A 54,561-nucleotide genomic window follows, 5' to 3' on the forward strand; every position below is an offset into this window, starting at 1 on the left:
AGGCCGCGCTGGCCGGGGCGCTGGCCGCCACCCCCGGCGCCGCCACCCCCCCCGCGGGGCTGGCCGATCTGCTCGCCCGGCTGGTCCGCCCCGCCTGGGTGGAGCGCGCGGCCCTGGCCGCCCTGGCGCGGGAGAGCTTCACCGCCGCGCCGCAGGACGTGGCCGCCGCCCTGGCCGATCTCGGCGCCATCACCACCCGCAATTTCGAGCCGGGCGGCCTGCCGGGCACCTGGATCGGCGGGCGGGGCTTCCACATCCTGGTGGCGCACCGGCTGGCGCACCGGCTCTGGCGGCAGGGGCGCGAGGCCCTGGCCATGGCGGTGAAGACCGGCGCCGCCGCCTCCCTGGGCGCCGATATCCACCCCGCCGCGCGGCTCGGGCGCGGGCTGTTCCTGGACCACGGCATCGGCCTCGTCATCGGCGAGACGGCGGTGATCGAGGATGATTGCAGCCTGTGGCACGGCGTCACCCTGGGCAGCACGCTGATGCAGGGCGGCGCGGACCGCCACCCCAAGCTGCGCCGCGGTGCCGTGATCGGGGCGGGGGCGGCGCTGCTCGGGCCGATCGAGATCGGCGCCTATGCCGTGGTCGCCGCCGGCAGCGTGGTGCTGGCCGATGTGGCGCCGCGCAGCACCGTGGCCGGCAACCCCGCCACGCCACGCCGCGCCTCCCGCCATCCTTATTTCCCCACCGACCTGCCGGAGCCCGCCGCATGAGCCAGATCCCGCCCCGCCTGCCGGGCATCGACCATCCGCTGATCCTGGTGCGCGACATCGAGGCGGCACGGGGCTTCTACACCCGCCTCGGCTTCACGGTGACGCCGGTGGGCCGGCACCCCTGGGGCACCAGCACCAGCCTCGCCGTGCTGGAACGCTCGGCGCTGGAACTGATGGGGATCTATGATGACAGCCTGATCGACGAAATGCCGGTGGGGGAATTCCGCTTCGGCCGCCATATGCGCGATGCCCTGGCGGAGCGCGAGGGGATGTCGCTCGTTGCCCTGCACAGCCGCGACGCCGCCGGGGATCGCGCGGCGATGGAGGCGCGCGGCGCCCGCTTCAACGGCCATATCGGCTTCCGCCGCCGTGTCCGCCCGCCGGGCGGGGAATGGGACGAGGCGGTGGTCTCGCTGGAGGTCAGCGTGGAACCGGAGCTGCCGCGCATCGGGCATTTCCTGGCGCAGCAGCACAAGCCGCATCTGCTCTGGGTGCCCGAATGGATGCGCCACGCCAATGGCGCCACCCATGTGGCGGCGGTGACCTATGTGGCGGCCGACCCGGCGCCGGTGCTCGCCCGCCTCGCCCGGCTCTATGGTGCCGAGGCTGTCACGCCGGAGGGGGCGGGCCATGTGGCGCGGACGGAGCAGGGCGTCTTCCGCGTGCTGCCCGCCCTGGCCGGTGGCCCGGCACTGCCGCCAGGCGAGGCTGCCGGGGCCGGGATCGATGTGGCGGTGCGCGACCTCGCCGCCGCCCGCGGCGTGCTGGAGGCGAATGGCGTGGCCTTTGAGGCCCTGCCCGGTGCCCTCGCCCTGCGCGATGTGGCGGCCTGCGGGAATGTCTTGCTTCGGTTTGTTGAGCAGTAAGGTTCTTTTTTGGAAAAAAGAACCAAAAAACTTTTTTCAGTTGGCGTCCCGCTTCAGGCCTGAGGCGGGACGCCAGACGGAAAAAGTCTTTTTGCTTCTTTTTCTTCAGAAAAAGAAGATGACTTTAAATCAATAATTTAGCCCTTCGACATCTCCAGTGGCGGCTGCGCCTCCGGCGGGATCGGGCAGACATAGGGCTCGCCATCGAGGCGCTTGGCCAGATCGGCCTTGGCGGCGGCGATCAGGGCCGGGTTCTCGATGGCGGCGATGGCGGTGGCCGCCATGGCCTTGGCCACATGCACCATGCCCTTGTGGGCATGCGGGCTCTTGCCCTGGGCCGTCAGCTGCCAGGAATGGAAGGGCGTGCCGATGGCCGCCGTGGCGCCATTGGCCTGCACCGTCGGCACCACCCAGGAGACATCGCCCACATCGGTGGAGCCCAGCATCAGCTTGCGCGGGGTGCCGCGCGGCACGATCTGGTCGCACAGGGCCTTGTCCGCCTCGAAGGGCAGGCCCGCCCCGGCGAAGGGCGCGCGCAGATCCTCGGGCGAGAGGGTGGCGCGGATCTGTTCGGCGAAGGCGCGGTCAGCGGCATCGAACTGCGGCGGGCCGAGGCGCTCCAGCTCCACCTGCAGCGCGGCCTCCAGCGGCTCGTTCGGCAGCAGGTTGGCGACGGCGCTGATCACCTGCACCTCCACCTGTGTCTCGGTCATCAGCGCGGCGCCCTGCGCGATCTTCCGCACGCGCTCCACCAGTTCGCGCATGCCGCGCATATCCGGGTGGCGGATGGAGTAGCGCACCTTCGCCCGGCCCTGCACCACGTTGGGCGCGATGCCGCCGGCATCGAGATAGGCGTAGTGGATGCGCGCCGCGCTATCCATGTGCTCGCGCATGTAGTTGACGCCGACATTCATCAGCTCGACGGCATCCAGCGCGGAACGGCCCAGATGCGGCGCGGCGGCGGCGTGGCTGGAGCGGCCGGTGAAGATGAAATCCACCCGGCTATTGGCCAGCGAGGCCGGCGGCGCCACCTCGGCGAAATGGCCGGGGTGCCAGGTGATGGCGATGTCCGCATCCTCGAAGAGGCCGGCGCGGGCCATGAAGGCCTTGGCGGCGCCACCTTCCTCGGCCGGGCAGCCATAGTAGCGGACGCGGCCCTGGATGCCCTTCTCGGCCAGCCAGTTCTTCACCGCCGTGGCCGCCAGCGCGGCGCCGGCGCCCAGCAGGTTGTGCCCGCAGCCATGGCCGAAGCCGTTATGATGCGCGACCGGGCGATGCTCGGCCACGCCCGCCTCCTGGGAGAGGCCGGGCAGGGCGTCATACTCGCCGAGGATGGCGATGACCGGGCCGCCCTCGCCGGCCTCGGCCACCAGGGCGGTGGGGATGCCGGCCACGCCGGTCTCCACGCGGAAGCCCTGGCGCTTCAGTTCCTCGGCATGCTCGGCGGCGGAGCGGAACTCGGTGTAGAGCGGCTCCGGCATGTCCCAGACGCGATCGGCGAGGGCGATCATTTCCGGCGCCTTGGCGTCCACATGGCGCCAGATCTCGGGCGAGTTCTGCATCAGGGGGTATCCCGGTCTCGCGGGGCGCGCGCGCGGGCCGGATGGTCCTGGCGCCCCGGCTGTGGTGGCAGTCCCCTCCGCTATAGGCCCGGCGGCGGGCGGCGTCAGCCCCCCGCCATGCGGCCGCGCGTCGCCGCGTCCAGCCGCGCGCGCAGCCGGGCCAGCAGCGGGTCGGCCGCCGTGCGGGCGCGGCCGTAATCGAGGTTGAAGGCATAGTCGAAGCCGGGCGGGTTGCGTCCCTGGCTGTGCTGCAAAAGGGTTTCGAGTTTGTCGAGGCCCTTGACCAGCGCGGCCTCGCGCGTGGCGCCGGCCTCGTATTCCTCCCACAGCGCCAGGATCTCGGCGCGTTCCGGGGCGGGCAGGGGCGCGGTGAGGGTGGCGAGGTCGGCCCGCTCCTGCGCCGCCTTGCCGCCCTGCCCGCCCGCCTGCCCTTCTGCCTGCCGGCTGGCCTGTTCGGGGGCGGGGATATCGCCATGCAATGCCTCGCCCAGGTCATGCACCAGGCAGAGCTTCAGCAGCCTCGCCATGTCGAGCGGGCCAAGGCCGCGCGCCAGCACCATGGCCATCAGGGCGAGCCGCCAGCTGTGCTCGGCCGTGCTCTCCTGCCGCCCGCCCGAGCCATGGGCGCTGCGCAGCACGCCCTTCAGCGCCTCCGCCGCGCGCAGGAAGGCCAGCAGGCCGTCGATCTCCTCATCCGTCATGGCGCCCCTTCCTTCGCGGGCCACAGCACATCGGGGGTGATGGCCTCCAGCGTGGCGCAGCCGGTCTGCGCCATGGCCACCTCCAACTCCGCCCGCAGCAGTTTCAGCACATGGGCGACGCCGAGCGCACCCCCCACCGCCAGCCCGTGCAGCACCGGCCGCCCCACCAGCACCGCGCGGGCGCCGAGGGCGAGGGCCTTCAGCACATCCGTGCCGCGGCGGATGCCGCCATCGAGCAGCACCGGCACCCGCCCGGCCACCTGCCGCGCCACGCCGGGCAGGGCGTCCAGGCTGGCCGGCAGCCCGTCCAGCACGCGGCCGCCATGGTTGGAGACGATCAGCCCATCCGCCCCGGCCGCCAGGGCCTGCGCGGCATCCTCCGGCGTCAGGATACCCTTGAGCAGCAGCGGCAGGCGCGTGGCGGCGCGCAGCGCGGCGATATCCTCCCAGCGCGCGGCATGGGCCATGGGGCCGGCGAGGATGCCCGGCTCATGCGGCGCCAGAGCGGGGGCGGGGGGCAGGGCCGCGCCTTCCAGGTTCACCGGGCCGATGCCGGGGGGGAGGCGGAAGCCCGCCCGCTCCTCCGCCTGCCGCAGGCTCACCGGGGCGTCCACCGTGACCACCAGCGCGGCATAGCCCGCCGCCTCGACCCGCCGCAGCAGCGCCAGGGTGAAGGCGCGGTCCGGCTGGATGTAGAGCTGGAACCAGGGGGCGGGGCTGGCGCCCTGGGCCAGCGGCTCCAGCGGCAGGCTGGCCTGGGCGCTGACCACGACCGGCGCGCGCAGCGCCGTGGCCCCGGCCAGGGTGGCGGCCTCCCCCTCCGGGTGGAAGAGGCGGTGATAGGCGCTGGGGGCGACCAGGATGGGGTGTTCGAGATCCTGGCCGAGGAGGCGCAGCCGGGTATGGCCGCCACGCAGATCGGCCAGGGCGCGCGGGCGCAGCCGCAGCCGGGCGAAGGCGGCGCGGTTGTCCTGCGCGGTCAGCCCGTCATCCGCCGCGCCGGAGAGATAGGCCCAGGCCGGGCCGGCCAGACGCCGCGCGGCGAGATGCTCGTAATCCGCGAGGGAGACAAGACCAGGGGAGAGAGGGCCGGGGGGGAGAGGGCTGGGGGGAAGCGCCATGGTGGCCCTGGCCTAGCATGGCCCGGCATGGCGTGCATCCGGTGTCAGAAGCGCAGGGAAAGCAGGGGAGGCATGGCCTTGAGAGGGGCTTCGCCCCTCTCAAACTCTCCCCACCAAAGGCCTGAGGCCTTTGGAAACCCTTTCCTCGGGATGGGGCGTCTCCCCGTCAGTGTCACGCCACGCGGCGCGCGGCCAGCCGGCGGCCCAGGGCGATGCCCGGGCGCTCCACCAGCCGGTGGGTCAGGCTGGCGGCCAGGGTGGTCAGCAGCATCAGCGGGGGCAGCAGGCTCCACCCCGCCGCCGGCAGGGCGGTGAAGTGGAAGGCCGTGAACAGCACAAGCCCATGCAGCAGGTAGAGGCTGTAGCTGATCTCCCCCAGCACGATGCTGGCCGGCTGGCGCAGCAGGCCGAAATAGGGATTGCCGCAGGCCACCGGCAGGAAGAAAGCCGTCAGCAGCAGGTATTGCGCCGCGCCATAGGCGGTGGGGAAGAGGAAGAGCATCGCCGCCAGCGCGGCGGTCCCGGCCAGGGCGGCGGCGGGGCCGCGCAGGAGCCGGGCCAGTTCCTCCCGCTCGCGCAGCACGGCCACGCAGAGGCCGGTGAGGAACAGCGGCGCGAGGGCGAGGGGGCGGCCCAGCCCGGGGATGCCACTGAGAAGAAGGCCGGCCATATGCGCCTGGAAGAGCAGGTAGGACAGCAGCAGCCCGGCGCCGAGCAGCAGCCCCGGCGGGGCCAGGCGCCGCCCCCGGTGCAGCACCAGGCCCAGCAGCGGCAGGGCGAGATAGAAGGCCCACTCGAAGCGCAGCGTCCAGGTGACGCCGGCGACGATGCGCCAGCTTTTCTCCACCCCGAACAGGTCCGGCGAGGCGAGGAAGCCGAGCCAGGCCAGGATCGCCAGGGCATCGGCGGCGGGGCGCCACTGCGCGGGCCCCGCGCTGGCCAGGGCGGCCAGCAGCACCAGCAGGGCCGTGGCGAACCACATCATCGGCCCCAGCCGGAAGAGCCGGCCCAGATAGAGCCGCCCCCATTCCACCTGCCGCGGGTCCTGCCGCGCCTTGCCGGCGAAGAGGCAGCCGGTGACCATGAAGAACAGGATCACGCCACCCTGGCCCAGGGTGACCAGCAGCCCCGGCGGCGGGTCCTCCCACTGCCCGGTGAGCCATTCGCCCTGGGCGACGGCGAAGTGGTGCACCACCACCCCGAGGGCGAGATAGCCGCGCAGCCCGTCGATGCAGCCCAGCCGCCCGCTGGCCGGCGGCAGCGGCACCGCGCCCTGCCGGGCGAGCCACCCGGCCAGGAGGAAGCAGGCCAGGAAGCCCACCAGAATGGAAAGCAGGATCATCGGGGCGGGCGGGTCCGTGGCCGGGCTGGAACCCGGCGATTATACCCGCCCGCCCCCGTTCCGGTAGGGTGGCCGTTCAGGCGGCGAAACGGTGCCGCAGCAGGCGCAGGGCGTTCAGCGTGACCAGCACCGTCGCCCCCGTATCGGCCAGCACGGCGGGCCAGAGGCCGGTCAGCCCGGCCACCGTCGTCACCAGGAAGACCGCCTTCAGGCCGAGGGCGATGGCGACATTCTGCCGGATATTGGCCAGCGTCGCGCGGGAGAGGCCGACCAGCGCCGCCACATCCAGCACCCGGTCGTGCAGCAGGGCGGCATCGGCCGTCTCCAGCGCCACATCCGTCCCGCCGCCCATGGCGATGCCGACCGAGGCGGCGGCCAGCGCCGGGGCGTCGTTGATGCCATCCCCCACCATGGCGGAGGGTGCCTCCAGCGCCGCGATCGCGCGCTGCTTCTCCTCCGGCAGCAGCCCGGCCTGCACCGCGATGCCCAGCGTGGCGGCGATGGCGGCGCCGGTGCGCGGGTTGTCGCCCGTCAGCATCACCGGGCGCAGGCCGAGGGCGCGCAGCGCCGCGATGCCCGCCGCCGCATCGGCGCGCGGCTCATCCCGGATGGCGATGAGGCCGGTATGCGTGCCCTCCACCGTCACCACCACCACCGTCTTGCCCTCCGCCTCCCAGCGCGCCACGGCGGCGGCGGCCGGCTCGGGCAGGGGGGCCAGGGTGGCGGCGTGGAACGGCGCGCTGACCACCACGGCCTTGCCGGAGACCACCGCCTCCACCCCCCGCCCCGGCAGGGCGCGGGCCTCGCGCACGGGGCGCAGGGGCATGCCCTCCTCCGCCGCGCGGGCCTGGATGGCGCGGCCCAGCGGGTGGGAGAAGCCGCTCTCCGCCGAGGCGGCGATGCCCAGCAGCGGCCGCTCCGGCCCCACCAGCGGCAGGGTGTCGGTGACGCGCGGCCGCCCCTCGGTCAGCGTGCCGGTCTTGTCGAAGGCGATGGCGCGGACGCGGCCGATCGTCTCCAGCGCGGCGCCGCCCTTCACCAGCAGCCCGCGCCGCGTGCCCGCCGCGAGGCCGGAGGCGATGGCCGCCGGGGTGGAGAGCACCAGCGCGCAGGGGCAGGCCACCAGCAGCAGCGCCAGGGCGCGGTAGAGCCAGGTGTCCCACGCGCCGCCCGCCAGCAGCGGCGGCAGCACCGCCACCAGCAGCGCCACCCCCGCCGCCGCCGGGGTGTACCAGGCGGCGAAGCGCTCGATGAAGCGGGCGGTGGGGGCCTTGGCCTCCTGCGCCTGCTCCACCAGCCGGATGATGCGGGCGATGGTGTTGTCCTCCGCCGCGCGCTCCACCCGCACCTCCAGCACGCCGCCGCCATTGACGCTGCCGGCCCGCACCGCATCCCCCGCCGCCCTGGCCACGGGGATGGACTCGCCGGTGATCGGGCTTTCATCCACCTCGGATTCGCCGGAGAGCAGCACGCCATCGGCGGCGATGCGGTCGCCCGGGCGGACCAGGATGGTATCGCCCGGCCGCAGCGTGGCGGCGGGGACGGGGCGGGCCACGCCCGCCTCCAGCTTGAGCGCCTGCCGCGGCACCAGCGCGCCCAGCGCCGCGATGCCCGAGCGCGCCCGGCCGGCCGCCACACCCTCCAGCACCTCGCCAATGGTGAAGAGGAAGACGACCATCGCCGCCTCCGATGCCGCGCCGATGGCGAGCGCGCCGAGGGTCGCGATGGACATCAGCATCTCGATGCTGAAGGGGCTGCCGCTGCGCGCCAGGGCGATGGCCTTGCGCCCGAACACCCAGAGCCCGAGCGCCGCCGCCGGCCACCAGGGCAGGGCGCCGAGCGCGGGGGCGAGGTGCTCCACCGCGAAGCCCGCGGCCAGCAGGGCGCCGAGCAGCGCCGCCAGCCGCAGCTTGCGGTCGGCCCAAAGCTGGGAGGGCCAGAGGCGGGAGAGCCAGGGCGAGGGGGCGGCCTCCGGTTCCGGCGTGGCGCCCTCCGCCACCACGCGCGGCGCCTCCACCGGGGCCATGCCGTAACCGAGGGCGCGAATGCGCGCCTCCACATCGCCGCGCGGGGTGGCCGCCTCGTCGAGTTCGAAGGCGAGGATCTGGGTCTGGAAATTGATGCGCACCGCCGCCGTGCCGGGCAGGCGGGAGAGCGCCGTCTCCACCTTCCCGGCGCAGGAGGGGCAGTCCATCCCCGCCACATGGTAGCGGAGCGCGGTGCCAGAGCGGGCTTCGCCCGGGGTATGGGCTTGGCCAGGGGCGCGGGTGTCGTCAGGCATGGGGGCCTCCATCGCGCCCGGCTTGTCGCGGCGGGCGTGACGCACCAGATGGGGCCTGTAGTCGCTACAGGGTCAAGAGCCTATGTCCCAGGGTCTGAGCATCGGTGCGCTGGCCAAGGCCACCGGCACCAAGGCGGAAACCATCCGCTGGTATGAGCGCGAGGGGCTGCTGCCCGCGCCGCCGCGCACCGCCGGCAATTACCGCGCCTATGGCCTGGCCCAGCTGGTGCGGCTGAGCTTCATCCGCCGGGCGCGCGACCTCGGCTTCTCGCTGGATCAGGTGCGCGCGCTGCTCGACCTCGCGGCGCATCCTGACCATGCCTGTGATGCCGTGCACGGCATCGCCCGCGCCCATCTGGAGGAGGTGGAGCGCAAGATCGCCGACCTCACCGCCCTGCGCGCCGAACTGGCCAATCTGCTCTGCGGGCGGGAGGGCGGAACGATCGCGGAATGCCGGATTGTCGAGGCGCTGTCGCCTGTGATGGAAAAAATATAGATGGAAAAAGTATAGATATCTTCTTTTTCTGAAGAAAAAGAAGCAAAAAGACTTTTTCAGGCTGCCGCCATCTCCCGGCACAGCGGGACGCAAACTGACAAAAGTTTTTTGGTTCTTTTTTTCAAAAAAGAACGCTCTTACCGTACCTCATTCAGATAACAGGTCTCGCGCGTCAGCGCCCGGTGCTCGCCCTGGATGGCGGCGTCGCCCGCCTGATCATAGCCCGTATCGTGGATGACCAGCAGCGCCTCCGGCCCGGTGAGGCCGAGCAGGCGGGCATCCTCCGGCGTGGCCAGGGCGGCCGTCACCTGCTCCCGCACGGCGGAGACGCGGATGCCGTAATGTTCCAGCAGGTGGCGGTAGAGCAGGGCGGGCACCGCCGCCGGCTCCAGCGGGAAATCCGGCAGGCGCGCGGCGGGCAGGGCGATGCGCTCATGCATGGCCGGCACGCCGCGCAGCAGGCGCAGCCGGTGGATGCGGATGACCTCCCCGGCACCGCCAAAGGCCGCCGCCTCCGAGTCGCTGGCCGCCTCCCGCCGCACGGAGAGCACGCGCGTCTCCGAGTGCAGCAGGCTGCCATCCGCGCCATGCAGCCGGAAATACTGGAAAAAGAAGCGCAGGCTGTGCTGCGGCGCCCGCCCGGTGACGATGGTGCCAAGCTTGCGCCGCCGCGCCAGCAGCCCCTCCGCCACCAGGTCGGCCAGGGCGCGGCGCACCGTGCCCACCGCCACGCCATATTGCGCGGCCAGCGCCACCTCCCCCGGCACCGGCGTGCCGGGGGGCCAGGCGCCCATCAGGATCTGCTCTGAAATCAAACGCTTGACGTGCTCGTACAGGGGCACGGGCAGGGCCGCGCGCGCAGCCGGCACAGCCCGCTCATCCGAGAGGCTCTTGACAGGTGGCATAGGAAGTCCGTCCAATATCTATATAGAATAGAGAAACGAGAGCGCGTCGCCAGATGCCTTCTTCTCCCTCCGTCCCGGCCGGGCTCGAACAGGGCTTCCGCCACATCGCCGCGCATGTCGAGAGCGCGGTGCGTGACCTGTCCTGCATGGTCGCGGTGGATACCTCCTTCCCGCCCGGGCAGGGCTATGCCGCCTTCGCCCGGCTGATGGAGGCGCTGGTGGCGCCGCTGCGCCTGGAAACGCGGCGCGTCAGCGTGCCGGAGGCGCTGTGGCGCGTGCCCGGCGGCCCCGCCTGTGGCGAGCGGGTGAACCTGATCGCCACGCGGCGCAGCGGGCGGCCGGTGCTCGGCCTCTATTTCCACACGGACACCGTCCCCCCCGCCGAGGGCTGGACCACCGACCCCTTCCACCTCACCCGCGTGGGGGAGAAGCTGCACGGCCTCGGGGCCGCGGACATGAAGGGCAGCATCGCCGCCACGCTGCTGGCGCTGCGCGCCGCCGAGTCCTGCGCCATCCCGCTGGCCTATGACCCGCAGCTGCTGCTCTGCACGGATGAGGAGGGCGGCCTCTATCCCGGCGTGCGCTACCTCGCCGAGCAGGGGCTGGTCGAAGGCCATGTGCTGAACTTCAACGGCAGCGCCGGGCCGCGCATCTGGTCCGGCTGCTTCGGCGTGTTCAACCTGCTGGTCCGCATCACCGGGCGCACCACCCATGCGGGGGATGCCGCCGGCGCCGTCAACGCGGTGGAGGCCGGGCTGCCGGTGCTGAACGCCCTGGCCGCGCTGAAGCCGGTGGTGGCGGAGCGCCGCTCCACCCTGCCCCCGCCACCCTGGTGGGAGGGGCGGCCGCTGGCGGCCAGCCTCTCCATCGCCGCGGTGCGCGGCGGCACGGGCAGCGGCGGGCAGGTGCCGGCCAGCTTCGAGATCACCCTCAACCGCCGCTACCCGCCCGAGGAATCCTATGAGGCCGCGCGGGCCGAGATCGAGGCGACCATCCGCGCCGCCCTGCCGCCCGGCGCGGGGGCGGAGATCCTGCTGGTCGGCCATCTGATGCCCACGGCAGACCCCTATGGCCCGCACTGGCCGCGCTGGCAGGCGGCGCTCAGCCAGGGCTTCGGCTACCGGCCCGAGGAATTCCGCGTCTGGGGCGCCTCCAGCTGCTCCGATTTCGGCTGGGTGCAGCAGGCGACGGGGCGGAGCGAGGTTCTGCTGACCGGCCTCGGCCGGGCGGAGAACGCCATCCACGCCCCCGGCGAATACACCACCCCCGGCGACATCGTGGCCCTGGCGCAGAGCGTCCTGGCCTATCTCGCCGCCGATTTCGCGCCGGCGCTCATCCCGCCCGCCGACCGCGCGGCATGAGCGCCGCCGCCACCAAGAACGACGCCCACCCGGCCTCACCGCAGGAGCCCCGCATGACGATCCTTTCCCGCCGCCTGCTGCTGGGCGGTGTCTCCGCCCTGGCCCTCGCGCCGCGCTTTCCCCTGGCCCAGACGGCCGCCGCCACGCCGCGCCGTGGCGGCACGCTGCGCGTCTCGGTGGACCAGGCGGCCAGCGTCATCCACCCGCTGCGCGCGCGGGTGAACCCGGAATACCTCGTCACCGAGCTGCTCTACAGCAATCTGACGCGGCTGCGCCCGGACATGACGCCGGAGCCGGACCTCGCCGAATCCTGGTCCGCCAACGAGGCGCTGACCGAATGGACCTTCGTGCTGCGCGAGAATCTGCGCTTCCACGACGGCGCGCCCTGCACGGCGGAGGATGTGGCGGCGACCTTCCGCGCCATCCTCGACCCGAAGACGGCCTCGCCCGCGCGCGCCAATGTCGGCCCCATCGCCACGGTGGAGGCGAAGGATGCGCGCACCGTCCTCTTCACGCTGAAATCGGCCTATGCGGACCTGCCGGTGGCCGTGGCCTTCACCACCGCGCGCATCATCCCCGCGCGCTTCGCCGTGGCCGGCGAGATCGACCGCCTCTCGCGCGAGGCGGTGGGCACGGGGCCCTTCCGCCTCGTCTCCTACGAGCCGGACCGGCGCATCGTCGTCGCCCGCAACGAAACCTATTACGACCCGGCGCGCCCCTATCTCGACCGTGTCGAGGTGATGGTCTTCCCCGACCCGACGGCCGAGGCCTCGGCGCTGATCTCGGGCGATGTGGACCTGCTGAGCAATGCCGGCCAGAGCGAGTTCGCGCGGCTGGAGGCGGCGCGCGGCGTCAGCGCCATGCGCGTGCCCTCGGGCCTGTTCCTCAACGTGAACATGGGCTGCGACACGCCGCCCTTCAACGATGTGCGCGTCCGCCAGGCCTTCGCGCTGACGGTGGACCGCGCGGCGATGGTGGGCTTCGTCGCCCAGGGCTATGGCACGCCGGGCAATGACAGCCCGATGAACAGCGCCTACCATTTCTTCCGCGACCAGCCGCTGAAGAAGCCCGACATCGCGCGGGCGAAGCAGCTCCTGGCCGAGGCCGGCCATCCGAACGGGCTGGATGTGACGCTGGTGGCCTCCGAGACGCCGGGCACGCGGGCGCAGCTCGCCGTGGCGCTGCGCGAGATGGCGCGCGCCGCCGGCTTCCGCATCACCGTGCAGACCATGCCGCACGCCACCTATCTCGACCAGGTGTGGAAGAAGGGCAATTTCTACGTCGGCTACTACAACATGCAGCCGACGGCGGATGGCATCTTCTCCCTGCTCTACACCTCGGACGCGGCGTGGAACGAGACGCGCTGGAACAACGCGCAGTTCGACCGCCTCGTCTCCGACGCGCGCGGCACGACGGATGAGGACAGGCGCCGCGGCCTCTATGGCCGTGCCCAGACGCTGATGCATGAGCAGGTGCCGTCCCTGATCCCGGCCTTCTTCGACATCCTCCAGGCCCGGCGCAGCTATGTGCAGGGCTATGCGGCGCATCCGCGCGGCTCCGTCTATCGCCTCGACCTCGCCTGGCTGGGCGAGGGCGCGCCGCGCCGGGGCTGAGGCGTTGAGCGCGTCCTGGCTGCTGCGGCGGCTTCTGCTGGTTGTCTACACGGTGCTGGTGGTGTCGGTGCTGGTCTTCGGCATCACCCAGGTGCTGCCGGCCGATGCCGCCGTGACTTTGCTGGGCGAGAACGCCACGCCCGAGGCCCTGGCCGCGCTGCGGCTGCGCCTCGGGCTGGGCGACCCGCTCTGGCTGCAATATGCCCGCTGGCTGGGCGGCGCGCTGACCGGGGATTTCGGCCTGTCCATGCGGACGGGCCAGCCGGTCGGGCCGATGATGCTGGTGGCGCTCTCGCGCTCGCTGCTGCTGGCGGGGCTGGCGCTGGCGCTGATGCTGATGGTGGCCATTCCGCTCGGCCTCTGGGCGGCGCTGCGCCAGGGGCGGGCGGCGGATCTCGTCACCGGCCTCGTCTCCTATCTCGGCGTCTCGCTGCCGGAATTCGTCATCGCGACGCTCGTCGTCATGCTCTTCGCCGACCGGCTGCAATGGCTGCCGGCCACCGGCTATGTGCCGCTCACCGAGGATGTGGCGGATTCGCTCGCCCATCTGGCGCTGCCGGTGCTCACCGTCTCGCTGATCATGGTGGCGCATGTCTCGCGCATGGTGCGTTCCGAGACGATCGACGTGCTGCACAGCGATTATATCCGCGCGGCGCGGCTGAAGGGCCTGCCCGGCCGCAGCATCCTGCTGCGCCACACGCTGCGCAACGCGCTGCTGCCGGTCATCACCATCGTGGCGCTGGATGTCGGCTATCTGCTTGGCGGCATCATCGTGGTGGAGGAGATTTTTGCCATTCCCGGCATCGGGCGGCAACTGATCGTCGCCGTCACGGCGCGCGACCTGCCGGCGATCCAGGCGGGGGCGATGATCATGGCGGTGACCTATGCCCTGGCCAGCACCCTGGCCGATATCGCCTATGCCCTGCTGGACCGGAGGATCCGCTATGACTGACCTGCTGCGCCGCCTCCTGCGCACGCCGCAGGGCGCGGTGGCCGTGGCGATGCTGGCGCTGATCCTGCTGCTCTGCCTGCTCGGCCCCGAACTCGCGCCGCGCGATCCGGAGGCGATCGACTTCCTCGGCCGCTTCCGCCCGCCGGGGGCGGAGAACTGGCTGGGCGCCGACCAGCTGGGCCGCGACGTGCTGAGCCGCCTGATGGTGGGTGCGCGCGCCACCGTGCTGCTGGCGCTGCTGGCGACGCTGCTCGGCACGTTGGCGGGCGCTGTCATCGGCACGCTCTCCGCCTATCTCGGCGGGCGGTGGGATGAGGCGATCATGCGCAATGTCGATGCCGTGATGGCCATTCCCGGCCTGCTGATGGCGCTGCTGCTGGTCAGCAGCCTCGGCAAGGGCAGCCTCAACGCCACGCTGGCCATCGCCATCGCCTTCACCCCCGGCATGGCGCGCGTCACGCGCTCCGTCGCCCTGGCGGTGCGGGCGCAGGACTATGTGAAGGCGGCGCTGGCGCGCGGCGAGGGCGCGGCCTTCATCGTGCTGCGCGAGATGCTGCCCAATGTGGTGGGGCCGATGATCGTCGAGGCGACGATCCGCGTCGCCTTCGCCGTCATGCTCTTCGCCACGCTGAGCTTCCTCGGCCTCGGCGCGCAGCCGCCGGCGCCGGAATGGGGGCTGATGGTGGCCGAGGCGCGGCGCTTCGTGCACCAGGCGCCGTGGATCATCATCGCGCCCTCGGTGGCCATCGCGCTCACCGCCATCGCCTTCAACCTGCTCGGCGACGGGCTGCGCGACGCGCTGAATCCGAGGGATGAGCGATGATCCTCAGCGTCGAGAATTTTTCCCTCTCCTACCGCAGCGGGGCGGGGGTGCGGCACGCGCTGCGCGATGTCAGCCTCGCCATCGGCGCGGGCGAGGTGCTCGGGCTGGTGGGCGAGTCCGGCTCGGGCAAATCCTCCCTCGCCTGGTCCATCATGCGCCACCTGCCGCGCACGGCGCAGGAGAGCGGCAGGCTGCGGCTCGGGGATGTCGATCTGCGCGGGCTGGACGCGGCGGGCCTCGCCGCCATCCGCGGCCGGCGCATCGGCATGGTCTTCCAGGACCCTTCCACCGCGCTCAACCCGACGCTGCGCCTGGGCGAGCAGGTCATCGAGGTGCTGATGCGCCATCGCGGCCTCTCCCGCGCCGAGGCGCGCGACGCGGCGGAGGAGGCGCTGCGCGAGGTCGAACTGCGCGAGCCCGCCGCGCTGATGCGCCGCTTCCCGCATGAGGCGAGCGGCGGCGAGAAGCAGCGCATCCTCATCGCCAGCGCCTTCGCCACGCGGCCGGAGCTGATCCTCTTCGACGAGCCGACCACGGCGCTCGACGTCATCACCGGCGCGCGCATCCTGGAGCTGTTCGCCCGGCTGCGCGAGCGCACGGGGGTGGCGGCGCTCTACATCTCGCATGATCTCGCGCTGGTCTCGCGCGTGGCGGACCGCGTCGCCGTGCTGCGGCAGGGCGCGATCGTCGAGCAGGGCTCGCCCGGGGCGGTGTTCCGCACCCCCCGGCACCCCTATACGCGCCAGCTCGTCGCCGCCGTGCCGCGGCCGGATCGCCGGCTGGTCACGGATCTGCCGGCACCGGAGCGTGTCCTGGCGGTGCAGGGTGTCAGCGTGCATTACGCGCGCCGCCGCCTCTTCCGCCCGGCCCCGCCGCCGGCGACGCAGCCCACCAGCTTCTCCATCCGCGCGGGCGAGATCCTCGGCGTGGTGGGCGAATCCGGCTCGGGCAAATCCTCGCTGGCGCGGGCGCTGACGGGGCTCGCGCGCTTCGAGGGGCGGATCGAGGCGCTGGACCGCGCCATCACCCATCCGCGCGCGATGCGCCGCGATTACCGCCGCACCGTGCAGATCGTGTTCCAGCACCCGGATTCCTCGCTGAACCCGCGCATGCGCATCGGCGAGATCCTGACCCGGCCGCTGCGGCTGCATGGCGGCAGCCTTGGCGAGATTCCGCGCCTGCTCGAGGAAGTCCGCCTGCCGGCCGACTATGCCCGCAAATACCCGCACCAGCTTTCGGGGGGCGAGAAGCAGCGCGTCGCCATCGCCCGCGCCTTCGCGGCCAACCCCGCGCTCGTCATCTGCGACGAGATCACGGCGGCGCTCGATGTCTCCGTGCAGGCGCAGGTCATCGAGCTGCTGCTGGAGCTGCGGCGGCGGCACGGCACGGCCTATCTCTTCATCACCCACGACATCAACCTGATCCGCCAGATCGCGCACCGCATCGCCGTGATGCGGGCGGGCGAGATGGTGGATCTGCGCGAGGCCGCCCAGATCGGCGCGGCGGATGCGCATCCCTACACCCAGGCGCTGATCGCCGCCTCCCCGGCGCCGGTTGGCTGAGAGCGAGTGCTTCGCATGACACCGCAGGACCTCCTCGCCCGCATTGACGAGCAGGATTGCCTCGACACCCTCGCCGCCCTGGTGCGGCACAAGAGCTACAGCCAGACCGCGGGCGAGCGCGCGCTGGTCGAGGAGGTCGGCCGCCAGCTTGAGGCGCTGGGGCTGGAGACGGAACTCACGCCGGTGCCGGGCGGGCGCATCAACGCCGTCGGCCGGCTGCGCGGCACGGGCGGCGGGCACAGCCTGCTGTTCAACGGCCATCTCGACACCAACCCGGCGACCGAGGGCTGGACCGTCGATCCCTGGGGCGGCAAGGTCGATGACCGCTTCATCTACGGCATCGGCGTCTCCAACATGAAGGCGGGCGACGCGGCCTATCTCTGCGCCGTCAAGACACTGCTGCGCGCCGGGGTGAAGCTGAAGGGCGATGTCATCCTCACCTTCGTCGTGGGCGAGCTGCAGGGGGGCATCGGCACCCGCGCGCTGATGGAGCAGGGGCTGCGCGCCGACTATTTCATCAACAGCGAGCCGACCGACCTCGCGGCGCTGACGATGCATGCCGCCGCCTTCACCTTCGTCATCGAGCTGACCGGCGACACGCGCCATCTCTCGAAGCGGGAGGAGGCGGTGGATGCCATCGCCGCCGCCGTCGACCTGGTGCCGCGCCTCAACGCCATGACCTTCAGCGGCGCGCTCTCGCCCGAGCACAAGAAGATCAACCGTGTCCATGTCGGCGTGCTGCGCGGCGCGCTGGGGCGGGAGCTGCATGAGTGGCGCGCGCCGCAGGTGGCCGATTTCGTGCGCATCCGCGGCTCCGGCCGCTACGCGCCGGGGCAGACGGAGGAGGGCGCGCTGGCCGATATGCGGCGCGAGCTGGATGCGCTGGAAGCACGCTTCCCCGGCCTGCGCGCGACGCTGACGACGGAGGCGGGCACCGGCCACGAGCCCATGCCGGCCTTCGAGGTCTCGCCGGAGAGCCCGATCGTCCAGGCGATCAACCGCGCCTACCAGGCGGTGCGCGGCGTGCCGCAGCCCACCGGCGCCATCACTCCCCCGGGCTTCTATGGCACGGATGCCGGGCATCTCCACGCGCTGGGCGGGATGCAGGGCATCGTCTGCGGCCCTGGCGGCCGCTACAACACCATGCCGGATGAGCGGGTGGATATTCCCGACTTCCTCGACATGGTGCGCATCTACCTGCTGACCATCCTGGAGATCTGCGAGCGCGCCTGAGCGGCTGCCCGCTGGCTGTCCGCTGGGCTGCCCCCTCCGCCCCGGCTAGGATGCCGGGGGGAGGGCATGGGCATGATGGAACTGGATGGCTTCGACCTGCGGCTGCTGGCGGCGCTGCAGGCCGATGGCCGGCTGACCAACCAGCAGCTGGGCGAGCGGATCGGCCTTTCCCCCTCCCAATGCTCGCGCCGGCGCGCGGCGCTGGAGGCGGCGGGGCTGATCCAGGGCTACCGCGCCGAATTGTCGGCCGAGGCGCTGGGCCTGCGCGTGCTGGCCTTCATCCAGGTGACGCTCTCGGCCCATAGCGGCGATAATTCCCGCCGCTTCCGCGAACTGCTCGCCCGCGTGGGCGAGATCCAGGAAGCCTATGCCATGACGGGCGATGCCGATTACCTGCTGAAGGCCATCGTGCCCGATCTTGAGGGCCTCTCGCGCCTGATCAACGACACGCTGCTGGCGCATGACAGCGTGGCGCGGGTGCGTTCCTCCATCGTGCTGGAGCGGCTGAAGGTCTCCAACCGCCTGCCGCTGCCCGCCGCGCGCTAGGGCCTGCCCGGGGCTAGCGCGCCTTCACCAGCGCCGCGCCCATGCGGCGCAGACCGGCCCATTGCTGGCGCAGCCAGCCACCCGTCGCCATATCCTCCGGCAGTTCCGGGTCCCCGGTGCGGGGGAAGACATCGCGGCGGAAATCGCCGGTGCGGAAGATCCAGTCCCAGACGGGGAAGATCACCGCGTAGTTCTTGCCCGTCTCGCCCGAGCCGAGCACGCCGTGATGCAGCCGGTGGAAGCGCGGCGAGACCACCAGCCATTCCCCCACCCGCCCGAAGGAGAGGCGGACATTGGCGTGGCTGAGGGCTTCCGCCACGCGCAGCAGGATGACGATGAGGGGGAACTGCCCGGGCGGCACGCCGATCAGCAGCGCCAGCCCGCCTGTCCAGACGGCGCCGATCATGTCGTCCAGGATGTGGTTGCGGTCATCCGTCCAGAAGGTCATCTGCCGCTGGGCGTGGTGGATGGCGTGCAGCGCCCACCACCAGCCGAACATGTGCTGGAAGCGGTGCCGCCAGTATTCGCCGAAGTCGATCACCACCACATAGACCAGCAGTGCCAGCAGCGGCCATTCGCGCAGCACGGGAAACAGCATTTCCAGCGTCGGCGGAATCCAGCCGCTCTCGGCCACCATGCCGGAGATGCGCGCCTGCACCGAGGCGAAGACGACGAAGGCGATCAGCGGCAGCAGGCCGAGCCGCGTCAGCATCGTGTAGAGGATGTCGGTGCGGATGCTCCGCCCATCCTCGCGCGGCTCGACCGGGCGCCAGGCCTCCAGCGGCCGGCAGATGAGATAGACGACCACCACCTGGAGGCCGCCGAACATGACGAAGCCGATCCAGTCAAAGGCGTCCTCGGCCCATTCCATCAGCCCGGCGGCGAAGAGCGCCGGCTGGACCAGGGTCTCGAAGATCCAGCCCGCGACGGCATCCCAGGCATCCTGCAGCGCCTCGATCATGCGCTGGCTCCCCTCTTTTTCCCCCGATGGCCCGGCCGGCCGGCCGGACCGCAAACTTCCCCCGTGCCCCGCCCAGGCCCCCGCCCAGGCCCGCGCCCAGGCTCCCGTCTAGGCTCCCGTCTCCGGCAGGGTGGCGAAGCAGAACCCCCTGGCCTGCAGGCCGGACAGGATGTCTTCCAGGACCAGGGCCAGCGGCTCGCGCCGGCTGCGCACGCCCCAGTGCATCAGCAGAACCTCGCCGGGGCGGATGCTGCGCAGGGCGCGCGCCGCCAGGGTGGCGTTGGGGAAGCGGTCGCTGTCCAGCTCATCCCCCAGGAAGCCATTGGCGCTCCAGCCCTGGTGGCGGAAGCCGGCGGCGGCGGCGAGGCGCAGCGCATTCGGCGTGGTGTGGCCGCCCGGCGCCCGCCACAGCGGCAGCACCCGCGCCGCCGGCGCCAGGGCGCGCAGCGCCGCGATGGGGTGGGACAGCTCGGCGCGCAGGGCGGCGGCGTCCAGCACCTCGCTGCCCTCGCCGGCGCGGCGGGAGGCATAGCGCACGCGCTCCGCCCCGACATCGCCGGCCAGATACCAGTGGCGCCAGGTGTGGCTGCCAAAGGCATGGCCCTCCGCGGCGCGGGCGCGCCAGAAGGGGCCCCAGCTTTCATCCAGCGTCATGCCGCCGCGGAAATCCGGCTCATTGGCGACGAAGAGCGTGGCGCGGATCTCGCGGCGGCGGAGGATGGCGGCGATCATTTCCGCCTCGCGCCCCCAGCCGGTATCGATGGTCAGGTAGAGCGTGCCGGCCCGGCACTGCGCCAGGGCAGGCGTGGACGGGGCCGGTGCAGGGGCCGGGGCGGGGGCCGGTTGAGCGAAGGCGGGGCCTGCCCCCGCCGCTAGCGTCGCCCCCAGCAGGGCCCGGCGGGAAAGGCGCGCCATGCGCCGCTCAGTTGGTGGCCGGCGCGCGCAGCGCCTGGGCCGAGGCATAGAAAATCCCGTGCGGCGAGCGCCCGGCGCGGATGGATTCCACCTTCCCCGCCTCGAAATCGACGACGGCGACCTTGGCGATCCAGCGCTGCGTCACCCAGAGGCGGCCCTGCGGGTCGAAGGAGATATCGTCCGGCCCGCCGGGCACCTTCAGGCTGCGGGTAACGGTGAGCGTCTCCGGGTCGATGGTGGTGATGCGGCTGTCCACCCGGCTGGTGGCGTAGATGGTGTCGCCCTTGAGGTTCCAGAACAGGGCGTGGGCGCCGCGGGCGGTGACGATGCGGCGCTCCACCGCCTGGGTCTCCGGGTCGGCCACGGCGATGTAGTCGCTGCCCATGATGCCGACCAGCAGCTTGCCCCGGTTCCACATCACCCCGGCCGGCTCGGGGCCGATCTCCATGCTCCAGAGATGGTCGAAATTCCCCTCCAGGCTGATGGCGGCCAGCAGGTTGTTGCCCTGGAGGGTGACGTAGACCACCTTGCCATCCGGCCGGAAGGCCAGGTGGCTCGGCATGTCCGGGAGGGAGTGGCGCTTGACCAGGGTCAGCGCCGAGCCGTCCCAGGCATAGATGTCCACCTGATCGCGGCGCAGGCTGGTGATGCAGAGGAAGCGCCCATCCGGGCTGAAGCCCAGGTGGTAGGGGTTGGAGAGCGGCTCCCGCTTGATCAGCTCGCCCGTCAGCGGGTTGAGGAAGAGCATCTCATTGGCGCCGGAATCGCCCACCAGCAGGGTGGAGCCGTCCGGCGTCATGACGAGGTGGTGGACTTCCCGCAGCACGGGGATGCGGCGCTTCTCCTCGCGCGTCGCGGCGTCGAGCACCAGGATATTCGCCTCGCCCGAGTTCAGGACGAAGACGAGATCCCCCGCCGGGCTGGCGGCGGGCGTGGTTCCCCCCTGGGCACCGGCGGCGCGCGGCGCCAGGGCGAGGCCCGGCAGCAGGGAGAGGGCTTGGCGGCGGGAGAGACGCATCAGAACAAGGCTTTCACGCGGGGGAGGCTCTCCCCTGGGGCCTGGGGTGCTTACAGGAAGTTAGCAGGCCCCACCCCTGCGCCGCCAGCACGGGACACCCGGTGCCGCTGCATGGCTGGCCCGCTCATGCCCAGACCGGTGCGCTGCTGAGGGGGCTCACAAAAGGGTTTCCAAAAGCCTCAGGCCTTTGGTGGCTGCGCGGCACTGCCGCACAGGTGCAGAGAGGGGCGAAGCCCCTCTCAAGAGGCGCAGCCTCAACGGCCCACGGCATAGGCCTGCATCAGGCGCGGCGTCGCGGCGGCCACGATCATGCCGTCCCGCCGCCCGGCGGCGCAGACCCGGCCGAGCGACCAGGGCGGTTCCACCCGCACCGCATGCCCCCGCTTCAGCAGGGCGGTGATGGCGGGCAGGCCGATCCGCTCCTCCACCAGAAGGCGGTTGGGGTGCAGGGCGCGCGGGTAGAAGGACTGGGGGAAATGCTGGCTGGTGAAGAGCGGCAGGTCGATCGCCGCCTGGAGGTCCAGCCCGTGATGCAGGTGGCGCAGCAGGACGGCGAGCGTCCATTGGTCCTGCTGGTCGCCGCCCGGGGTGCCGAGGGCCAGGTAGCCCTCGCCCTGGCGGGTGACCAGGGTGGGGGTGAGGGTGGTGCGGGGGCGCAGGCCGGGGGTGACGGTGGAGGGGTGCCCCGGCTCCAGCCAGCCCATCTGCCCGCGCGTGGAGATGGAGAAGCCCAGCCCCGGCACCGCCGGCGAGGATTGCAGCCAGCCGCCGGAGGGCGTGGCGGAGACCATGTTGCCCCAGCGGTCCACCACATCGAGATGGACGGTATCGCCCCATTCCACCGGCAGGGGGGCGAAGGTCGGCTCGCCATGGCCGAGGCCCACCGGCTGCTCCGCCCCGGCCATGGCCAGGACGCGCGCCATGCGCGCCGCCGCCCCTGGCAGGTCGCTCGGGCGCAGGTCGGGGGAGGCGGTTTCACCGATCAGCGCCCGCCGCGCCGCGCCATGCTCCGCCGAGAGCAGGGTGGCCAGCGGCACCTCCACCGCGTCCGGGTCGCCATAGAAGACCTCGCGGTCGGCATAGGCGAGCTTCATGGCCTCCACCACAGTGTGCAGGAAGCGCTCCCCGGCCGGGTCCATGGCGGCGAGGTCATAGCCCTCCAGGATCGCCAGGGCCTGGAGCAGGACGGGGCCCTGCCCCCAGGGGCCGGTCTTGTGGATGGTGTAGCCGTGGTAGTCGCGGCGGGTGGTGGGCTCCAGCCGGGCGCGGTAGCGGGCGAGGTCCTCCCCGGTCAGCAGGCCGGGGTTGCGGCGGCCGGAGGAATCCATCAGCGCGGCGTGGCGGTAGAAGTGGTCCACCGCCTCGGCCACGAAGCCGCGGTAGAAGGCATCGCGCGCCGCCTCGATCTGGCGGATCCGGTCCGGCCCGGCGGCCTCCGCCTCGGCCAGGATGCGGCGATAGGTGGCGGCGATGGCGGGGCTTTTCAGCAGGCTGCGCGGGCGCGGCACCTCGCCGCCGGGCAGCCAGGCCTCGGCCGAGCTGGGCCATTCCGCCAGGAAGAAGTCGCGCGCCGCCAGGATGGAGGAGGCGACGCGCGGCAGCACGGGGAAGCCGTTCTCTGCGTAGTCGATGGCGGCCTCCAGCACCTGGGCCGGCGTCCAGCTGCCGTAATCGCGCAGCAGCAGCATCCAGGCGTCGAAGGCACCGGGGACGACGGCGGGCAGCAGCCCGGTGCCCGGCACCTGCCGCAGCCCGAGGGCGGCGAAGCGCGCGGGTGTCGCCGCCATCGGCCAGGGGCCCTGGCCGCAAATCACCTCTGGCGCGTGGCCGGGGCGATGGAGAATGATGGGCACCTCGCCGCCTGGCCCGTTCAGATGCGGCTCGACGATCTGCAGGGTGAAGCCGGTGGCGATGGCGGCATCAAAGGCATTGCCGCCGCGCTCCAGCACGCCCATGCCGACGGCGCTGGCGATCCAGTGGGTGCTGGCGACGGCGCCGAATCGGCCACGGATCTCGGGGCGGGTGGTGAACATGGCTTTTTCCAGAAACTGGAACCAATCTACCTTGGTTCGTCGCTTTATCCTAGGATGAGTCGTTTTTAGCGGCCAAGGGCAGGAATATGGCTTTGCCCAAAATGAAACCTTTGTATCATGGTTCCATGAGCAAAGGGGACGACGCCCTGCGCGCGCTGCGCGCACACCTCGCCGGACAGAACCTGCCCGAAGGCGCGCGCCTCGCGCCCGAGCGGGAGCTTTCCGCCCGCCTCGCCATCAGCCGCAGGGCGCTGCGCGAGGCTCTCTCCCGCCTGGAGCTGGAGGGCGTGCTCTGGCGCGGCATCGGCCAGGGCACTTTCCTGGGCCCCCGCCCGGCCAGCGAGCCCGCCCGCTCCCTGCCCGTCACCCCGCCGCCGGACATCATGGAGGCGCGGCTGGCGCTGGAGCCGCAGCTGGCCGGCCTCGCCGCCGCCAAGGCCCGGGCCGAGGATCTCACCGCCATCGACCAGGCCGTGCGCCGGGGCGCGGAGACGACGGACCCGCAAAGCTGGGGCCGCTGGGACATGGCCTTCCACCGCGCCGTGGCGCAGGCGGCGCAGAACCCGCTGCTGCTCGGCCTGTTCGACCAGCTCGAGGCTTGCCGCGCCCGTGCCGCCTGGGGCCGGCTGCGCGCCACGGTGACCACGGAGGCCGTGCGCCGCCGCTCGGTGGCCGAGCATCGCCGCATCGCCGAGGCCATCGCCGGGCGTGACCCCGCCGCCGCCCATGCGGCGATGTGGGAGCACCTCCAGGCCGTGGCGCAGTCGGTGCGGGATGCGCTGCGCGCCGGCAATGCCTGGGCTGGCACCCTGCCGCGCGAGGCGCCGCAGCCGCTCCCGCCACAGGCCGTGGCCCGCGGCCAGGCCTGAGCCATGCCGCGCCGGTTCCACCGGCGCGGCCAACCGGACGCTCCCGGAGAAATGCCACACCGGCCCCCCCGCCTGCTGGAAGGTGATGCCATGACTCAGCTTTCGCGCCGTGCCGCCCTTGGTCTGCTGTGCGGTGGGGCCGCCCTGCCCGCCGCGGCCCAGCCCGCCGCCACCTGGCCGGAGCGGCCCGTCACCCTGATCGTGCCCTGGGCGCCGGGGGGCTCCACCGATATCCTGGCGCGCATCGTCGCCGAGCATCTGCGCCATGCCCTCGGACAGCCGGTGCTGGTGGAGAACCGGTCCGGCGCCTCCGGCAATATCGGTTCCGCCGCCGTGGCGCGGGCGGCGCCGGATGGCTACACGCTGCTCTTCGGCTCGATGAGCACGCACGCCATGAATGACGCGCTGTTCAGCACCATGCCGTTCAACGGTGTGGAGTCCTTCAGCCCGATCGCGCTGCTGGCTTATGTGACCAACACCATGGTCATCCACCCCTCGGTGCCGGCGCGCAATGTCGCCGAGTTCATCGCCCATGCGAAGGCCAATCCCGGCAAGCTGAGCTATGCCTCCGCCGGGGTCGGTTCCACCAACCATCTCTGCGCCGCCATGTTCGCGCAGATGGCGGGGATCGAGATGGTGCATGTGCCCTATCGCGGCGGCGCCCCGGCGGTGGTGGACACGGTGGCCGGCCAGACCCAGTTGCTTTTCAGTGCCGGCACGCAGACCTTCGCCCCGGCGCGGGATGGCAAGCTGCGGCTGCTGGCGGTGACCGAGGCGCAGCGCAGCCCGCTGGTGCCTGAGGTGCCGACCCTGGCCGAGACCGTGCCGGGCGCGGTGATGGCGGTGTGGTATGGCGCCTTCGGCCCCGCCGGGATGGACCCCGCGCTGGTCGCCCGCCTCAACCGTGAGATCAACCGCGTGCTGATGCTGCCCGAGGTGAAGGGGCGCATGGCCGAGATCGGCGTGGAGGTGGCCAATGCCACCCCGGCCGAATTCGGCGCGACGCTGCGCGCCGATGCCGTGCGCTGGTCGGCGCTGATCCGCCAGCTTGGCATCACGGCGGATTAAGGGATGGCGGAGACGGGCCTGCTGCTCGCCGCGGGCGAGATCACGCGGCTGGAGGCGGCGCTGGCCGCCCCGGGCCAGCCCCTGGCGATGCTGGTGGCGGTGGAGGAGATGGCGCGCGGCTGGCTTGGCCATGCGCTGTGCACCGCCATGCGCTTCGACGCCGCGACGATGACGGTGCAGCGCCTCTTCAGCACGGACCATGCCGCCTATCCCCCGGGCGGCAGCAAGCCGAAGCGGGACACCGCCTGGGGCCAGCAGGTGCTCATCGAGGGCCGGCCCTTTCTGGGCGAGGGCGAGGCGGCGATCCGCGCCGCTTTCGAGGACCATCCTCTGATCCTGGGGCTGGGCCTGCGTTCCGTGCTGAACCTGCCGGTGCGGCTCAATGGGCAATGCCGCGGCACGCTGAACTTCCTGTGGCGCGAGGCCGCGGTGCCGCCGCCACGCCGTGCCGCCGCCCAGGCGCTGGCGCTGTTCGCCGCCGGGGCCTGGGCGTCGGGCGGGGCTTACTCCGCGTAGCGGAAGCCGGGGAGGGCCTTCACCTGCTCGGCCGTCATGGCCAGGGTGGCGCGTTCATTCCGCACCGCCGGCACCGTGACCTGGCCGAAGGGCAGCGCCACATATTTCTCCCGCAGGCCGAGGCGCCCTTCCACCTCGATGATGGCGAGCACGGCACGGCCCTCGGCATTGAGGATCACATCCTCAATCTCACCGATATCGACATTGTCGCTGCTGTAGACGTCACGATCCGTCAGCGCGTTGACGCTGCGCTGGCTGGCTTCGAGCTGGGTCGGTGTTTGCGCCAGGGCGGGGGCGGCCATCAGCAGGGCGGCCGCGCCGGCCAGGATCAGCGGGTTGCGCATCGGCTCTTGCCTTTCACGTAGCGGGTTATCGGCCCTTGTAACCCGCCATGCCGGGCCGGGTTGCGCGGCAACCCCGCGCAACGCCCCTCTGAAAAACGTTTTTTGGTTCTTTTTTCCAAAAAAGAACCTCTTCTCCCTTAATACTGCTTATAGGGCAGGAACTTCCCGCTCATGGTGATGGCGACGCGGTCGCCGGCGTTGTTCGGTTCGCGCTGCAGATCCATGCGGAAATCGATGGCGCTCATGATGCCGTCGCCGAATTCCTCGTGGATCAGGGCCTTGAAGGTGGTCCCGTAGACCGACACCAGCTCATAGAAACGATAAATGAGCGGATCGGTCGGCACGGCGGTGGGCAGGGAGCCGCGATAGGGTGGCTGCTGCATCAGCTTGATCTCGTAGGCATCGAGCCCGAGTTCGGCGCCGATGGCTTCGGCCGCGGGCTTGGGCAGCGGCATCTGGCCGAGCAGGGCGGCGGTGACGTATTCCTTGGACAGGCCCTCGGCCAGGGCGGCGAGCCCGGCCCAGCTCAGATCGCGCTCGATCTTGATGCGGACGATCTTCTCGGTCAGTTCGGCGCGGGTGGTCATGGCGGGTCTCATCGCGGGTTCGCGGTTGCGGGGTGCTCCGCCGCGCCGATGCGGCGCAGCGGCGGGTGGCGCGGATCGGCGGGGCGGCCGGCGGGCCGTTCCACCAGGAAATCCAGCAGGTGGTTGCGCAGGGCGGCATAGCCGGGCAGGCGGTGCAGCTCCTGGCGCGTCCGGCCGCGCGGCAGGCCGTTCTCGACGATTTCCGCCACGCGGGCATCGGGGCCGCTGGTCATCAGCACGATGCGGTCGGCGAGGAGCATGGCCTCGTCCACATCGTGCGTGATCATGAAGGTGGTCTGCCGGGTGGTGGCGGAGATGGCCACCACCTCATCCTGCAGGGCGCCGCGGGTCAGGGCGTCGAGGGCGCTGAAGGGCTCGTCCATCAGCAGGATGCGCGGCTGGATGGCTAGGGCGCGGGCGATGCCGACGCGCTGCTTCATGCCGCCCGAGAGCTGGGCGGGTTTTTTCCGCTCCGCCCCGCTGAGATGCACGAGGTCGATGTAGCGCTGGCCATGCGCTTCCACCTCGGCGCGCGACCAGCCGGGCCAGCGGGAGCGGATGGCGAAGGCGATGTTCTCGCGCACGCTCATCCAGGGCAGCAGGGCGTGGCTCTGGAAGATGACGGCGCGGTCGAGACCGGGGCCGGTGAGTTCGCGCCCCTCGACGATCACCGTGCCGCCGCTGGCCTGTTCCAGCCCGGCGAGGATGTTCAGCAGCGTCGTCTTGCCGCAGCCGGAATGGCCGATCAGGCAGACGAATTCCCCCGGCATGATGTCGAACCAGATCTCATCGAAGGTGGGGCGGGCATTGCCGGGGTAGAGCTTGCGCAGGCCCTGGAGGGCGATGTGGGGGCGGGTGTTCATTCGCTGTAGCCCACGCGCCGCCCGGCCCAGGCCAGGAGCTGATCCAGCGCCATGCCAACGAGGCCGATCAGCAGGATGGCGATGATGACATCGGTGATCGACAGGTTGTTCCACTGGTTCCAGACGAAATAGCCAATCCCTGTGCCGCCCACGAGCATCTCGGCGGCGACGATGACCAGCCAGGCGATGCCGATGGAGATGCGCATGCCCGTCAGGATGGTGGGCGCGGCGGCGGGGAGGATGACGCGCCACGCCATGCGCCAGCGCGAGACTTCCAGCGTGCGCGCGACGTTCAGCCATTCCCGCCGCACGCTGGCGACGCCGAAGGCGGTGTTCAGTAGCAGCGGCCAGACGGAGCAGATGAAGATGACGAAGATGGCGGAACGCCCGCTATCCTTGATGGTGTAGAGGGCGAGGGGCATCCAGGCGAGGGGTGAGATGGGCTTGAGGATCTGGATGAAGGGATCGAGCGCCTGGCGCAGCAGCGCCGAGGTGCCGATGAGGAAGCCGAGCGGCACGGCGACCAGCACCGCCAGCGCGTAGCCCAGCATGACGCGCAGCAGCGACCAGCCGAGCTGGATGCCGATGCCCTTGTCATTGGCGCCGCGGTCATAGAAGGGATCGGCGAGCAGCTCCGCCAGCCGGGTGGCGACCTGGGCCGGGCCGGGCATGGCGGAGGCGCCCTGTGTGGCCGCCGTGCCCATCAGCGCGGCGTAGTCCGGGTCCATCTGCGCGGCGGTGCCGCCGCCGCCGCTCACCGCCGCCTGCCAGGCGCCGAGGAAAAGCGCCAGCAGCAGCAGGGAGAGGGCGATGGCGCGGGCGCGCTGGCCGGGCCGGGGCATCAGTTGCGCCGGATGGGGAAGGAGGCGAGGTAGTCTTCCGGCTGCGCCGGGTCGAAGGGCTTGCCCATCACCACGATGGTGCGGCCGGTGGTGGCGGGCTCGGCGAAGCCCGCCTCGCGCAGGGCGCGCTCGGCGTCGGTCATGCGGAAGACCTGCCGGCTGATGGCGGCATAGTCCACATCGCCCTTGACCTGCCCCCAGCGCTTCATCTGGGTGAGGATCCAGGTGGCGAAGCTGTCCCAGGGCATGGGGGCGAAGTTCACGCGCTCCGGCACGCGCTGCACCTTGCCGAGGCCATCGGCGAAGGTGCCGGTCAGCACCTGCTCGATCACCGTCTGGGGCTGGTTCAGGTAGTTGGCGGGGGCGATGGCGGCGGCGATTTCCTTGCGGTTCTCCGGCTTCGCGGCGTAGGTGGTGGCCTCGACGATGGCGCGCAGCATGGCGTGGTAGGTATTGGGCGCGGCCTGCGCCATCTCGCGCCCGATGCCGAAGGCGCAGCAGGGATGCCCGTCCCAGATGTCGCGCGAGAGCACATGGATGAAGCCCACGCCGTCATAGACCGCGCGCTGGTTCATCGGGTCGGGGCCGAGGAAGCCATCCAGATTCTCGGCGCGCAGGTTGGCGACCATTTCCGGCGGCGGGACGGCGCGGATCTGCACGTCGCGGTCCGGGTCCAGGCCGTGCTCGGCGAGGTAGTAGCGCAGCAGGTAGTTGTGCATGGAGTAGTCGAAGGGCACAGCGAACTTCATGCCCTTCCATTCGCGCGGGTCGCGCCGGTCCTTATGCTTCATGGCCAGGGTGATGGCCTGGCCGTTGATGTTCTCGATGGCGGGGACGGTCCAGGGCACGGGGTTGGAGCCCACGCCCATGGAGATGGCGAGCGGCATGGGCGCCAGCATGTGGGCGGCGTCGTATTCGCCGTTCAGCGCCTTGTCGCGGATGATGGCCCAGCCGGCGGTTTTCACCACCTCGGCATTCAGGCCCTGGCGGGCATAGAAGCCCATGGGCGCGGCCATGATGATGGGGGTGGCGCAGGTGATGGGGATGAAGCCGATCTTCACCTCCTTCTTCTCCAGGGTGCCGGGGGCCTGGGCGAAGGCCTCGCGCGCCGTGGCGAGGGGGAAGATTTCGGTCAGTGCCGCCATCAGCGTGCCGGCGCCGACGGTTTTCAGCAGGCGGCGCCGGGCGGCATCAGTGCCGAGGATGGCGCGCAGCACGGCGGTGTCCACGGCCTCGGCGGCGGCGTCTTCGAGGCTGGCGGGGGAGTCGCAGGCGAGGCGGGCGCTGCCATGGCGGGGGCAGCCGCAGCCGGTGCCCAGGCAGGCCTCGGGGTCGAAGGGATCGGGGAAGAAACGCGCCATGACTCGCTCCCACTGCTGGCCCGCGCGGCCGGCGGACGGGGTTGTGGCAGCAAGGGGCGTGCCAGGGTTCTTTTTCAGCAAGCCCTTGGGAAATTTCGTTTTCTGGGAGGGTGACTATTAACGAAATTTCGTAATCCACGAAAATTCGTAGCCTTCACCACGAAATTCCGTAGCCTTCGTGCCATGCTCCATGCCCTGTTCGAGGCCACCCCCGCCGCCACCCTCCTGATCGAACCGATGGAGGACCGCGTCCTGGCCGCCAACCCCGCCGCTGCCCGGCTGCTGGGCCTGGCGCCGGAAGCGTTGCGCGGCAGCCGCGCCAGCCTGCTCTTCCCCGGCCAGGGCAGTGCGCTCATCCTCTTCACCCAGTCGGTGCTGGAGCATGGCGAGGGCTGGACGCGTGGCCTCGGCCTGCGCGATGGCGCGGGGCGGATGCGCGACATGGAATGCCTGGCCCGGCGCTGCGACATGCCGGGCCAGCCCTGCTTGATCCTTGTGCTGGAGGATCTCCAGGCACGCGAGCGGCGTGACATGGAGTCCGAGGCCGAGGCCTATCTGCGCCGCGGCCTCACCGGCTGGCGCCGCGCCGAGGAATTGTTCCGCGAGATCGAGCAGGAAAACCGCCTGATCCTGAATGCGGCGGGGGAGGGGATTTTCGGCGTCAACGCGCAGGGCATCACCACCTTCCTCAACCCCGCCGCCGAGCGCATCCTGGGCTGGCCGGCGGCGGAGATCGTCGGCCGCAACATGCACAGCACGGTGCACCACCATCATGTGGATGGCACGCATTACGCCGATGAGGATTGCCCGATCTACGCGGCTTTCCGCAATGGCATCGTGCATGAGGTGCACAACGAAGTCTTCTGGCGCCGCGACGGGACGCCCGTCTGGGTCGAATACACCTCGACGCCGATCCTGGATGCGGGCCGGCCGGTGGGCGCCGTGGTGGTGTTCCGCGATGTCACCCGGCGCAAGGAGGCGGAGGACCGGCTGCGGCTGGCGCTGGAGGAGGTGGACCGCCTGCGTGAGCGGCTGGAGCTGGAGAATGCCTATCTCCAGGAGGAAATCCGCGGCGACAGCCATGGCGAGATCGTCGGCCGCAGCGCGGCGACGCAGACGGTGATCCGGCAGGTGGAGCTGGTGGCGCCCACCGGTGCCACCGTGCTGATCACCGGCGAATCCGGCACGGGCAAGGAGTTGATCGCCCGCGCCATCCAGGCCGCCAGCACGCGGCGGGACCGCCCGCTGATCCGCGTCAACTGCGCCGCCATCCCGCGCGAATTGTTCGAGAGCGAATTCTTCGGCCATGTGAAAGGCGCCTTCACCGGGGCGCTGCGCGACCGGCTGGGCCGCTTCGAGCTGGCGCATGGCGGCACGCTTTTCCTCGACGAGGTGGGCGAGATCCCGCTGGAGTTGCAGGGCAAGCTGCTGCGCGTGCTACAGGAGGGGCAGTTCGAGCGTGTGGGCGAGGAACGCACGCGCAGCGTCGATGTCCGTGTCATCGCCGCCACCAACAGGGATCTCCAGGAGGAGGTGCGGCGCGGCGCCTTCCGCCAGGATCTTTTCTTCCGGCTGAACGTCTTTCCGATCCACTCCCTTCCCCTGCGGGCGCGGGTGGAGGACATCCCGCCGATCGCGGCGCATGTGCTGGCGCAGATCGGCCGCAAGCTGCGCCTGCCGGGGCTGGCGCTGACACAGGGCGATGTGCAGCGGCTCTGCCGCTATGACTGGCCTGGCAATGTGCGCGAGCTGGAGAATGTCCTGGAGCGCGCCGCCATCCTGGCGCGGGGCGGACGGTTGTGGCTGGACCTGCCGCAGGGGCTGCCCCCGGCCTCCGGCCCGGTGCCGCAGCCGCGTTCCGGCACGGCGGTGGAGACGGAGGCGGAACGCCGTGACCGCGAGCGCGCCAATATCGCGGCGGCGCTGGCGGCCTGTGGCGGGCGGGTTTTCGGCCCGGGCGGGGCGGCGGTGCTGCTCGGCATCCCGCCCACCACGCTGGCCTCCCGGCTGCGGCGGCTCGGGCTGCGCGGTCAAGGCTGAGGGGGCGGGGCTGAGGGGGCGGGGCTGAGGGGGCGGCCTGCCCGTTCGCGCGCCGCCCGGGGCGGGCGGTTGCCGCCACGATGGGCGCCCGGCGCGGCGCCTGGGATGCGTTTTTTCAGCTTCGGCAGAAAAAACATACTTGCGTGTTTGTTTTTTCCGCCCTTCGCTGGGCCTCCCATGACGAGCCCATCGCCCCGCCGCACCCAGGAAGCCCGCCGCGAGGAAACCCGCCAGCGCCTGCTGCGCGCCACCATCGCCCTGCTGCTGGAGCGCGGCTATTCGCGCCTGACCACGCCGGATATCGCGCGGGCCGCGGGTGTCTCGCGCGGGGCGCTGACGCATCACTTCGTCAACAAGGAAGACATCGTCGTCCGCGCCATCGCCTTCCAGCTGGACGAGGTGACGGAAGGGCTGCGCCGCATGTGCGAGGGCGCGCCGGTGCTGAGCACCGAGCAGGTGGTGGATTATCTCTGGCGGATGATGGCGGAGGGCCTGTTCTACGTGACCATGGAGTATCTTCCCGAGGCCCGCCACAATGAGGCGTTCCGCGCCCGGCTGCGCCCGGTGGTGCGGGAGTTCCACGCCGCGCTGGACGCCATCTGGGACCGGCTCTCGGCGGCGGCCGGTATTCCGGCGGAGCAGGCGCGGGTTTCGCTCAATGCCACCATGTGCCTCTTCCGTGGCATGATCGCGCAGACCGTGCTGCGCGATGATCCTGCCTATTACGCGGAACTTCTCGACTACTGGAAGCGCCACCTGCGCGGCGGCCTCGGCATGCCGAGGGCCGCGGCATGAGCGCGGCGCTCGAAGTCCACGGCATCACGCGCTCCTTCTTCGGCGTGGCCGCCCTGCGCGGCGTCCGCTTCGCGGTGCCGGAGGGCAGCATCACCGGGCTGATCGGCCCCAATGGCGCCGGCAAGTCGACGCTGCTGAATGTCGTCTCCGGGCTGCTGCGCCCGGATGGCGGCACGGTGCGCTTCCTGGGCGATGAGGTCACCGGCTTCGCGCCGCACCGCCTGGCCGCGCGCGGCCTGACGCGAACTTTCCAGGTGGCGCGCGGCTTTCCGCGCATGAGCGTCTTCCAGCATTTCATGCTCTATGGCCCGCGCCAGCCGGGGGAGGGCCTGTTGCAGGGCCTCTTCCGCGGCGCCGCAGCGCGGCGGCGGGAGGAGGAACTGGCCGAGCGCGCGCTGGGTATCGCGCGCCGCCTGCGCCTCGCGCCGCTGCTGGACGCGCCGGTGACGGCGCTCTCCGGCGGGCAGAAGAAACTGGTCGAGATCGGCCGCACGCTGATGGCGGAACCGCGCATGATCCTGCTCGACGAGCCGATGGCCGGCGTCAATCCCTCGCTCGGCGCCGAGATCGCCGCGCATCTGCAATCCCTGAATGCGGAGGGCATCACGCTCTGCCTCGTCGAGCATGACATGCCGCTGATCCGCCAGCTTTGCGGCCATGTGGTGGTGATGGCGGAGGGCCGCACCCTGGTCACCGGCAGCTTCGACGAGGTCGTGGCGCATCCTGAGGTGCAGGAAGCCTATCTGGGGCACCGCGCATGAGCGCGCCGCTGCCGCTCGTCGCCGAGGGCCTGGTGGCCGGCTATGGCGCTGCCGAGCAGATCCTCAAGGGCGCCTCGCTCTGCGTGCGGCCGGGCGAGATCGTCACCATCATCGGCCCGAATGGTGCGGGCAAATCGACTTTCCTGAAGGCGGTGGCCGGGCTGGTGCGGCTTTCGGGCGGCCGCATCACCGTCGCCGGGCAGGATGTCACGGCGCGCGATGCCACAGGCCGCGCCCGTGCCGGCCTCGCCTTCGTGCCACAGGAAGCGAATGTCTTCGGCCGGCTGACGGTGGCCGAGAATCTGTCCGTCAGCGGTTTCCTCGATCCCGCCGCGACGGCACGGCGGGTGGAGGAGCAATATGCCCGCTACCCCATGTTGGCGGTGAAGCGGCGGGCGCTGGCGCGCACCCTCTCCGGCGGGCAGCGGCAGATCCTGGCGATGGCCATGGGGCTGATGTCCGCCCCCTCGCTGATCCTGCTGGATGAGCCCACCGCCGGCCTCTCGCCCCGCGCGGCGGATGAATTGTTTGAAGCCGTCATCGCGCTCAACCGCGATGGCCTGCCGGTGCTGATGGTCGAGCAGCATGCGGTGGAGGCGCTCGAAATCTCGCATCGCGGCTATGTTCTGGTCTCCGGCCGCAACAGCGCGGAGGGTCCCGGCCCCGCCCTCGCGCGCGATCCGGAGATTCGCCGTCTGTTCCTGGGTGGCTGAGGCATGGGAGAGCGTGACATGACTGATCCTCGTTCCGGATTCTCGCGCCGCGCGCTGCTTGCGGCGGGCATGGGCGCCGTGGCGCTGCCTTTCCTGCCGGCCGCCGCGCGCGCGCAGGGCAGCGGCCCGCTGCGCATCGCCGCGCTCTCGCCGCTGAGCGGTGCGGGTGGCACCTATGGCCCCTCGATGGTCAAGGCCATTCGCGCCGTCGTCGAGGAAGCCAACGCCGCGGGCGGCATTCTCGGCCGCCCGGTGGAACTGGTGGTCGAGGACGACCAGACCAGCCCCGAAGCCGCCGTGCGCGCCATGCGCAAGCTGATTGACGTGGATCGTGTGGTGGCCGTGGCTGGCGTCTGGTCCTCCGCCGTCGCCGCGGCCATCGCGCCGCTGTGCTGGGAGAGCGGCACCTTCCTCGCCACCTGCGCCGGGGCCGATGCGCTGACCAACCTGCCGCACCAGGGCTTCCTGGCGCGCACCCAGCCCAATACGACGCTGCAGGGCCGCAAGTTCGGTGAATTCGCGCTGAGCCAGGGCGCCAGGCGCGTCTTCATGCTCTCCCCGCAGACGCCCTTCGTGCAGAGCCAGTTCGACAACATCACCGCAGCCGTCAAGGCCCAGGGCGGCGAGACGGAACTTCTTGTCTATGACGACAAGAAGCCGTCCTACCGCTCGGAACTCCAGCAGGCGCTGCGTTTCCGCCCTGACGCCATCGTGCTCGGCGGCTATCTGCCCGACACGACGGTGCTGGTGAAGGATATGCTGCGCGCCGGCTTCGCCGGCACGCGCATCGCCTTCGCCTATTCGGTCAACCAGAAGCTGGTGGACAGCGTGCCCGCCGAAGCGGTTGAAGGCATCTACACCATCGCGCCCTCGCCGGCCGAGAACTCACCGGCCTGGAAGCATATGACGGAGCAGGCCGGCACCACCACGCCGGACCCCTATTCCACCCAGAGCTATGATCAGGCGAATCTCGTGCTGCTGGCCCTCCAGGCCGCCGGCACGGCGAGCGGCACCGCCATCCGCGACACGCTGCGCAAGATCAGCCAGACGCCAGGCGGCACGGTGGTCAGCCGTGTGACCGAGGGCCTTGCCGCGCTGAAGGCCGGGCAGGCGCTGAACTACGAAGGTGCCAGCGGCCCGTGCGACTTCACGGAGAAGGGCGACATCATCGACTGTCAGTTCCGCTATGAGCAGGTGAAGGCTGGCAAGCTCACCCTGCTGCGCATCGCCTGACGGGTGTGATGGACGCGCTGCTCCAGGCCCTGGTGAATGGCCTTCTCTCCGGCTCGCTGATCGCGGTGCCGGCGGTGGGCTTCACTGCCCTTTTCGCCATCCTGCGCTATCCGAGCTTCGCCGTTGCCGGCTATGTCTCGGTCGGCGCCTTCGCGGGGTGGTGGGTGAACACGCGCTTCGGCCTGGGGGCTGCGCCCGCGCTGGTGATGGCCTTTATCGCCGGTGGTCTCTCGGGCCTCGCCTGCGAGATGGGCGCATTGCGGCGGCTGATGCCTTCCGGTGCGCTCACAGTTTCCATCGCTTCCATCGCCGTCAATCTGGTGCTGGAAAATATCCTTCGCTTCGTCTTCGGCAATGATCTGCGAGGCTTCGACCTGCCGATCCTGCCTGACCTGCAATGGGGTGGCGTTTTCATCGGCGTCCAGCAGCTATGGAATCTGGCGCTGGCGGTCGCTGTGGTGGCGGCGGTGTTCGGCTTCCTGATGTTCACGCGCTTCGGCCGTGCCATGCGCGCTGTCGCGGACAACCCCGATCTCGCCCGGCTGAAGGGCATCGATCCGCGCCGCATCGCGGCCATTGCCGTGGTGCTGGGGGCCGGGCTTGCGGGCGCGGGCGGCGTGCTGCTCGGCCTCGATACCTCGATCGACCCGATGACGGGCTATCGCGTGCTGCTCTCGGTTTTCGCCGCGGCGGTGCTGGGCGGGCTCGGCTCGGTGCCGGGCGCGGTGGTGGGGGCGCTGGTGCTCGGCCTGGCTGAGGAACTGGCGTTGCTCGCCGTGCCGGCCACCTACCGCACGGCGGTGGGATTCGCCGCCATCCTGCTCATCCTCACCTTCCGCCCGCGTGGCCTGCTGGGCGAGAAAGCCGTCTGATGCTCTCTTATCTGCTGTTCTCCGTTACCATCGGCGGGATCTATGCGCTGCTCGCCCTGGCGCTGAATCTGGCCTGGGGCGGTGCGGGTCTGGTCAATCTCGGCCTCGCCGGCTTCTTCGGCATCGGTGCCTATGCGACGGCGCTGGCGACAGGGGCCGGCCTGCCGGTCGCGCTTGGCCTCGGCATCGCCATGCTGGCGGGCGTGCTGGCGGGGCTTGCCATCACCGGCGCAACGCTGCGGCTGCGCGATGACTATCTTGCCATTGTTACGCTCGGTTTTGGCGAAATCGTCCGCCTCGTCGCGCTGAACGAGCGCTGGCTGACCAATGGCGCCGATGGCCTCTCCGGCATTGTCGCGCCCTTCAAAGCGCAGCTGGGTGTTCAGGGCTTCAACCAGGGCTCGGCGCTGGCGGTGACGGCGCTGGTGCTGCTGGTGTGGTGGCTGCTGCGGCGGCTCGATGCCAGCCCCTTCGGCCGTGCCCTGCGCGCGGTGCGTGAGGACCAGGAACTGGCGGCCTTCGCCGGGAAGCCCGTGCTGCGGCTGAAGTTCCAGGCTTTCGCCCTGTCCGCCGCGCTGGCTGGGCTGGCGGGCGCACTCTATGCCCATACGCAGTCCTATATTTCCCCTGACCATTTCCAGCCGCTCATCACCATCTATATCTTCCTGGCGGTGACGGCCGGTGGCCTGGGCCGGCCGCTGGGCGCGCTGCTCGGCGCCTATGCCGTTGTGATCTTCCTTGAAGGCACGCGCTTCCTCGCCGCGCTGGTGCCCGGTATCGAGCCGGTGCAGGTCGCTGCGCTGCGTGAGGCGCTGGTTGGGCTTTCCCTGTTGCTGGTGCTGCATTTCCGTCCGCGCGGCCTGCTGCCCGAGCGGATTCCTCCCGCCCCCAAGGCCCTGCCATGACCGATCTGCTGCCGCTGCTCGCCGAACCGGGCCAGCCGGACACCCTCTACCGCGCCCTGCAGGACGAGGTGCAGCGCCGTGTCGGCCATCGCCTCTTCACGCTGCTCTATGTCGATGGTGGCGATGTCGCGCGCGTCTGGTCCAGCCATCCGGCCGAATATCCGACCTCCGGCCGCAAGACGATGGGCGAGACGCCCTGGGGCGCGCATGTGCTGAAGGCTGGCCAGCCCTTCCTCGGCCGTGACAAGGCCGCCATCCGCTGGGCCTTCTACGACCACGCGCTGATCGAGAGCATGGGCCTTGGCTCCGTCATCAACCTGCCTGTGCGCTACAATGGCGAGACCATCGGCACCTGCAACATGCTCGATGCCGAAGGCCATTACGACGAGGCGGCGCTGGCCAGGGTGCTGCCGCTCGCGCCGCTGCTGATTCCTGCCTTCCTCGAAGCCCGCCGCGCCTGAGAGAGACGCCATGAGCACGATCTTCCTGAAGAATGCCCGCATCGTCGATGGCTCCGCCACGGAGCCCAGCGCGCCGCAGGGCGTGGTGATCGAGGGCGGCACGATCCGCGAGGTCTCCGCCACGGCGCGCGCGCCGGAAGGGGCGGATGTCATCGACCTCGCCGGCAAGACGCTGCTGCCCGGCCTGATCGACGCGCATGTGCATGTCGTCGCCGTCGAGGCCAGCCTGGCGCGGAATGCCACGCTGCCGGACTCGCTGATCATGGCGCGCTCCATCCGCCTGATGGGCGAGATGCTGATGCGCGGCTTCACCACGGTGCGCGATGTCGGCGGTGCCGATCATGGCCAGGTTCTGGCGGAGCAGGAGGGCCTCTTCCCCGCGCCGCGCCTCGTCATTTCCGGCAAGGCGCTGAGCCAGAGCGGCGGGCATTGCGATTTCCGCGGCCCCTTCGACAATGCGCCGAGCCAGTTCACCGGCCGCCTCGGCGCGCTGGGCCGGCTGTGTGACGGCATTCCCGAGGTGCGCCGCGCCGCCCGCCAGGAGATCAAGGGCGGTGCGCGCTTCATCAAGATCATGGCGAATGGCGGCGTCGCCTCGCCCACCGATCCGATCCATTTCCTCGGCTTCTCGCGTGAGGAAATCATCGCGATCGTCGAGGAGGCGCGCAATGCCGGCACCTATGTCTCCGCGCATCTCTATACGGACGAGGGCATCCGTCGTGCCGTCGAATGTGGCGTGCATTCGCTGGAACACTGCAACCTGATCCAGTCTGAAACTGCCCGCTTCGCCGCCGGGCAGGGTGCCATCGCGGTGCCCACGCTCGTCACCTACGACAAGCTCTCGGAGGAGGGCGAGGCACTGGGCATCGGCCCCGAGGCGGTGGGCAAGGTGGACAATGTTCGCCTCTCTGGCATGGAGTCGCTGCAGATCATGCGCGATGCTGGCCTGCCGATGGCCTATGGCTCCGACCTGCTGGGCCCGATGCACCGGCACCAGTCGGAGGAATTCGTCATCCGTGGGCGTGTCCTGCCGGCGCATGAAGTGATCGCCTCCGCCACCTCGGTGGCCGCGAAGCTCTGCCGCATGGAGGGCAAGATCGGCGTGGTGGCTGAGGGTGCCTTCGCCGACCTCGTCGTGGTGGACGGCAACCCGCTGGACGATCTCTCCCTGCTGACCCACCAGGGCCGCCACATGCCGCTGATCCTGAAGGGCGGCCAGGTGATGAAGCGCGCTTTCTGACAGCGGGGTCCGGGGTGGCCTTGCCACCCCGGCGGGGTGGGGGGGGGGGCCCCCCCCCCCCCTCCCTTGCATGCCTGTTCCTGCTATATTCTCCTCAGCGACCGGCGGGGGAGAGCATGGCATGCAGCAGGCGGAGGAACTGGCGAAGGTCAAGGCGCGTATCCGCGCCCTGACGGAGAAGACCGTCTCGAACGGCTGCACCGAGGCTGAGGCGCTGGCCGCCGCCGAGATGGCCGGGCGCCTTCTCGAACGCTATGCTCTGACGATGGAAGAGGTGGATCTCCGCCGCGCGCGCTGCGTGCAGGTGGAAATCCCGCTTCCGGGCAAGCAGCGCCGCCCGATCGATGGCTGCGTCCCGGCCATCGCGCGCTTCTGTGACTGCAAGGTCTGGCTGGTCCGCGACGAGGAAGGCGCCCGCTACATCTTCTTCGGCTTCGAGGAGGACACGGCCCTGGCGCGCTACCTCTTTGAGGTGATCGGGCGCGGCATGGCCACGGAGCTGGAGAATTTCCGCACCAGCCATCCCGCCCTGCGCGGTACGCGGCTCCGCCTGGCCTCGGTGAGCTACCAGCAGGGCATGGCCAGCCGCCTCGCCGAACGCCTGGAATCCCTCCTGGCCGCGCGAGAAGCCGAGGTCGCCGCCCGCCGCTCCACCGGCACCGCGCTGATGGTGGTGAAGCATCAGGTGGTCGAGGATGCCTTCCGTGAAACCGCGGTGCGGCTGGTCAGCGCCCGGCGTGGCCGGCTGCGCGCCAATGGCGCCTTTCGCCAGGGCTATGCGGCGGGGGACCGTATCAATCTCAACCGCCCGGTGCGGGGCGGCGGCACCGGGGCGCTGGAGTGAGCAGCCCTGACCACCAGCGCCGCCGTGTCTATGCCTGGGAGGATCGCGTGGTGGCGCCGCATGGCGGCGCGCCCATTGCTTTCGCCGCCGCGCAGGGCATGGTCGATGCCATCTGGGCCGATCTCGGCCTGCGCTATCCGCCGCGCGTCGCGCCATTGCCGCCGCAGGCGCGCCGCCGCCTCGCCGATGCCACACGGCTTCGCCTGCGCCTGCCGCCGGAATGCCCGGACTGGGTCCTCCTCCATGAACTGGCCCACGCCTTGAGCAGCACGATGGACGGGCATTCCGATGGCCATGGCGCGCGCTTCATGGGCCTCTATGTCCAGTTGCTGGTGCGCTACTTGCGTTTGCCTGAAACTTTTCTCCTCGACTCTCTGGGCGCGGCCGGGATCATCGTGCAGCCCGATGCGCGCCCCGTCTTCCTGGACACCCCGGCATGAGCGAGGCCCATTTGGAGGGGTTGAACCCCGCGCAGCGCGCCGCCGCCCTGGCCGAGGCGCCCCAACTCGTCCTCGCGGGCGCGGGATCCGGAAAAACCGAGACACTGACACGCCGCGTCGCCGATCTCATCCTGCGGCGGGGGGAGGGAGCGGATCGCATTCTCTGCATCACCTTCACCGCCAAGGCGGCGGCGGAAATGCGCGCACGCCTCACCGCCCGGCTGGAGGGGGCGGCCGTGCCGCGCTGGGTCGGCACCTTCCACGCCGTCATGGCGCGGCTGCTGGTGGAAGATGGCGCCGGCGTGCCGGGGCTGCCGCCGGGATTCGCCATCCTCTCCCAGGCTGAGGCGCGCGCGGTGGTCATGCAGGTGTCTGGTACACGGGATGTGCAGGAAGGCGCCGCGCTGCTCGAAATTCTCTCGCTGATGAAAGGCCGCCTTGCCCGCACGCCGCATGGCCATGCCTTCACACGCTTTGAGCCGGAACTGCTGGCCCAGGCCGCCGCGCTGATGCCCGATTATCAGACGGCCCTCACCGCGCGCGGCGCCGTGGACTTTGACGACCTGATCGCCCTGCCGGTGCGCGCCATGCAGGCGGACAAGGACCTTGCGGCACGCTGGGCCGCGCGCTGGTCGGAAATCCTGGTGGATGAATACCAGGACACCAATGTGGCGCAGCATCGCCTGGTCCAGCTTCTGGCGAAACCGCATGGCCGGGTCTTTGCCGTGGGGGACGATAGCCAGTCGATTTACGGCTGGCGCGGTGCCGAGGTGGCGCAGATCCGTAACTTCAACCGCTTCTATCCGCAGGCCGCGGAACCTTTGCGGCTGGAGGTGAATTACCGCTCCACCCGCCGCATCCTGCTCGCTGCCAATGCCGTGGCGGCCTGTGACCGGCAGGCCCTGCGCAAGACCCTGCGGCCCGCTGAGGCCAAGGCGCCGCCCGGCCCGCCGATCGCCCTGGCGGCGGTGGAGACCGCCGATGAAGAGGGCCTCGCCGTCGCCGCGCGCATCGCTACGCTGCGGCGGGCCGAGCCGGGCCTGCTCTGGTCGGATTGCGCCGTGCTGCTGCGCGCGGGCTTTGTGGGCGAGCCCATCCTGGCGGCGCTGCGTCAGGCCGGCATCCCGGCGCGCATGGTCGCGGAGCGCGAGCCGGACCCGCCGCGTGATATCCTGGCGGCGCAGGCATGGCTGCGCCTGGCCCTCAGCGCGCCGGAGGACGCCTCGGCGGATGACGCATTCCGGCGAGCCTGCGCTTTCCCGAAGCGCGGGATTCCAGGAAGTCTCTTTGCCCGTCTGCGGGATCACGCCGCGGAGCAGGGCATGTCCCTTGCTGCTGCCGTGCCGCTTTTCCCGGCCACACCGGAGGAGCGCGCGCAGTTTGAGAGCGTGCTGCAACTGGCGCGCACCATCGCGCGCGATGTCGCCACGCGGCGCCCTGGTGCGGCGGATGCGCTGCAACTTGCCGCCGCGCGCGCGGGACTCGCGGAAGGGCTGCGCGATGCGCCTTCGGGGTTGATCGCTGCCTGGGAAAGCGCCTTTGCCGCCGCCGCGCAAAGCCCGAATCTGTCAGCCTATCTCGATGCGCTGGCCCTGGGCGTGACCTCGGCCGATGGGGTGCAGCCGGATGCGGTGCCGCTGATGACGCTGCATCGCGCGAAAGGGCTGGAATTCGCCCATGTGCTGATGCCGGGGCTGGAGGATGGCGTGTTTCCGCATTTCAAGGCGGAGGCGCAGGGCGCGCTGCCGGAGGAAAGACGGCTGTTTTACGTTGGCATCACGCGGGCGAAGCAAACGCTGTGGCTCAGCTGGGTGCGGCGGCGGCGGGAGTGGAATGCGCGGCCGTCGCGGTTTATCGATGAGATACCGGCGCAGCTTTTTCACGGCTGAGAGAAGAAGGCCGGGGGAATGAATTCCCCCGGACCCCCTTCTTTTTTCTGTCAGATGGGGCAGACGCCGCTGGCGCATTGCAGATGGGCCCAGTCCACCGCCTCCTGCACGGCCTCGTCGTGGATGCCCTCGACAATCGCGGCGAAACGCGCGGTCGAAACCTCCTCTTCCGGCAGGTATTCATAGCCCAGCTCGGCATCGGGGCGGCTCGGCAGCACGGAGCAGCAGCGCACCTGCGGCTGTTCGGCGGCGACAATGGCGCGGAACGATTCCAGGTCGTGGCGGTCAGTATAGACCTTCAGCGTGTAGCTGACCTGGTTGCCGCGCTCGGCGCCGATCCAGTGGCGCTCCAGCAGGCGCAGCCACTGATATTGCTGTCCCGGGCTGGCTTCCGGGGCGGTCACCAGCTTCTCGCCCAGGCCGAGGCGCTGCGCCAGCGGCACCGTGGGGAAGCCCACGATCGTCATGCCGGGGAAGCTGCGCAGCTCGCGCAGCGGATAGCCGCGCTGCTCGTACTCGGCCAGCAGCGGGTCGGAGCCGGCGGTCCAGCCGCCCGTCGCCGCATCGCGCGTGCCCTTGAACTGCACCCAGCGCAGATACTGCCGGCGGGCGGGCAGATGCGCGCCTTCCGTCAGCCCGAACAGCTTGCTGGTGGTGCCGGCGGGCTTCACCGTCGTCACCGTCACCGGGCGCGCCATGCCGAGCTGGTCGGCGTAGATCGCCGCCTCGTGCTTCGCGCTTTCCGAGAGGCGGCCCAGCATGTCCCAGAAGGGGGCGGAACGCGATTCGTCCAGCAGCTCGTCGAAGCCAAGGCCGAAGCGCATCCAGGCCCATTCATGCAGGCCGGTGGGGCCGATGCCGATACGGTTGGTGCGCGCGACCTCCTCGGCATAGAGCGCATCCATCCGGTTGGCGCGGATCAGGAAGCGCACGCCGAGGCGCACCGCGTCTTCCACCCGTTCATCCCAACGCGCGGCCAGATCGGGGTCGATCTCGCCGGGAACAAGGCTTTCCAGCGGCGCGGGGCAGGCCAGCAGCGGCGCGAAATCGGCGATGACGCAATAGCCGCCGGTGACATGCAGCGTGATCTCGCCGCAGGGATTCGTTGTCACCGGGAAATGCGCGGCGGCGGCGCGGCGCGAGCACTCGGCCAGCAGCCCGGCGGCGGCATCCACCTGGTAGCGCGCGCTGCGGAAGTCGCGGCCATCCTCATGCACCGGCTTGGCCCAGGCGCTGCCGGTGCGGTGGTCCTCCAGCAGGTCGCCATTGATGAAGCCCGGCTCGCCATTGATGTAGGCGCAGGCGGTGACTTCGTCGAACACCATGCGCGCATGGACGGTCATCGGGTCGGCGGCATCGCCGGACTGCACGCGCTGCCAGAACTCACGGTCCACCATCACGGAGTGGTTGGCCGTCCACAGCCCGCCCTCCGACTTGGCGCGGATGAAGCGGCGGATGGCGGGGTCACGCCAGGACTTCGTCGCCATGCGCGCGGCGCGGCGCGCGCCACCCACCTGCACCTCCACCGAGAGATGGTGGTCCACCAGCAGCGCCTGCTCCCAGGGTTGCAGCACATCGCTCGCCGGGTCGCGCTCGCGCGCCGGGAGGATGACGTGGCGGCGGATGTTCAGCAGGCCGCGCAGCAGGGAAATGGGGCCGGAGGAGGGGCGCCCCTGCATGCCGCGGATCGGGCTGCCGGCCGGGCGGATGGGCGAGAGATCCAGCACCAGAAGCCGGTCCCGCTCGCCCCGGAAGGCCATGGCCTCCAGCACTTCCAGCGCCTTGGCCCAGCCTTCGCGGCTGTCCTCCACCCGGTGCAGCACCGCGTTGGCGGGGAGCGTTTCGAGATCAGCGAGCAGCTCGGTGGCCAGGAAGTCGCGCAGACGCGCCTCGGCGGCGTCATCCAGTTCCGCCATGCCCCAGGGCAGCAGGCCCATCTCGGTGCCGAAGCGGCGCAGCGCCGCGCGGTCGCGCGGATAGTCGTGATGCGCAGGGGAAAGATGCAGCGCGAGGTCCGGCGCCCGCGCCCAGTCCACCGCGATCAGCGCATCATCATAGGCGCGGCCGACGCCGGAGCCATTCAGCAGCAGATAGAACTCGGCGAAGGAGGCGATGGCGGTCGCGCAGTTGGTGAAGACCTCCATGTTGCGCCCGGCCTGGGCCGCGTCGCCATGCTGGAGGTGGCGGCCCGAGGTCAGCAGGGCGCCGGTCGCGATGGCGTTGCGCAGCCGCGCCTGCTCCCGCGCCAGATCGCCGCCGGCCCCGAGCAGGCCGATATTGCCGGCCGCCACGCGCTCCGCCACACGGCCGAAATCCTCCTGGTCCTCCGGGCGGAAGACGGTGCGCCGCCCGACCGCGAGCCCCATGCCATGGTCCAGCCGGCGGCCGGGCAGCGGTTTCTCGCCAAACCCGGCCCCGGGCAGGGCGCCCGTGAGGGAAGGCAGGGTAAAGGGCTGGCGATAGCCGTCCATGGGAAGCTCCGGCGGGTGTAGAATGGTCACCGGCGCCGCGAATCGCCGCCGGTGGGACACAAGATATGGTATGCTCCGAAAAAGTCACCCGCTAGATAAGGTTGTTCCGCCCTCACATCCTGTTGCGCCTCCCCTCCGCCCGGCGGCGCCGGAAAACGCTGAGGAATTCCAGCCGGTTCAGCGCCAGCACCGCCAGGACCACCAGGATCAGCACCAGCGCGGGGATCACCACCGAGGCCGTCATGCGCGCTTCTCCTTCATGCCGGAAAGGGAACGGGAGGGCGGGGAGGGGGTTGCCGCCTTGCCGACCGCCGCTAGGCTGGCGCGCCAGGACAAGGGCAGGGACCCCGCATGGACGAGATCGACCGCAAGATCCTGGCGCTGTTGCAGGCCGATGCCACCCTCTCCGTGGCGCAGCTGGCGGACCGGGTGGGGCTTTCCACCACCCCCTGCTGGAAGCGGGTGCAGAAGCTGGAGGCCAGCGGCGTCATCACCGGCCGCGTCGCCCTGGTGGCGCCGGAGGCGGTGGGGCTGGGCCTCTCCGTCTTCGTGGCCATCGAGGCGGGGGACCACAGCCCGGCCTGGCTGGAGCGCTTCGCCGCCGCCATCGCGGCCATGCCCGAGATCATGGAAGCCTACCGCATGGCCGGGGAGGTGGACTACATGCTGCGCGTCGCCGTGCCGGACATGGCGGCCTATGACCGCTTCTACAAAGCCCTGATCACGGCGGCGCAGCCGCGCAACGTGACTTCCCGCTTCGCCATGGAGCGGATGAAGCACACCACCGCCTACCCCCTGAACGGCCCCGCCTTCCGCGACCGCGCCGAGGGCCGGGAATAGTTTTTTCCCGTTCGCCCGCCCCGGAGCATGGGCATGCTGCGGGGCAGAAAATCTTTGGGAAACATAACTCTTTCGTTGGCCCGCCGGGCTTCATAGCCTGGGTGGGCCATGATGATGTCCTGTCCCCACGCTCCACCGCGGCCCTGTTGTCGCGGCTGTTGAGCCGCCCGCCTTCCGCCCCAGACCTGCCCCGCTGAGCAGCGGCCGCGCGCCGCGAAGGACAAGCATGCCCGACACCCAGGCGGCCGTGGCGCCGCGCGCCCTGACAGAAAAAACGCTGCGCGTCCCGACGGAGAAATTGCCGCGCGTCGTTATCCCGGCCCGGTTGCGGCGTTTCCTCTCGCCGCTGGCGCTGGTGCTGCTGTGGCAGGCGGCGAGCATGGCCGGGCTGATCTCGCCGCGCACCCTGGCAGCCCCCAGCACCGTGCTGGCCAGCGCCTGGGAGCTGGTGCTCTCCGGTGAATTGCCCTCGCATCTGCTGGTCTCGCTCGGCCGCGTGCTGGTGGGGCTGGGCATCGGCCTCTCCGCCGGCGTGGCGCTGGCGCTGATCGCCGGCCTGTCGAAGCGCGGCGAGGAGGTGGTGGACGCGCCGATGCAGATGCTGCGCACCCTGCCTTTCCTGGCGCTGGTGCCGCTCTTCATCCTGTGGTTCGGCATTGGCGAGACGCCGAAGATCGCTCTCGTCGCGTTGGGTGCCGCCTTCCCGGTCTATCTCACCCTCTTCGCCGGCATCCGCGGCGTGGAGCCGAAGCTGGTGGAGGCGGCGCAGGTCTTCGGCCTCGACCGGCGCGGGCTGGTGCGCCATGTCATCCTGCCGGGGGCGCTGCCTTCCGCGCTGGTCGGGCTGCGCTACGCGCTCGGCAGCGCCTGGCTCAGCCTCGTCATCGCCGAGCAGATCAATGCCACCGCCGGCATCGGCTTCCTGATCAACGACGCGCGCGAGTTCCTGCGCACGGATGTCATCGTCGTTGGGCTGCTGGTCTATGCGCTGCTCGGCCTGGGCGCCGATGCGCTGGTCCGCCTCGCCGAGCGCCGTGCCCTGGCCTGGCGCCCCACCCTGGTGAAGGGCTGACCCCGATGGCTGATATCGCCCCCCCGGCCAGCACGCCGCTGCGCGTGCGCAACCTGACGCGCCGCTTCGGCCGGAACACCGTGCTGCACGGGCTGGAACTCGATCTCGCGCCGGGCAGCTTCACCGCGCTGCTGGGCCGCAGCGGCTCGGGCAAGAGCACGCTGCTGCGCACCCTGGCCGGGCTGGACCCCGCCCCGGCCGAGGCGGTGCTGGACCTGCCGCGCCCCGTTTCCGTCGTCTTCCAGGAACCGCGCCTGCTGCCGTGGAAGAAGGTGTGGCAGAATGTCGCGCTTGGCCTCGGCGGCGGCGATGCACGGGGCCGCGCCGCCCGCGCGCTGGAGGAGGTGGGCCTCGGCCGCCATCTGGAGGCCTGGCCGGCGACCCTCTCCGGCGGCGAGGCGCAGCGCGCCGCCCTGGCCCGCGCCCTGGTGCGCGAGCCGCGCCTGCTGCTGCTGGACGAGCCTTTCGCCGCGCTGGATGCGCTGACGCGTATCCGCATGCACAGCCTCGTGCTCGATCTCTGGCGCCATCATGGCCCGACCACGCTGATCGTCACCCATGACGTGGATGAGGCGGTGCTGCTGGCGGACCGCGTGCTGGTGCTTGATGGCGGGCGCATCGCCGCCGACCTCACCGTGGATCTGCCGCGCCCGCGCCGCCACGCCGATCCTGGCTTCGCCACCCTGCGCCGCCGCCTGCTGGGCGAACTCGGCGTCGATCTGCAGGAGGCCGCATGAGCCTGCCTCTTCCCCGCCGTGGCGCGCTGCTCGGCGCGCTCGCCCTGCCGGCGCTGCTCGGCACTGCTCGCGCCCAGGGCCGCGCGCCGCTGCGCGTGGCGCAGTACAAGGCCGGGGATGCGCTGCTGCTGCGCCTCGCCGGCCAGGCGGAGACGCCCTATCCCATCGCCTGGTCGGAATTCGCCTCGGGCAACCTGATGGTGGAGGCTGCGCATGCCGGCTCCATCGACCTCGCCTATGGCAGCGAGATCCCGCCCGCCTTCGCCGCCGCCTCAGGGGCGCGCATCAAGATCGTCGCCGTCATCAAGGGCGATGTAAACGAGCAGGTGGTGCTGGTGCCGAAGGATTCTCCGGTGCGCGGCATCGCCGATCTGAAAGGCAAGCGCGTCGGCTATGTGCGCGCCACCACCACGCATTTTTATCTGAACAGGATGCTGGCCGAGGCCGGGCTTTCGTTCAGTGACATCAAGGCGGTGAATCTCAGCCCCTCCGATGGCCGCGCCGCCTTCGAATCCGGCGCGCTGGATGCCTGGGCCATCTATGGCTATTCCGTGCCGCTGGCGCGGCAGGCGGGGGCGCGGGTGTTGCGCACGGCGCAGGGTATTCTTTCCGGCAACTATCTCTACTTTGCCCGCGCTGAGGCTTTGCAGAATCCGGAGACAGCGGCGGCGATCGCCGATTATCTCGCCCGCATCGCGCGCGGCTTCCTGTGGATCGACGACCACAAGGCGCAGCTGGCCGAGGCGCAGGCGGCGCAGCTCAACCTGCCGGCGCAGATCATCCGCGACGTGCTGGAGAATGTCAGCCAGCCGCGCCGCCTGCACCGCCCGGATGCCGCCGCTATCGCCTCGCACCAGGAGGTGGCGGATGAATTCACCCGGCTCGGCCTGCTGCCGGGCAAGGTGGATGTCGCGCCGCTCTGGGATCTTTCCTTCGGGCGCAGGCTGGAGCTGGCGGCATGAGCGGCGCGCTTCTCCTGCACCAGGACCCGATCCAGGCGCTGGTCCACCATTTCGCCGAAGGGGCCGCCGCGCATGACCGCGCCGGCAGCTTCCCGCACGAGAATTTTTCCCGGCTGCACGAGGCGGGGTTGCTGGGCCTGACCGTGCCGCTCGCCTGGGGTGGGGAGGAGGCCGGGCTGGCGCGCTGCGCGGCGCTGGTCGGCCGTATCGCCGAGGGCTGCCCGGCCACGGCGCTGGTGCTGGCCATGCAGTTCATCCAGTCGCGCCTCGTCACGCGCGATGCGGCCTGGCCAGAGGCGGTGCGCGCGCGCCTCGCCCTCGGCGCCGTGGAGCGCGGCGAACTCATCAATGCGCTGCGGGTGGAGCCGGAACTCGGCTCGCCCGTGCGCGGCGGCCTGCCGGCGACGATCCTGCGGCGGACGGAGGCGGGATGGTCGCTCTCCGGGCGCAAGATCTATTCGACCGGCGCGCCCGGGCTGCGCTGGTTCCTCGTCTGGGCGCGGACGGAGGAGGAGATGCCCCGGGTCGGCAGCGTGCTCGTCGATGCGCGCAGCCCCGGCATCCGCATCGAGGAAAGCTGGGATCAGGCGGGGCTGCGCGCCTCCGGCAGCCATGACGTGGTGCTGGAGAATGTCCCCGTGCCGGCCGAGAACGCGCCCGATCTGCGCCCGCCTTCCGGCTGGGCGAAGCCGGATGCCGATCAGACGGCGTGGAACACGCTGCTGATCGCGGCGCTCTACACGGGTGTCGCGCGCGCGGCGCGGAACTGGCTGCTGGGCTTCCTGCACCGCCGCGTGCCCTCGGGGCTGGGCGCGCCGCTGGCCACCCTGCCGCGCATGCAGGAGGCGGTGGGGCGCATCGAGGCGCTGCTGCTGGCCAATGAGCGGCTGATCGCCGCCGCCGCCGCCGCGCAGGATGCCGGCACGCCGCCCGCCGCGACGGAGAGCGCGCTGCTCAAGACGCTGGCGGCGGAGAATGCCATCACCGTCGTGCAGGATGCGGTGGCCCTCTGCGGCAACCATGCCCTGGCGCGCAGCAACCCGCTGGAGCGGCATCTGCGTGATGTGCTCTGCGCCCGCATCCATACCCCGCAACCCGATGCCGCCTATGTGCAGGCCGGGCGCCGCGCGCTCGGCCTCGGCTGAGGAAACCGCCATGACCCAGAGTCTCGAATTCATCGGCATGATCCAGCCGCGCGAGCAGTCGGAGATCCATCCGCCGCGCGGGCCGGCCATCGACAACGGCTATCTGCGCGAATCCACCCTGGCGCATGAGCGGGGCGGCTTCGACCGCATCCTGATCGGCTGGTACAGCAACGGGCCGGACGGGTTGCAGCTCGCCGCCAGCCTCGCGCCGCAGACGGAGCGGATCGGCTTCCTCGTCGCGCACCGGCCGGGCTTCCAGGCGCCGAGCACCGCGGCGCGCGCCTTCAACACGCTGGACCAGCTCAGCCAGGGCCGCGCCGCCATCCATGTCATCTCTGGCGGCGACGATGTGGACCAGGCGCGCGATGGCGACTGGCTCGGCAAGGATGACCGCTACCTGCGCACCGACGAATACCTGGATGTGCTGAAGGCGATCTGGGCCGGTGACAGGCCGGTGGACCATGATGGCATCTATTACCGCATCCAGGGTGCCTCGCCGGAGGTGAAGTCGGTGCAGGCGCCGCGCATCCCGATTTATTTCGGCGGTGCCTCGGAGGCGGCGCTGCGCGTCGCCGGGCGGCATGCCGATGTCTATGCGCTTTGGGGCGAGACCAAGGCGCAGGTGCGCGAGATCGTCACGCACGTGCGGGCCGAGGCGGCGAAGCATGGGCGGGAGGTGCGTTTCAGCCTCTCCTTCCGCCCGATCCTGGCCAGCACGGAAAGCGCGGCCTGGGAGAAGGCCGAGCGCATCCTGCACCGCATCCGCGCGGTGCGGGGCAGCGCCGCGCTCGGCCCCAACACGAAGGCGCCGCAGAATGCGGGCTCGCAGCGCCTGCTGGAGGCCGCCGCGCTGGGCGACCGCCCGGAGGGCCGGCTCTACACCGCCATCGCGCGGGAGACGGGCGCGCGCGGCAATACCACCGCGCTGGTCGGCACGCCGGAGCAGGTGGCGGAGGCGTTCCTGGAGTATCACGCGCTGGGCGTCTCGACTTTCCTGATCCGGGGCTTCGATCCGCTGGAGGATGCGGTGGAGTATGGCGAGAGCCTGCTGCCAGCGACGCGCCGCCTGCTGGCCGAGAAGCTGGCGCGGGCGCAGGCGGTGCCGGCATGAGCGGGATGCTGCCCCGCCGCGGCCTGCTGCTGGCCGCCGGCGCGACGCTTGCCATGCCGCGCCTGGTGCGCGCCCAGGCGCCGCTGCGCGTGGGCGACCAGCGCGGCAATGCCCGCGCGGTGATGGAAGCCGCCGGTGTCCTCAAGGAGATCGAAGGCCGCATCGCCTGGAGCGAGTTCCCCGCCGCCGCGCCGCTGGTGGAGGCGCTGAATGCGGGCGCCATCGATACCGGGCTGGTGGGCGATGCGCCCTTCACCTTCGGCGCCGCCGCCGGGGTGCCGGCCAAGGCCATCGCGGCGACGCGGCAGAAGCAGGATGGCCTTGCCATCCTGGTGCCGAAGGACAGCGCGGTGCGCGGGTTGCAGGATCTGGTGGGCAAGCGCATCGCCACGGGGCGCGGCTCGATCGGGCACCAGCTGGTGCTCGCGGCGCTGGAGGCGGCGAAGCTGCCGAAGGATGCGGTGACGCTGGTCTTCCTGCTGCCGGCCGATGCCAAGGCCGCCTATAGCAGCGGCGCGGTGGAGGCGTGGTCCACCTGGGAACCCTATGTCTCCCAGGAGGAGGTCCTCGCCGGTTCGCGCCGCATCGTCGATGGCAATGGCATCACGCCGGGGCTGAGTTTCCAGGTGGCGCGGGATGACGCGATTGCCGCGCGGCGGCCGGAGCTGGAGGATTTCGTCCGTCGTTTGACCGTGGCACGGCGCTGGGCGAATGAGAACATCCCCGCCTATGCGCGCAGCTGGTCGGCCCTGATGAATGTGCCGGAGCCTGTCGCCGTGCAGTGGTTCACCCGGGCGCAGACGCGCGTCGTGCCGATCGATGACAGTGTGGAGCGCGACGAGCAGGGCAATATCGACCTCTACAGCCGCGCCGGGCTGGTGCGCCGCCGCATCGAGGCCGCCGATATCCTGGACCGCAGCTTCACCCGCGCCATCCAGAGCGCCTGACGGACAGAAAAAGATGATGGGGGTCCGGGGGAAGAATTCCTTCTTCCCCCAGCTTTTTTGCTGTTCAGCGCAGCGTCGGGTCCAACCGGTCGCGCAGCCAGTCCCCCAGTAGGCTGACCGAGAGGGTGGTGAGCACGATGACCGTGGAGGGCGAGAGCAGGATCCAGGGTGCGCGCGTCAGATATTCCCGCCCATAGCCGACCATGTTGCCCAGCGAGGTCTGCGGCGGCTGCACACCCAATCCAAGGAAGGACAACCCGCTTTCCAGCAGGATGATTTCCGGGAAGGCGAGGGTCATGGAGACGATCAGCGTCGCCGCGATATTGGGCAGGACGTGGCGGGCATAGACGCGCCAGGGCGATGCCCCAAGCTGTTTCACCGCCGCCGCATAGCCCTGCGCGCCCGCGCTGATGGCGAGGCCGCGGGCGATGCGGGCGTAGCGTTCCCAGCCATGCAGGCCGAGCAAGGCGACAAAGAGCAGCAGCGAATTGCCGAAGAAGGCGAGGACCGAGAGGGCCAGGATCATGAAGGGCATGGCGGCCTGGAAATCGACCAGGGCCAGCACTGCCTGTTCCACCAGCCCGCGGAAATGCGCGGCGAGGAAGCCGAGCACCACGCCGAGCACGGCGGCGATGATGGCCGCGCCGAAAGCAATCAGCAGCGACATGCGGATGGAGGTGATGAGGCGGCTGAGCACGTCGCGCCCCAGCTCATCCGTGCCGAGCGGATGCGCCCAGGTACCGCCGAGGAAGACCGGCGGAGCGAGGCGGCTGCGCAGGTCGAGGGCGGTGATCGAATAGGGCGTGATCCACTCGGCGAGGAGGGCGATGGCGAGCATCAGCGCGACCCAGCCGAGGGCGAAGAGCACCAGGGGCGGAATGCGGTGCCGGCGCGGCCTGGGCGCGGCGGCGGTGTGGCCCGTGGTGTTGCCCGTGGTGTTGCCGGTGGTGGCGGACATGTCAGGCATTCCCCTTGGCGCCGGCGCGCAGGCGCGGGTCGAGCACGCCATAGAGCAGGTCCACCATCAGGTTGGAGGCGATCATGGTGGCCGAGACCAGCAGCAGGATGCATTGGACGACGGCGAGATCCCTGTTGGAGACGGCCACCACCAGGAGGCGGCCGACGCCGGGCCAGGAGAAGACGCTTTCCACCACCACCGCGCCGGCCAGCACGCTGCCGATCATGAAGCCCACGATGGTGACGGTGGGGATGGCGGCGTTGGGCAAGGCGTGCCAGCGCACGGCCACCCGCCAGGGCACGCCCTTGGCCAGGGCGGTGCGCATATAGGGCTGCCCCAGCACCTCCAGCATGGCGGAGCGGGTGAAGCGCGCCAGCACCGCCGCGCCGCCGAAGCCCATGGTGATGATGGGCAGGATGGCGTGGCGCCAGGAATCCTGCCCGCCCGAGGGCAGCCAGCCGAGCTGGACGGCGAAGAGCAGCACCAGCAGCAGGCCGAGCACGAAGGAGGGCACGGTGAAGCCGGCGACGGCGAGCAGCATCACCGCGCGGTCGATGATGGAGTTGCGGTGCAGGGCGGCATAGACGCCGGCCGGAATGCCGAGGCCGATCTTGATGAGCAGCGCCGGCACGGTGAGGGCGAGGGTGGCGGGAATGCGCTCGGCGACGAGGTTGATGGCGCTCTGGCCGCTGCGCATGGAGTTGCCGAGGTCGCCATGCAGGATGGCGGTGAAGTAGCGGAAATACTGCACCCAGAGCGGATCATCGAGGCCCCAGGCGCGGCGGAAGGCGGCGATGGCCTCGGGTGGCGCATCGGCGGACATGATGAGCAGGGCCGGGTCGCCCGACATGCGCAGGACGACGAAGGCGAAGCTGACGACAAGAACCAGCGTCAGCAGCGCGCGGGAGAGGCGGAGGCCGAGGAAGCGCAGCATGGCGTCAGGCGGCCTTTCGCACGGGTTCGGCGAGGCCGGTGCCGGGGGCCATCTCGCCCTGTGCCACATGGCAGGCGACGCGGCGGCCATCGGGGCGCAGCTTCAGGGTGGGGCTGTCCACGGCGCAGCGCGGGCCGGCCACGGGGCAGCGCGGATGAAAGGCGCAGCCGGCGGGGCGGGCGGCCGGGTTGGGCGGGTCCCCCTGCAGCACGATGCGCTGCCCGCGCCGCGCGGGGTCCGGGATGGCGGAGACGAGGGCCCGGGCATAGGGGTGCGCGGGGTCGTGCAGCACCGCGTCCGGCTCGCCTTCCTCGACGATGCGGCCGAGATACATGACGGCGACGCGGTGGCTCATCTGCCGCACCGCGCGCAGATCGTGACTGATGAAGAGGAGGGCGACGCCGCGCCGCTCCTGGATCTCGGCCAGCAGGTTCATGACCTGGGCCTGGATGGAGACGTCGAGCGCGCTGATCGGCTCGTCGCAGACCAGCAAAGCGGGGTCGGTGGCCAGGGCGCGGGCGAGCACGGCGCGCTGCCGCTGCCCGCCGGAGAGTTCATGCGGGTAGCGCGCGGCCTGGTCGGGCCGCAGGCCGACGCCGCGCAGCAGCTCGGCCACGCGCTCCGGCGTGTCCGGCAGGCCGTGGATGGTGAGCGGCTCGGCCACCTGGGCGCCGATGGTCAGGCGGCGGTCCAGCGCGCCGAGCGGGTCCTGGAAGACCATCTGCATGCGCGCGCGCAGGCTGCGCCAGGGGCGGCTGCCGGGTGGCGGCATGGGCGCGCCGGCGAAGGTCACGCGGCCTTCATCCGGCGCCTCCAGCCCCAGCACCATGCGGCCGGTGGTGGATTTTCCGCAGCCGGATTCACCGACGAGGCCGAGCGTGCGGCCCGGCTCCAGGGTGAGGGAAACGCCATCGACGGCGCGCAGCTCGACGCTGTGGCCCAGCCAGCCGCGCCGCTGGTGATAGCGGCGGACGAGGCCCTCGGCTTGCAGGAGGGGGGCGGTCATGCCGGGAGAAGCTCCGGGGCGGGGCGGCACAGGGCCGGGCGGCTGGGCTGGAAGCAGGCGGCGCGGTGATGCGGCGCGAGGTCTTCCAGCGCGGGGATGGCGGCCCCGCAGGCGGCGCTGGCGCGCGGGCAGCGGGGGGCGAAGGCGCAGCCGGGCGGCATGGCCCAGGGCTCCGGCACGCCGCCGGGAATGGCGGCCAGCGGGCGGCGCGGCCCGTGCATCGGCGGCAGGGCGGCGAGCAGCCCCTGCGCGTAAGGGTGCGCGGGGGTGGCGAAAAGCTGCTCCGCGCGCGTCTCCTCGACGATGCGGCCGGCATACATGACGCAGACCCGCTCACAGGTTTCGGCGACGACGCCGAGGTCGTGGCTGACCAGCACCAGCGCCATGCCGGTCTCGCGCCGGATTTCTGTCAGCAGTTCCAGGATCTGCGCCTGGATGGTGACGTCGAGCGCCGTGGTCGGCTCATCGGCGACCAGGAGTTCCGGCTGGCCGGCGAGCGCCATGGCGATCATCACGCGCTGGTTCTGCCCGCCGGAGAGTTCATGCGGATAGGCGTCGAGGCGCCGCCGCGCATCGGGCATGCCGACGCGGTCGAGCAGGCGGCGGGCCTCCTCGCGCGCCGCCGTGGCGTCCAGGCCGCGATGCAGGCGCAGCGCCTCGGTGATCTGCCGGCCGATGCGGTGGACGGGGTTCAGGCTGCTCGCCGGGTCCTGGAAGATCATGGCGAT

General features: G+C 71.1%; 53 protein-coding genes (1 of these 53 only partly in view). 32 read left to right on the forward strand and 21 right to left on the reverse strand.

Going from position 1 to position 54,561, the window contains the following annotated elements; translation table 11 throughout:
• On the forward strand, window positions 1-716 hold a 716-nt coding region (locus tag NON00_RS08935), incomplete at its 5' end, for a serine O-acetyltransferase (RefSeq protein ID WP_256019964.1).
• Complete coding sequence (locus tag NON00_RS08940; protein ID WP_256019965.1) at window positions 713-1,582, forward strand: VOC family protein; 870 nt, start codon at window positions 713-715, stop codon at window positions 1,580-1,582. The genes NON00_RS08935 and NON00_RS08940, both read left to right, overlap by 4 nt.
• A gap of 137 nt (window positions 1,583-1,719) precedes the next feature.
• Here NON00_RS08940 and NON00_RS08945 read toward each other — a convergent pair whose 3' ends face one another.
• From NON00_RS08945 to NON00_RS08965, 5 genes are all read right to left on the reverse strand, one after another.
• Window positions 1,720-3,144: a M20 family metallopeptidase gene (locus tag NON00_RS08945; protein WP_256019966.1), complete on the reverse strand. Its 1,425-nt coding sequence runs from the start codon at window positions 3,142-3,144 to the stop codon at window positions 1,720-1,722.
• A 104-nt stretch (window positions 3,145-3,248) separates the two neighbouring features.
• A complete protein-coding gene (locus NON00_RS08950) occupies window positions 3,249-3,845 on the reverse strand; it encodes an HD family hydrolase (protein ID WP_256019967.1) in 597 nt (198 codons plus the stop codon).
• Window positions 3,842-4,966, reverse strand: a complete 1,125-nt coding sequence (locus tag NON00_RS08955) for an alpha-hydroxy acid oxidase (RefSeq protein WP_256019968.1) — start codon at window positions 4,964-4,966, stop codon at window positions 3,842-3,844. The genes NON00_RS08950 and NON00_RS08955 overlap by 4 nt, the downstream gene beginning before the upstream one ends.
• A 172-nt stretch (window positions 4,967-5,138) precedes the next feature.
• Complete coding sequence (locus NON00_RS08960; RefSeq protein WP_256019969.1) at window positions 5,139-6,308, reverse strand: acyltransferase; 1,170 nt, start codon at window positions 6,306-6,308, stop codon at window positions 5,139-5,141.
• Between the two features lie 76 nt (window positions 6,309-6,384).
• Window positions 6,385-8,589: a heavy metal translocating P-type ATPase gene (locus tag NON00_RS08965; protein ID WP_256019971.1), complete on the reverse strand. Its 2,205-nt coding sequence runs from the start codon at window positions 8,587-8,589 to the stop codon at window positions 6,385-6,387.
• Between the two features lie 82 nt (window positions 8,590-8,671).
• On the opposite strand from NON00_RS08965, the gene NON00_RS08970 reads away from it, so the two are divergent.
• Window positions 8,672-9,085: a helix-turn-helix domain-containing protein gene (locus NON00_RS08970; RefSeq protein WP_256019972.1), complete on the forward strand. Its 414-nt coding sequence runs from the start codon at window positions 8,672-8,674 to the stop codon at window positions 9,083-9,085.
• A 137-nt stretch (window positions 9,086-9,222) separates the two neighbouring features.
• On the opposite strand, the gene NON00_RS08975 is transcribed toward NON00_RS08970, so the two are convergent.
• Window positions 9,223-9,990 carry a GntR family transcriptional regulator gene (locus tag NON00_RS08975; RefSeq protein WP_256019973.1) on the reverse strand — a complete coding sequence of 256 codons (768 nt, stop codon included), beginning with the start codon at window positions 9,988-9,990 and terminating at the stop codon, window positions 9,223-9,225.
• Window positions 9,991-10,043: 53 nt separating this feature from the next.
• Between NON00_RS08975 and NON00_RS08980 the strand changes: the two genes are divergently transcribed.
• From NON00_RS08980 to NON00_RS09010, 7 genes are all read left to right on the forward strand, one after another.
• Window positions 10,044-11,351 carry a M20 family metallopeptidase gene (locus tag NON00_RS08980; protein ID WP_256019974.1) on the forward strand — a complete coding sequence of 436 codons (1,308 nt, stop codon included), beginning with the start codon at window positions 10,044-10,046 and terminating at the stop codon, window positions 11,349-11,351.
• Window positions 11,352-11,404: 53 nt separating this feature from the next.
• Window positions 11,405-12,964: an ABC transporter substrate-binding protein gene (locus NON00_RS08985; protein ID WP_256019975.1), complete on the forward strand. Its 1,560-nt coding sequence runs from the start codon at window positions 11,405-11,407 to the stop codon at window positions 12,962-12,964.
• Between the two features lie 4 nt (window positions 12,965-12,968).
• Window positions 12,969-13,916, forward strand: coding sequence for an ABC transporter permease (locus NON00_RS08990; protein WP_256019976.1), 948 nt, complete (start codon window positions 12,969-12,971; stop codon window positions 13,914-13,916).
• Window positions 13,909-14,739, forward strand: a complete 831-nt coding sequence (locus tag NON00_RS08995; protein WP_256019978.1) for an ABC transporter permease — start codon at window positions 13,909-13,911, stop codon at window positions 14,737-14,739. The genes NON00_RS08990 and NON00_RS08995 overlap by 8 nt, the downstream gene beginning before the upstream one ends.
• Window positions 14,736-16,301: an ABC transporter ATP-binding protein gene (nikE, locus tag NON00_RS09000; RefSeq protein WP_256019979.1), complete on the forward strand. Its 1,566-nt coding sequence runs from the start codon at window positions 14,736-14,738 to the stop codon at window positions 16,299-16,301. The genes NON00_RS08995 and nikE overlap by 4 nt, the downstream gene beginning before the upstream one ends.
• 15 nt (window positions 16,302-16,316) lie before the next feature.
• Window positions 16,317-17,534 (forward strand): M20 family metallopeptidase, encoded by a 1,218-nt coding sequence (locus NON00_RS09005; RefSeq protein WP_256019980.1) that lies wholly within the window; start codon window positions 16,317-16,319, stop codon window positions 17,532-17,534.
• A 72-nt stretch (window positions 17,535-17,606) separates the two neighbouring features.
• The gene (locus NON00_RS09010) at window positions 17,607-18,080 is read left to right on the forward strand and encodes an Lrp/AsnC family transcriptional regulator (protein WP_256019981.1); all 474 of its coding nucleotides are present in this window, start codon (window positions 17,607-17,609) and stop codon (window positions 18,078-18,080) included.
• A gap of 13 nt (window positions 18,081-18,093) precedes the next feature.
• Here the strand turns inward: NON00_RS09010 and NON00_RS09015 are convergent, their stop codons facing one another.
• The 4 genes from NON00_RS09015 to NON00_RS09030 form a co-directional block, all read right to left on the reverse strand.
• A complete protein-coding gene (locus NON00_RS09015) occupies window positions 18,094-19,041 on the reverse strand; it encodes a sterol desaturase family protein (protein ID WP_256019982.1) in 948 nt (315 codons plus the stop codon).
• A gap of 108 nt (window positions 19,042-19,149) precedes the next feature.
• On the reverse strand, window positions 19,150-19,956 hold the full coding sequence (locus NON00_RS09020; RefSeq protein WP_256019983.1) for a polysaccharide deacetylase family protein: 807 nt from the start codon (window positions 19,954-19,956) through the stop codon (window positions 19,150-19,152).
• 7 nt (window positions 19,957-19,963) lie between these two features.
• Window positions 19,964-20,974: a YncE family protein gene (locus NON00_RS09025; protein WP_256019985.1), complete on the reverse strand. Its 1,011-nt coding sequence runs from the start codon at window positions 20,972-20,974 to the stop codon at window positions 19,964-19,966.
• 254 nt (window positions 20,975-21,228) lie between these two features.
• A complete protein-coding gene (locus tag NON00_RS09030; protein WP_256019986.1) occupies window positions 21,229-23,007 on the reverse strand; it encodes a gamma-glutamyltransferase family protein in 1,779 nt (592 codons plus the stop codon).
• Window positions 23,008-23,132: 125 nt separating this feature from the next.
• Between NON00_RS09030 and NON00_RS09035 the strand changes: the two genes are divergently transcribed.
• From NON00_RS09035 to NON00_RS09045, 3 genes are all read left to right on the forward strand, one after another.
• Window positions 23,133-23,876: a FadR/GntR family transcriptional regulator gene (locus NON00_RS09035; protein ID WP_256019987.1), complete on the forward strand. Its 744-nt coding sequence runs from the start codon at window positions 23,133-23,135 to the stop codon at window positions 23,874-23,876.
• Window positions 23,877-23,966: 90 nt separating this feature from the next.
• A complete protein-coding gene (locus tag NON00_RS09040) occupies window positions 23,967-24,944 on the forward strand; it encodes a tripartite tricarboxylate transporter substrate binding protein (RefSeq protein WP_256019988.1) in 978 nt (325 codons plus the stop codon).
• Window positions 24,945-24,947: 3 nt separating this feature from the next.
• A complete protein-coding gene (locus tag NON00_RS09045) occupies window positions 24,948-25,460 on the forward strand; it encodes a GAF domain-containing protein (protein ID WP_256019989.1) in 513 nt (170 codons plus the stop codon).
• On the opposite strand, the gene NON00_RS09050 is transcribed toward NON00_RS09045, so the two are convergent.
• The 5 genes from NON00_RS09050 to NON00_RS09070 form a co-directional block, all read right to left on the reverse strand.
• The gene (locus NON00_RS09050; protein ID WP_256019991.1) at window positions 25,448-25,804 is read right to left on the reverse strand and encodes a PRC-barrel domain-containing protein; all 357 of its coding nucleotides are present in this window, start codon (window positions 25,802-25,804) and stop codon (window positions 25,448-25,450) included. The genes NON00_RS09045 and NON00_RS09050 overlap by 13 nt on opposite strands.
• A 137-nt stretch (window positions 25,805-25,941) precedes the next feature.
• Complete coding sequence (gene cynS, locus NON00_RS09055) at window positions 25,942-26,403, reverse strand: cyanase (RefSeq protein ID WP_256019993.1); 462 nt, start codon at window positions 26,401-26,403, stop codon at window positions 25,942-25,944.
• The gene (locus NON00_RS09060; RefSeq protein ID WP_256019994.1) at window positions 26,400-27,254 is read right to left on the reverse strand and encodes an ABC transporter ATP-binding protein; all 855 of its coding nucleotides are present in this window, start codon (window positions 27,252-27,254) and stop codon (window positions 26,400-26,402) included. The genes cynS and NON00_RS09060 overlap by 4 nt, the downstream gene beginning before the upstream one ends.
• Window positions 27,251-28,096: a nitrate ABC transporter permease gene (gene ntrB / locus NON00_RS09065; protein ID WP_256019996.1), complete on the reverse strand. Its 846-nt coding sequence runs from the start codon at window positions 28,094-28,096 to the stop codon at window positions 27,251-27,253. The genes NON00_RS09060 and ntrB overlap by 4 nt, the downstream gene beginning before the upstream one ends.
• Window positions 28,096-29,457, reverse strand: coding sequence for a CmpA/NrtA family ABC transporter substrate-binding protein (locus tag NON00_RS09070; RefSeq protein ID WP_256019997.1), 1,362 nt, complete (start codon window positions 29,455-29,457; stop codon window positions 28,096-28,098). The genes ntrB and NON00_RS09070 overlap by 1 nt, the downstream gene beginning before the upstream one ends.
• 183 nt (window positions 29,458-29,640) lie before the next feature.
• Here NON00_RS09070 and NON00_RS09075 point away from each other — a divergent pair, with 183 nt between their 5' ends.
• The 12 genes from NON00_RS09075 (at window position 29,641) to NON00_RS09130 (ending at window position 41,650) form a co-directional block, all read left to right on the forward strand.
• Window positions 29,641-31,497, forward strand: coding sequence for a sigma 54-interacting transcriptional regulator (locus NON00_RS09075; protein WP_256019998.1), 1,857 nt, complete (start codon window positions 29,641-29,643; stop codon window positions 31,495-31,497).
• A gap of 177 nt (window positions 31,498-31,674) precedes the next feature.
• Complete coding sequence (locus NON00_RS09080; protein WP_256019999.1) at window positions 31,675-32,292, forward strand: TetR/AcrR family transcriptional regulator; 618 nt, start codon at window positions 31,675-31,677, stop codon at window positions 32,290-32,292.
• The gene (locus tag NON00_RS09085) at window positions 32,289-33,053 is read left to right on the forward strand and encodes an ABC transporter ATP-binding protein (RefSeq protein WP_256020000.1); all 765 of its coding nucleotides are present in this window, start codon (window positions 32,289-32,291) and stop codon (window positions 33,051-33,053) included. Before NON00_RS09080 ends, NON00_RS09085 begins: the two co-directional genes overlap by 4 nt.
• Window positions 33,050-33,766, forward strand: coding sequence for an ABC transporter ATP-binding protein (locus NON00_RS09090; RefSeq protein WP_256020002.1), 717 nt, complete (start codon window positions 33,050-33,052; stop codon window positions 33,764-33,766). The genes NON00_RS09085 and NON00_RS09090 overlap by 4 nt, the downstream gene beginning before the upstream one ends.
• An 18-nt stretch (window positions 33,767-33,784) precedes the next feature.
• A complete protein-coding gene (locus NON00_RS09095) occupies window positions 33,785-34,999 on the forward strand; it encodes an ABC transporter substrate-binding protein (protein ID WP_256020003.1) in 1,215 nt (404 codons plus the stop codon).
• Between the two features lie 8 nt (window positions 35,000-35,007).
• The gene (locus NON00_RS09100; protein ID WP_256020004.1) at window positions 35,008-35,871 is read left to right on the forward strand and encodes a branched-chain amino acid ABC transporter permease; all 864 of its coding nucleotides are present in this window, start codon (window positions 35,008-35,010) and stop codon (window positions 35,869-35,871) included.
• Entirely contained in the window at window positions 35,871-36,776 is a 906-nt protein-coding gene (locus NON00_RS09105; RefSeq protein ID WP_256020005.1) for a branched-chain amino acid ABC transporter permease, read from the forward strand. The genes NON00_RS09100 and NON00_RS09105 overlap by 1 nt, the downstream gene beginning before the upstream one ends.
• The gene (locus tag NON00_RS09110; protein ID WP_256020007.1) at window positions 36,773-37,237 is read left to right on the forward strand and encodes a GAF domain-containing protein; all 465 of its coding nucleotides are present in this window, start codon (window positions 36,773-36,775) and stop codon (window positions 37,235-37,237) included. The genes NON00_RS09105 and NON00_RS09110 overlap by 4 nt, the downstream gene beginning before the upstream one ends.
• A 10-nt stretch (window positions 37,238-37,247) precedes the next feature.
• On the forward strand, window positions 37,248-38,477 hold the full coding sequence (locus NON00_RS09115; protein ID WP_256020008.1) for an amidohydrolase family protein: 1,230 nt from the start codon (window positions 37,248-37,250) through the stop codon (window positions 38,475-38,477).
• A 121-nt stretch (window positions 38,478-38,598) separates the two neighbouring features.
• A complete protein-coding gene (locus tag NON00_RS09120) occupies window positions 38,599-39,321 on the forward strand; it encodes a DUF2786 domain-containing protein (RefSeq protein WP_256020009.1) in 723 nt (240 codons plus the stop codon).
• Complete coding sequence (locus NON00_RS09125; RefSeq protein WP_256020010.1) at window positions 39,318-39,761, forward strand: SprT-like domain-containing protein; 444 nt, start codon at window positions 39,318-39,320, stop codon at window positions 39,759-39,761. The genes NON00_RS09120 and NON00_RS09125 overlap by 4 nt, the downstream gene beginning before the upstream one ends.
• Complete coding sequence (locus tag NON00_RS09130; RefSeq protein ID WP_256020011.1) at window positions 39,758-41,650, forward strand: ATP-dependent helicase; 1,893 nt, start codon at window positions 39,758-39,760, stop codon at window positions 41,648-41,650. Before NON00_RS09125 ends, NON00_RS09130 begins: the two co-directional genes overlap by 4 nt.
• 50 nt (window positions 41,651-41,700) lie before the next feature.
• Here NON00_RS09130 and NON00_RS09135 read toward each other — a convergent pair whose 3' ends face one another.
• Together NON00_RS09135 and NON00_RS09140 are read right to left on the reverse strand one after the other, a co-directional pair.
• Window positions 41,701-44,121 (reverse strand): recombinase, encoded by a 2,421-nt coding sequence (locus NON00_RS09135; protein ID WP_256020012.1) that lies wholly within the window; start codon window positions 44,119-44,121, stop codon window positions 41,701-41,703.
• Between the two features lie 112 nt (window positions 44,122-44,233).
• The gene (locus tag NON00_RS09140) at window positions 44,234-44,365 is read right to left on the reverse strand and encodes a hypothetical protein (protein WP_256020013.1); all 132 of its coding nucleotides are present in this window, start codon (window positions 44,363-44,365) and stop codon (window positions 44,234-44,236) included.
• A gap of 107 nt (window positions 44,366-44,472) precedes the next feature.
• Between NON00_RS09140 and NON00_RS09145 the strand changes: the two genes are divergently transcribed.
• From NON00_RS09145 to NON00_RS09175, 7 genes are all read left to right on the forward strand, one after another.
• On the forward strand, window positions 44,473-44,961 hold the full coding sequence (locus NON00_RS09145; protein ID WP_256020014.1) for an Lrp/AsnC family transcriptional regulator: 489 nt from the start codon (window positions 44,473-44,475) through the stop codon (window positions 44,959-44,961).
• A gap of 226 nt (window positions 44,962-45,187) precedes the next feature.
• Window positions 45,188-46,033: an ABC transporter permease gene (locus NON00_RS09150; RefSeq protein ID WP_256020015.1), complete on the forward strand. Its 846-nt coding sequence runs from the start codon at window positions 45,188-45,190 to the stop codon at window positions 46,031-46,033.
• A gap of 5 nt (window positions 46,034-46,038) precedes the next feature.
• Window positions 46,039-46,770 carry an ABC transporter ATP-binding protein gene (locus NON00_RS09155; protein WP_256020016.1) on the forward strand — a complete coding sequence of 244 codons (732 nt, stop codon included), beginning with the start codon at window positions 46,039-46,041 and terminating at the stop codon, window positions 46,768-46,770.
• Window positions 46,767-47,732 (forward strand): ABC transporter substrate-binding protein, encoded by a 966-nt coding sequence (locus NON00_RS09160; protein ID WP_256020017.1) that lies wholly within the window; start codon window positions 46,767-46,769, stop codon window positions 47,730-47,732. The genes NON00_RS09155 and NON00_RS09160 overlap by 4 nt, the downstream gene beginning before the upstream one ends.
• A complete protein-coding gene (locus NON00_RS09165; protein ID WP_256020018.1) occupies window positions 47,729-48,877 on the forward strand; it encodes an acyl-CoA dehydrogenase family protein in 1,149 nt (382 codons plus the stop codon). The genes NON00_RS09160 and NON00_RS09165 overlap by 4 nt, the downstream gene beginning before the upstream one ends.
• Before the next feature lie 10 nt (window positions 48,878-48,887).
• Window positions 48,888-49,988 carry an LLM class flavin-dependent oxidoreductase gene (locus NON00_RS09170; protein ID WP_256020019.1) on the forward strand — a complete coding sequence of 367 codons (1,101 nt, stop codon included), beginning with the start codon at window positions 48,888-48,890 and terminating at the stop codon, window positions 49,986-49,988.
• Window positions 49,985-50,935: an ABC transporter substrate-binding protein gene (locus tag NON00_RS09175; protein WP_256020020.1), complete on the forward strand. Its 951-nt coding sequence runs from the start codon at window positions 49,985-49,987 to the stop codon at window positions 50,933-50,935. Before NON00_RS09170 ends, NON00_RS09175 begins: the two co-directional genes overlap by 4 nt.
• 64 nt (window positions 50,936-50,999) lie before the next feature.
• Here the strand turns inward: NON00_RS09175 and NON00_RS09180 are convergent, their stop codons facing one another.
• The 4 genes in view from NON00_RS09180 to NON00_RS09195 are tightly spaced (at most 4 nt apart) and all read right to left on the reverse strand, a layout consistent with a single transcriptional unit that may run on beyond the window.
• Window positions 51,000-51,893 carry an ABC transporter permease gene (locus tag NON00_RS09180; protein ID WP_256020021.1) on the reverse strand — a complete coding sequence of 298 codons (894 nt, stop codon included), beginning with the start codon at window positions 51,891-51,893 and terminating at the stop codon, window positions 51,000-51,002.
• A gap of 1 nt (window position 51,894) precedes the next feature.
• Window positions 51,895-52,827: an ABC transporter permease gene (locus NON00_RS09185; protein ID WP_256020022.1), complete on the reverse strand. Its 933-nt coding sequence runs from the start codon at window positions 52,825-52,827 to the stop codon at window positions 51,895-51,897.
• Between the two features lie 4 nt (window positions 52,828-52,831).
• Complete coding sequence (locus NON00_RS09190) at window positions 52,832-53,833, reverse strand: ABC transporter ATP-binding protein (protein WP_256020024.1); 1,002 nt, start codon at window positions 53,831-53,833, stop codon at window positions 52,832-52,834.
• A protein-coding gene (locus tag NON00_RS09195) for an ABC transporter ATP-binding protein (protein ID WP_256020025.1) crosses the window boundary here: on the reverse strand, window positions 53,830-54,561 show its 3' portion. Its footprint extends 261 nt past the window's final position; 732 of the gene's 993 nt are visible here — the last part of the coding sequence; its start codon lies beyond the right edge, outside the window; the stop codon is at window positions 53,830-53,832. The genes NON00_RS09190 and NON00_RS09195 overlap by 4 nt, the downstream gene beginning before the upstream one ends.

Source organism: Roseomonas sp. GC11, assembly GCF_024437745.1.
GTDB lineage: Bacteria > Pseudomonadota > Alphaproteobacteria > Acetobacterales > Acetobacteraceae > Pseudoroseomonas.

Bases quoted from the DNA above. Each gene is read 5' to 3' on its own strand.
- NON00_RS08950 (WP_256019967.1), bottom strand. From the start codon at position 3,845: ATGACGGATGAGGAGATCGACGGCCTGCTGGCCTTCCTGCGCGCGGCG.
- NON00_RS09165 (WP_256020018.1), top strand. From the start codon at position 47,729: ATGAGCGGCGCGCTTCTCCTGCACCAGGACCCGATCCAGGCGCTGGTC.
- NON00_RS09155 (WP_256020016.1), top strand. From the start codon at position 46,039: ATGGCTGATATCGCCCCCCCGGCCAGCACGCCGCTGCGCGTGCGCAAC.
- NON00_RS09095 (WP_256020003.1), top strand. From the start codon at position 33,785: ATGACTGATCCTCGTTCCGGATTCTCGCGCCGCGCGCTGCTTGCGGCG.
- NON00_RS09120 (WP_256020009.1), top strand. From the start codon at position 38,599: ATGCAGCAGGCGGAGGAACTGGCGAAGGTCAAGGCGCGTATCCGCGCC.
- NON00_RS09020 (WP_256019983.1), bottom strand. From the start codon at position 19,956: ATGGCGCGCCTTTCCCGCCGGGCCCTGCTGGGGGCGACGCTAGCGGCG.
- NON00_RS09185 (WP_256020022.1), bottom strand. From the start codon at position 52,827: ATGCTGCGCTTCCTCGGCCTCCGCCTCTCCCGCGCGCTGCTGACGCTG.
- cynS (WP_256019993.1), bottom strand. From the start codon at position 26,403: ATGAGACCCGCCATGACCACCCGCGCCGAACTGACCGAGAAGATCGTC.
- NON00_RS09090 (WP_256020002.1), top strand. From the start codon at position 33,050: ATGAGCGCGCCGCTGCCGCTCGTCGCCGAGGGCCTGGTGGCCGGCTAT.
- NON00_RS09170 (WP_256020019.1), top strand. From the start codon at position 48,888: ATGACCCAGAGTCTCGAATTCATCGGCATGATCCAGCCGCGCGAGCAG.
- NON00_RS08970 (WP_256019972.1), top strand. From the start codon at position 8,672: ATGTCCCAGGGTCTGAGCATCGGTGCGCTGGCCAAGGCCACCGGCACC.
- nikE (WP_256019979.1), top strand. From the start codon at position 14,736: ATGATCCTCAGCGTCGAGAATTTTTCCCTCTCCTACCGCAGCGGGGCG.
- NON00_RS09135 (WP_256020012.1), bottom strand. From the start codon at position 44,121: ATGGACGGCTATCGCCAGCCCTTTACCCTGCCTTCCCTCACGGGCGCC.
- NON00_RS08965 (WP_256019971.1), bottom strand. From the start codon at position 8,589: ATGCCTGACGACACCCGCGCCCCTGGCCAAGCCCATACCCCGGGCGAA.
- NON00_RS08995 (WP_256019978.1), top strand. From the start codon at position 13,909: ATGACTGACCTGCTGCGCCGCCTCCTGCGCACGCCGCAGGGCGCGGTG.
- NON00_RS09015 (WP_256019982.1), bottom strand. From the start codon at position 19,041: ATGATCGAGGCGCTGCAGGATGCCTGGGATGCCGTCGCGGGCTGGATC.
- NON00_RS09080 (WP_256019999.1), top strand. From the start codon at position 31,675: ATGACGAGCCCATCGCCCCGCCGCACCCAGGAAGCCCGCCGCGAGGAA.
- NON00_RS09145 (WP_256020014.1), top strand. From the start codon at position 44,473: ATGGACGAGATCGACCGCAAGATCCTGGCGCTGTTGCAGGCCGATGCC.
- NON00_RS09110 (WP_256020007.1), top strand. From the start codon at position 36,773: ATGACCGATCTGCTGCCGCTGCTCGCCGAACCGGGCCAGCCGGACACC.
- ntrB (WP_256019996.1), bottom strand. From the start codon at position 28,096: ATGCCCCGGCCCGGCCAGCGCGCCCGCGCCATCGCCCTCTCCCTGCTG.
- NON00_RS08980 (WP_256019974.1), top strand. From the start codon at position 10,044: ATGCCTTCTTCTCCCTCCGTCCCGGCCGGGCTCGAACAGGGCTTCCGC.
- NON00_RS08955 (WP_256019968.1), bottom strand. From the start codon at position 4,966: ATGGCGCTTCCCCCCAGCCCTCTCCCCCCCGGCCCTCTCTCCCCTGGT.
- NON00_RS09030 (WP_256019986.1), bottom strand. From the start codon at position 23,007: ATGTTCACCACCCGCCCCGAGATCCGTGGCCGATTCGGCGCCGTCGCC.
- NON00_RS09100 (WP_256020004.1), top strand. From the start codon at position 35,008: ATGGACGCGCTGCTCCAGGCCCTGGTGAATGGCCTTCTCTCCGGCTCG.
- NON00_RS09160 (WP_256020017.1), top strand. From the start codon at position 46,767: ATGAGCCTGCCTCTTCCCCGCCGTGGCGCGCTGCTCGGCGCGCTCGCC.
- NON00_RS09175 (WP_256020020.1), top strand. From the start codon at position 49,985: ATGAGCGGGATGCTGCCCCGCCGCGGCCTGCTGCTGGCCGCCGGCGCG.
- NON00_RS09010 (WP_256019981.1), top strand. From the start codon at position 17,607: ATGATGGAACTGGATGGCTTCGACCTGCGGCTGCTGGCGGCGCTGCAG.
- NON00_RS09105 (WP_256020005.1), top strand. From the start codon at position 35,871: ATGCTCTCTTATCTGCTGTTCTCCGTTACCATCGGCGGGATCTATGCG.
- NON00_RS09130 (WP_256020011.1), top strand. From the start codon at position 39,758: ATGAGCGAGGCCCATTTGGAGGGGTTGAACCCCGCGCAGCGCGCCGCC.
- NON00_RS09075 (WP_256019998.1), top strand. From the start codon at position 29,641: ATGCTCCATGCCCTGTTCGAGGCCACCCCCGCCGCCACCCTCCTGATC.
- NON00_RS09060 (WP_256019994.1), bottom strand. From the start codon at position 27,254: ATGAACACCCGCCCCCACATCGCCCTCCAGGGCCTGCGCAAGCTCTAC.
- NON00_RS09070 (WP_256019997.1), bottom strand. From the start codon at position 29,457: ATGGCGCGTTTCTTCCCCGATCCCTTCGACCCCGAGGCCTGCCTGGGC.
- NON00_RS09140 (WP_256020013.1), bottom strand. From the start codon at position 44,365: ATGACGGCCTCGGTGGTGATCCCCGCGCTGGTGCTGATCCTGGTGGTC.
- NON00_RS09045 (WP_256019989.1), top strand. From the start codon at position 24,948: ATGGCGGAGACGGGCCTGCTGCTCGCCGCGGGCGAGATCACGCGGCTG.
- NON00_RS09040 (WP_256019988.1), top strand. From the start codon at position 23,967: ATGACTCAGCTTTCGCGCCGTGCCGCCCTTGGTCTGCTGTGCGGTGGG.
- NON00_RS08960 (WP_256019969.1), bottom strand. From the start codon at position 6,308: ATGATCCTGCTTTCCATTCTGGTGGGCTTCCTGGCCTGCTTCCTCCTG.
- NON00_RS09025 (WP_256019985.1), bottom strand. From the start codon at position 20,974: ATGCGTCTCTCCCGCCGCCAAGCCCTCTCCCTGCTGCCGGGCCTCGCC.
- NON00_RS09190 (WP_256020024.1), bottom strand. From the start codon at position 53,833: ATGACCGCCCCCCTCCTGCAAGCCGAGGGCCTCGTCCGCCGCTATCAC.
- NON00_RS09005 (WP_256019980.1), top strand. From the start codon at position 16,317: ATGACACCGCAGGACCTCCTCGCCCGCATTGACGAGCAGGATTGCCTC.
- NON00_RS09115 (WP_256020008.1), top strand. From the start codon at position 37,248: ATGAGCACGATCTTCCTGAAGAATGCCCGCATCGTCGATGGCTCCGCC.
- NON00_RS09035 (WP_256019987.1), top strand. From the start codon at position 23,133: ATGAGCAAAGGGGACGACGCCCTGCGCGCGCTGCGCGCACACCTCGCC.
- NON00_RS09150 (WP_256020015.1), top strand. From the start codon at position 45,188: ATGCCCGACACCCAGGCGGCCGTGGCGCCGCGCGCCCTGACAGAAAAA.
- NON00_RS08945 (WP_256019966.1), bottom strand. From the start codon at position 3,144: ATGCAGAACTCGCCCGAGATCTGGCGCCATGTGGACGCCAAGGCGCCG.
- NON00_RS09050 (WP_256019991.1), bottom strand. From the start codon at position 25,804: ATGCGCAACCCGCTGATCCTGGCCGGCGCGGCCGCCCTGCTGATGGCC.
- NON00_RS09180 (WP_256020021.1), bottom strand. From the start codon at position 51,893: ATGTCCGCCACCACCGGCAACACCACGGGCAACACCACGGGCCACACC.
- NON00_RS09085 (WP_256020000.1), top strand. From the start codon at position 32,289: ATGAGCGCGGCGCTCGAAGTCCACGGCATCACGCGCTCCTTCTTCGGC.
- NON00_RS08975 (WP_256019973.1), bottom strand. From the start codon at position 9,990: ATGCCACCTGTCAAGAGCCTCTCGGATGAGCGGGCTGTGCCGGCTGCG.
- NON00_RS08985 (WP_256019975.1), top strand. From the start codon at position 11,405: ATGACGATCCTTTCCCGCCGCCTGCTGCTGGGCGGTGTCTCCGCCCTG.
- NON00_RS08940 (WP_256019965.1), top strand. From the start codon at position 713: ATGAGCCAGATCCCGCCCCGCCTGCCGGGCATCGACCATCCGCTGATC.